Below are 57671 nucleotides of genomic sequence, written 5' to 3' on the forward strand. Positions count from 1 at the left end.
CGCTTCGAGCCGCGCCTCGAGGAACTGCCGGCGCGCGCCCACAACCCCGGCCCACGCTGCCCCTGACCCGTACAAGGATCTGCCTCATGCTGACAAGACTCTGGCTCTGGATCGGCCGCCTGCTGGGCCGGCTGCTGCTTGCCGTCACTGCTATCGGCCTGGCCGGCTGGGCGATCGCCGCCGTGCACTTTCACCTCACCCATCGTGGCCCCGTCTCCAGCGAAGAGGTCATCGCGCCGACTGAAGCGGCCGACACCCAGGCGATCATCGCCGACGCCATCGCCGTGGTGGAACAGCACAGCGAGAACACCCGTGTGCTGCGCGACGCCCATGCCAAGGCCCACGGCTGCGTGCGCGCCGAGGTCAGCGTGCGCGCCGACCTGCAGCCCATGCTGCGCCAGGGCGTTTTCAGCGAACCGGGCAAGACCTGGCAGGCCTGGGTGCGACTGTCCAACGGCAACGCCTATCCGCAGTTCGACCGCATCCGGGACGCGCGTGGTATGGCGATCAAGCTGCTCGACGTGCCGGGGGAAAAGCTCTCGCGCGACCCGCGCCATGCCGGCGAGCAGGACTTCGTAATGTTCAACCATCCGGTGTTCTTCGTGCGCGACGTCGCCGAGTACCGCAGCAACTTCGCCGCCCAGGCGCAGGGCAAGAAGGCGCTGGCGTTCTTCCCGAGCGTTGATCCGCGCAGCTGGGAGCTGCGCCATCTGTTTATCGCGTTGCAGACCCTGGCGCCTGCACCGCAAAGCCCGGTTGCCACCACCTACAGCTCGGTGGCGCCCTACAAGTTCGGTCCGCATAACATCAAGTACCGGGTCATCCCGACGCCGGAGAACTGCCCGACCTACCAGCTGCCCGAGCAGAACCGCGACCTGCCGAATTTCCTGCGCAGTGCGCTCTACCAGCAGCTGTCCCTCGACCGCGCGCCCGCCTGCTTCGCCCTGCAGGTGCAGCGGCAGAACGCCGAGCACTACATGCCCATTGAGGACACCAGCATCGAGTGGGACGAAGCCATCGCGCCATTCGAGACGGTCGCCGACATCCGCCTCCCGCCGCAGGACTTCGACAGCCCCGAGCAGAATCTCGCCTGCGATAACCTCAGCTTCAACCCCTGGCACGCACTGCCGGAGCATCGCCCCATCGGCGGCATCAATCGGCTGCGCAAGGCGGTGTACGAGGCGATCAGCAGCTATCGGCTCGAGCGTAACGGCGCACTTTGACGCGACCGTCGTGGTCCATCCGCCGGCCGTTGCCGACCACGGGCCATCCGGTCCTGTCTTGCCGGGCAGAGCCCTGCTAGCATCAATCGGGACTCCATCGCCCGACATAGGCACCCGTTTGCAGCAGATGAGCGCCACCCTGTCCTCGTCTCCCGGTTCGGTGACCCTCGATCCAGGGGCTTCACCATTGCGGGCGCACATCGTCGGTGACTGGACCCTCGCCCATTACGCAGCGCTGCGTCGTGAGGTGCAGCGGCTCAGGGCGCGGATCGACGAGCGCAGCCAGATCGAGCTGAGCGGGCTGGGTGCACTGGATACGGCAGGCGCCGGCCTGCTGGTGGAATTGCTGGGGCCCGAGCGGATCGCCGCCATCGCCGCCTGGGCGCCGCAATTGCCGGTCGAACGCCTGGCGCTGCTGCGCACCGTCGCCAGCGCCCTGGATCAACCGGATGCCGCCGAGCCGCCGCGTGGCTATGCCTTCGGCGACATACTGGCCCACGTCGGTCGCACCGTCGCTGCGGTATGGAAGCAGCAGCGCATGCTGCTCGGCTTTATCGGCCTGACCCTGCAGACGCTGCTGCTCACCCTGCCAAGACCGCGGCGCTGGCGGCTGACCTCACTGGCCGTACATATCGAGCAGACCGGGCTGGACGCGGTGCCGATCGTCGCGCTGCTGACTTTTCTGGTCGGCGCGGTGGTGGCCTTTCTTGGCGCGACGGTGCTCGCCGACTTCGGCGCGACCATCTACACCGTCAACCTGGTGGGCTTTTCCTTCCTGCGCGAATTCGGCGTGCTGCTGGCGGCGATCCTGCTCGCCGGGCGCAGCGCCAGCGCCTTCGCCGCGCAGATCGGCTCGATGAAGTCCAATGAAGAGATCGACGCCATCCGCACCCTCGGCCTGAGCCCGTTCGAGCTGCTGGTGCTGCCGCGGGTGCTGGCGATGCTGATCACGCTGCCGATCCTGACCTTCGTCGGCATGCTCAGCGGCATCGCCGGCGGGCTGGTGGTGTGCGTGCTGGCGCTGGACATCTCGCCGACGATGTTCTTCAACATCATGGCGCGCGATATCGCCGTCAGCCATTTCCTGGTCGGGCTGAGCAAGGCCCCGATATTCGCCTTCATCATCGCGGTGATCGGCTGTCTGGAAGGCTTCAAGGTCAGCGGCAGCGCGCAGTCGGTGGGCGAGCACACCACCTCCAGCGTGGTCCAGGCAATCTTCATGGTGATCCTGCTGGACGCCATCGCCGCGCTGTTCTTCATGGAGATGGGTTGGTGACGAGCAACGACTCGCTGATTCAGGTACGCGGACTGGTCAATCGCTTTGGCAGCCAGACCGTGCACGAGAATCTCGACCTGGACATCCGCCGTGGCGAGATTCTCGGCGTGGTCGGCGGTTCTGGCACCGGCAAGTCGGTGCTGCTGCGCAGCATCGTCGGCCTGCGCCGGCCCAACGCCGGCAGCGTAACGGTATTTGGCGAGAACCTGCTGGAACTGTCGGCCGCGCGCCGCTCACAGCTGGAACGACGCTTCGGCGTGCTGTTCCAGCGTGGCGCACTGTTCACCTCGCTGAATCTGCAGGAGAACGTCGCCCTGCCGCTGATCGAGCACGCCGGCCTCGAACGCAAGGATGCCGAGCATCTGGCGCGACTGAAGCTGGCGCTGGCCGGCCTGCCAGCGGACGCCGCCTGCAAGTACCCCGACGAGCTGTCCGGCGGCATGATCAAGCGCGCCGCCCTGGCCCGGGCGCTGGCGCTGGACCCGGAAGTACTGTTTCTCGACGAGCCCACCGCCGGCCTCGACCCCATCGGCGCGGCAGCCTTCGACCAGCTGATCCTGACCCTGCGAGACGCGCTGGGCCTCAGCGTGTTTCTGGTGACCCACGATCTGGATACGCTCTATACCATCTGCGACCGGGTCGCCGTGCTGTCGCGCAAGCGCGTGCTGGTGGCCGATCGCCTGGAGGTGGTGGAAGCCACCGACGACGCCTGGATTCGCGACTACTTCCACGGCCCACGTGGCCGGGCGGCGCAACAGGCTGCCGACTTGCAGGAGACCTGACATGGAAACCCGTGCCCATCACGTGCTGATCGGCCTGTTCACCGTCCTGGCAGTCGGCGGCGCCCTGCTGTTCGCCCTCTGGCTGGGTAAGTCGAGCATGGATCGCGAATACAACTATTACGAGATCAGCTTCAATCGCGCGGTCAGCGGGCTGTCCAACGGCAGCTCTGTGGAGTACAGCGGCATCAAGGTCGGCGACGTCGAAGCGCTGTGGCTCGAGCCGGACGACCCGCGCAAGGTGCGGGCGCGCATCCGCGTCTATTCCGGCACGCCGATCAAGCAGGACACCCGCGCCCGTCTGGCGCTGGCCAACATCACCGGCAGCATGATCATCCAGCTGCACAGCGGCACGCCGCAGAGCCCGCCGCTGGAGGGCAAGCGCGGCGAGCCGCCGCTGATCATCGCCGACCCGTCGCCGCTGAGCGCGTTGCTGGAGAACGGCGAAGACCTGATGACCAACATCAACAACCTGCTGCGCAGCGCCAACCTGATGCTCTCCGAGGACAACGCCGGGCGCATCGGCCGTACCCTGGCCAATCTGGAGCAGGCGACCAGCGTGCTGGCCGAACAGCGTGGCGATCTGAGCGAAGCGCTGACCCAGCTCGCCCAACTGGGCCAGCGGACCAACACTGCGCTGGAGGAAATCACCCGCCTGACCCAGAACGCCAACGGCCTCATCGACGATGAAGGTCGCCAGCTGCTGAGCACTGCCGGCGAGTCGATGGCGGCACTGGAACGCGCCACCTCGCGGCTGGACGCCCTGCTGGCAGACAACCAGGGCGCGCTGAACAACGGCCTGCAAGGCTTCAGCGATCTGGGCCCGGCGATCAACGAACTGCGCGGCACCCTCGGCGCGCTGCGTCGCGTCACCCAGCGCCTCGAAGACAATCCAAGCGGTTTCCTCCTCGGCCGCGAGAAGATTCAGGAGTTCACCCCATGAGCCGCCTAGCGCTGTTCCGCCCTCTCGCCCTCGCGACGCTGCTCGGCACGCTTTCGGCCTGCACCTTGCTGCCCGACGCCGAACCAATCCGGGTGTTTCTGCTGCCGACCGGCGACGTGCCGGCAAATCAGTCCACTGGCACCTTGCGCCAGGCACTGCGTATTCATACCCCCCATGCAAGCCGCATCCTTGCCGGGCCACGCATCGCCGTGGTGCCGAACGGCAACCAGATCAGCAGCTATCAGGGCGCGCGCTGGGGCGATGCGGCACCGACGCTACTGCGCGACCGCTTGGTCGAGCAGTTCAGGCAAGGCGGGCAGGCAGCGGCAGTGAGCAATGAGGAAAGCAACCTGTTCGCCGAGCTGGAGCTGTTCAGCGATCTGAGGGCGTTTCAAAGCGAATACATCGACGGCCGCCCTCATGTGCGGATCCGTCTCGACGCGCAGCTCGCCTCGACCGCTGACCAGCGGATTCTCGCCAGTCGCCGCTTCGACATTCTCCAGCCCGCCCACAGCCCACAACTGGAAAGCGTCGTAGATGCCTTCGCCCAGGCCAGCGACGAGCTGAGTCAGCAGTTGCAAGGCTGGGTCGTGGCGGTAGCAAAAAGCCATCCCGCGCAGTGAAAACCGGCGAAAAAGTCGATTAAAGACGCTGAACCGCAGTTTTATTGACTCAGGCTAAGCGTAACCTTCAGGGCAATCGCTTAGCATGCGAACTATCGCTTCAAGTAAGGAACGCCCATGAAAGCGCCAGCCCAGAAAAATCTTCGACGGGTGCTGTTCGCGCTCGTCGCGCTCGTGGTAATCGGCCTGCTGGCATGGTCGGAGTTGCGCACGGATGGCTTGGGCGAGGGCTTTGCCAGCGGCAACGGCCGGATCGAGGCCACCGAGATCGATGTGGCGACCAAGCTCGGTGGGCGCATCCGCGAGATCACCGTCGACGAGGGCGACTTCGTCCAGCCGGGCCAGATCATCGCGCGCATGGATACCGAAGTGCTCGACGCCCAGCTCAACCAGGCCCGCGCCCAGGTGCGCCAGGCGGAAAACGCCATACTCACCGCCCAGGCGCTGGTTACCCAGCGCGAGAGCGAGAAGGCCACGGCCGAAGCGGTGGTGCTGCAACGGCGCGCCGAGCTGACCGCCGCGCAGAAACGCCACCAACGTACCAAGACGCTGGTCGACCGCAACGCCATGCCGCGCCAGCAGTTGGACGACGACCTTGCCGCCATGCAGAGCGCCCAGGCCGCGCTGGCCGCCTCCCGCGCACAGGTGCTGTCCGCCGACGCCGGTATCGCCGCCGCCAGGTCCCAGGTCATCGAAGCGCAATCTGCACTGGAGGCAGCACAGGCCAGCGTGGTTCGGCTGCAAGCGGACATCACGGATAGCGAACTGAAGACCGATCGCGTGGCGCGCGTGCAGTACCGCGTGGCGCAACCGGGCGAGGTACTCGGCGCCGGCGGCAAGCTGCTCAATCTGGTCGACCTGGCCGACGTCTACATGACCTTCTTCCTCCCCGAGCGCCAGGCCGGCCGGGTGGCGATGGGCAGCGAGGTGCGCCTGGTGATCGATGCGGCGCCACAGTACGTGATTCCCGCCAAGGTCACTTATGTCGCCAGCGTCGCGCAGTTCACGCCGAAGACGGTGGAAACCGAGAGCGAGCGCGAGAAGCTGATGTTCCGGGTCAAGGCGCGGATCGATCCGGAACTCCTGAGAAAACACATGGAGCAGGTCAAGACCGGGCTGCCCGGCATGGCTTATCTGAAGCTAGACGCTGACACCGAATGGCCGGCGCACCTGCAGATCAATGTCGGCAAATGAACCAGTCTCCTGACCCGGTCGCCGTGATCAGCGGAGTCAGCCTGCAGTACGGCAAGACCCGCGCGCTGGATGACCTCAGCCTGAGCCTGCCGGCGCGCTGCATGGTCGGCCTGATCGGTCCGGACGGGGTCGGCAAGTCGAGCCTGCTGGCGCTGATCGCCGGTGCGCGCAAGTTGCAGCAGGGCCAAGTGCAGGTGCTCGACGGCGACATGGGCGATGCCGGCCACCGCCGTGCGGTCTGCCCGCGTATCGCCTACATGCCTCAGGGGCTGGGCAAGAACCTCTACCCCACGCTGACGGTGTTCGAGAACCTCGAGTTCTTCGGCCGCCTGTTCGGCCAGGACGCCGAGGAACGGCACTGGCGCATCGCCGAACTGACCCGCAGCACGGGCCTCGCGCCCTTCGTCGAACGCCCGGCGGGCAAGCTCTCCGGAGGCATGAAGCAGAAGCTCGGCCTCTGCTGCGCACTGATCCACGATCCCGACCTGCTGATTCTCGATGAGCCCACCACCGGCGTCGATCCACTGTCGCGCGCGCAGTTCTGGGAACTGATCGAACGCATCCGCCACGAGCGCCCGCAGATGAGCGTATTGGTCGCTACCGCCTACATGGACGAGGCGCAGCGCTTCGACCATCTGGTGGCGATGGACGCCGGCAAGGTGCTGGCCACCGGCACACCGGCCGAGCTGCTGGCGCGCACCGGCAGCGACTCGCTGGAGCAGGCCTTTATCCGCCTCCTGCCGGAAGCCAAGCGCAGCCAGCATCGTGAACTGGTCATTCCACCACAGCCGCACAGTGACAGCATCGCCATCGAGGCTCACGGCCTGACCATGCGTTTCGGCGATTTCGTCGCGGTGGACCAGGTCAATTTCCGCATCTCCCGCGGCGAAATCTTCGGCTTCCTCGGCTCCAATGGCTGCGGCAAGACCACCACCATGAAGATGCTCACCGGCCTGCAGCCGGCCAGCGAGGGCGACGCCCTGCTGTTCGGCAAACCGGTGGACCCGCACGACATGCAGACCCGCCAACGCGTCGGCTACATGTCCCAGGCCTTCTCGCTGTACAGCGAGCTGACCGTGCGGCAGAACCTCGAGCTGCATGCGCGACTGTTCCACCTGCCGGCGGAGCGGCGCGCCACGCGCATTCAGGAGATGCTCACCCGCTTCGATCTCACCGGCGATGCCGAAAGCCTGCCCAGCAGCCTGCCGCTGGGCGTGCGCCAGCGCCTGTCGCTGGCCGTGGCGGTGATCCACAACCCGGAAATCCTCATCCTCGACGAGCCCACCTCCGGGGTCGATCCGGTGGCGCGCGATGGCTTCTGGGAGTTGCTGGTGCAGCTGTCGCGCGAGGACGGCGTGACCATCTTCATCTCCACCCATTTCATGAACGAGGCACTGCGCTGCGACCGCATCTCGCTGATGCATGCCGGACGGGTGCTCGATAGCGACACGCCGCAGGCGCTGATGGCCAAGCGCGGCCTGCCGACGCTGGAAGAGACCTTTATCGCCTACCTGGAAGAGGCCGCCGCCGCGCATGCCGCCGACCAGCCAGCAGCGACAACCGCCGCAACGGGAAATCCCACCCAGCCGACAGGCAATAGCGGCCGCCAGGCCCGCTTCAGCATTCGCCGCCTGCTCAGCTACACCCGCCGCGAAGCCATGGAGCTGCGCCGCGACCCGATTCGGGCGACGCTGGCGATGCTCGGCAGCGTGCTGCTGATGTTCATCATGGGCTACGGCGTCAGCTTCGACGTGGAGAACCTGACCTACGCCGTGCTCGACCGCGACCAGACCACCACCAGCCAGCACTACCTGCTGAACATGGCCGGCTCGCGCTACTTCATCGAACAGGCGCCGCTGGCCAACCATGCCGAGCTGGACCAGCGCATGCGCAGCAACGACATCAGCCTGGCGGTGGAGATTCCGCCGAATTTCGGCCGCGACCTCAAGCGCGGCGCTGTGCCGCAAGTCGCGTTCTGGATCGATGGCGCCATGCCGATGCGCGCCGACACCATCAAGGGCTATGTGCAAGGCATCCACCTTAACTACCTGCAGCAGCTGGCCCGCGAGGCGGGCGTCGACGGGCAACTGGCACCGGCTGACGTGGCCATTCGTTATCGCTACAACCCGGACGTGCAGAGCCTGCCAGCCATGGCACCGGCGATGATCCCGCTGCTCCTGATGATGATCCCGGCGATGCTCACTGCCCTGGGCGTGGTGCGCGAAAAGGAACTGGGCTCGATCACCAATTTCTACGTCACGCCGACCACCCGCCTGGAATTCCTGCTCGGCAAGCAACTGCCCTATATCGCTCTGGGCATGTTCAATTTCGCCACCCTGGCGCTGCTGGCGGTGTTCGTCTTCGGTATTCCGATCAAGGGCAGCATCCTCACCCTCTGCCTTGGCGCGCTGCTCTACGTGACCTGCGCCACCGGCCTGGGCCTGCTGATGTCGTCGATATTGAACAGCCAGATCGCGGCGATCTTCGGCACCACCATCGTCACCCTGCTGCCGGCCATCCAGTTCTCCGGACTGATCCATCCGGTTTCTGCGATGGAAGGTGCCGGTGCCTTCATCGGCAAACTCTACCCGACCAGCCACTTCCTGATCATCAGCCGCGGGGTGTTCTCCAAGTCGCTGGGGCTGGCGGAGCTGTACCCCTATTTCATTCCCATGCTGCTGGCGATCCCGCTGCTGACCCTGCTCAGCGTCGCCGGCCTGCGCAAGCAGGAGAAATGACATGGGCGGCCTGCGACGCAAACTCGGCAACATCTTCCAGCTCGGCCTCAAGGAACTGCGCAGCCTCTACCGTGACCCGGCGATGCTGGTGCTGATCATCTATTCATTCACCCTGGCCATCTACGAAGGCGCCACCGCGATCCCCGAGGCGCCACATCGGGCTAGCATCGCGGTGGTCGACGAGGATCGCTCACAAGCCTCGCGGCGCATCATCAATGCCTTCCAGCTGCCCTACTTCATCGAACCGAAAGCCATCACCCTGCAGGAGATGGACAGCGGCATGGACGATGGCCTCTACACCTTCACCTTGAACATTCCGCCACGCTTCCAGCAGGACCTGCTCGCCGGCCGCCAGCCGACCATCCAGCTCAACGTCGATGCCACCCAGGTCAGCCAGGCCTTCACCGGCGCCGGGCACATTCAGCAGATCATCGCCAGCGAGACCGCCGAGTTCGTTCGCCGCTATCGCAGCAGTGACGCGCTGCCCGTCGAGGCGGTGGTGCGCACGGCGTTCAACCCCAACCTCAGCCGGGCCTGGTTCGGCGCGGTGAACGAGGTGATCAACCAGATCACCATGCTGGCGATCATCCTTACCGGCGCGGCGCTGATCCGCGAACGCGAGCACGGCACCATCGAACACCTGCTGGTGATGCCGGTGACCCCATTCGAAATCATGGTCGGCAAGGTCTGGGCGATGGGCCTGGTGGTGCTGGCCGCAGCGGCGTTCGCCCTGCGCTTCGTGGTGGAAGGCTGGCTGGATATCCCGATCCAGGGCTCGCTGTGGCTGTTCGCCGGCGGCGCGGCGCTGCACCTGTTCGCCGCCACCTCGATGGGCATCTTCTTCGGCACGGTGGCGCGCTCCATGCCGCAACTGGGCCTCTTGGTGATCCTCACGCTGATTCCGCTGCAAATCCTCTCCGGCGGGGTGACGCCGCGCGAGAGCATGCCGGAGCTGGTGCAGAACATCATGCTGGTGGCACCCACCACGCATTTCGTCGAGCTGGCCCAAGCGATCCTGTTCCGCAGCGCCGGCCCATCCATCGTCTGGCCACAGCTGCTCGCGCTGGGCGTGATCGGCACGGTGTTCTTTCTTGGCGCGCTATCGCGACTACGGGTGTCGTTGCGCTAGCGGCTACGCTTCCTTCAATACGCCCGCCTCGCCAGGCCAACCGCTCTAGCCCAGAGCTTTATGGCATCACGCCAGCATCCTGTGTTTATGTTGGTAACCACACGGTTACCCAACGCCCCGAAGCGCTCGGGAATTTTTGTATCAGTGGCCGGTCTATCGTGCCGACATGCTAAGAGCCTGACGCTCGACAGCGCGCCAAGGAAGCCCCATCACTATGCGCATTCTCGTTACTGGCGGAGCCGGATTCATCGGCTCCGCACTGATCCGCCATCTCATTCTCGATACCGAGCACAGCGTGCTCAACCTGGACAAACTGACCTATGCCGGCAACCTGGAGTCGCTGGCAGCCGTGGAAGACAACCCGCGCTATCAGTTCCTCCAGGCCGACATCGCCGATCGTGAGCGGGTCAGCGAGGCGCTGCTGGAGTTCCAGCCGGACGCCATCATGCATCTGGCCGCCGAGTCCCACGTCGACCGCTCCATCGACGGCCCGGCCGAATTCATCCAGACCAACATCGTCGGCACCTATCAGCTGCTCGAGGCCACCCGCGCCTACTGGCAGAGCCTGCCGGTCGAGCGTCGCGAGGCCTTCCGCTTCCACCACATCTCCACCGACGAGGTCTACGGCGACCTGCATGGCGTCGACGACCTGTTCACCGAGACCACACCCTACGCGCCCAGCTCGCCCTACTCGGCCAGCAAGGCCTCGTCGGATCACCTGGTGCGCGCCTGGCAGCGTACCTACGGGCTGCCGGTGCTGATCACCAACTGCTCGAACAACTATGGCCCGTATCACTTCCCCGAGAAGCTGATCCCACTGGTCATCCTCAATGCCCTCGATGGCAAGCCGCTGCCGGTCTATGGCGATGGCTCGCAGATCCGCGACTGGCTGTTCGTCGAAGACCACGCCCGCGCGCTGTTCAAGGTGGTTAGCGAAGGTGTGGTCGGCGAAACCTACAACATCGGCGGCCACAACGAGCAGAAGAACATCGAGGTGGTGCGCGGTATCTGCGCACTGCTGGAAGAGCTGGCGCCGAGCAAGCCTGCCGGGCTTGCGCGCTATGAAGACCTGATCACCTTCGTCAAGGATCGCCCGGGCCACGACCTGCGCTACGCCATCGACGCCAGCAAGATCGAGCGCGAGCTCGGCTGGGTGCCGCAGGAAACCTTCCAGACCGGCCTGCGCAAGACCGTGCAGTGGTACCTGGAAAACCTCGAATGGTGCCGTCGCGTTCAGGACGGCAGCTATCAACGCGAGCGCCTTGGCGCCCTGGAGAACGCATGAAAGGAATCATCCTCGCCGGAGGCTCCGGCACCCGTCTGCACCCCATCACCCTTGGCGTATCCAAGCAGCTCTTGCCGATCTACGACAAGCCGATGGCCTACTACCCGATTTCGGTGCTGATGCTCGCTGGCATCCGCGACATCCTGCTGATTTCCACCCCGCAGGACCTGCCTCAGTACAAGAACCTGCTGGGCGACGGTAGCCAGTTCGGGGTCAACTTCAGCTATGCCGAGCAGCCCTCGCCGGATGGCCTGGCGCAGGCCTTCCTGATCGGTGAAGAATTCATCGGCGATGATTCGGTGTGCCTGATCCTCGGCGACAACATCTTCCACGGCCAGCACTTCACCGAGAAGCTGCAGCGTGCCGCGGCCCAGCCAAGCGGCGCCACGGTGTTCGGCTACTGGGTCAAGGACCCGGAGCGCTTCGGCGTCATCGACTTCGATGAGAGCGGCAAGGCACTGTCCATCGAAGAGAAGCCGAAGAAGCCGAAGTCCAGCTACGCGGTGACCGGCCTGTACTTCTACGACAACGACGTCATCGAGATCGCCAAGTCGATCAAGCCCTCGCCACGCGGCGAGCTGGAGATCACCGACGTCAATATGGCCTACCTCGAACGCGGCGACCTCAACGTCGAGCGCTTCGGCCGTGGCTTCGCCTGGCTCGACACCGGTACCCACGACAGCCTGCTGGAAGCCTCGCAGTACGTGCAGACCATCGAGCATCGCCAGGGTCTTAAGGTCGCCTGTCTGGAAGAGATCGCCTACCAGAACAAGTGGATCGACCGCGAGCAGCTGCTGCGCCGCGCCGACGCTCTGGGCAAGACCGGCTACGGCCAGTACCTGTTCAAGCTGGCGGGTGAAGACGCATGAAGGTCGTCGAAACCAGCATTCCCGACGTACTGATCATCGAGCCCAAGGTCTTCGGCGACGAACGCGGTTTCTTCTACGAGAGCTTCAACGCGGCCGCTTTCGAAGCGGCCACGGGGCTCAAGCGCCAGTTCGTCCAGGACAACCACTCCAAATCCCAGCGCGGCGTGCTGCGCGGTCTGCACTACCAGATCCAGCAGCCGCAGGGGAAACTGGTGCGCGTGGTGGCCGGCGAGGTGTTCGACGTCGCTGTCGATCTGCGCAAGAGCTCACCGAGCTTCGGACGCTGGTTCGGCACTCACCTGAGTGCGCAGAACCAGCACCAGCTGTGGATCCCCGAAGGTTTCGCGCATGGCTTCGTGGTGCTCAGCGAAAGCGCCGAATTCCTCTACAAGACCACCGACTACTACGCGCCGGAGCACGAGCGCAGCCTGTTGTGGAACGATCCGGAGCTCGGCATCGAATGGCCGTTCGACGAAGCACCGCAACTGTCCGCGAAGGACCAGGCTGGCAAGCGCCTCAGCGACGCGGAGCTGTTTCCATGAAAATCCTGATCACCGGCAGCAAGGGGCAACTCGCCCGTGAGCTGCAGTTGGAGCTGGCGGGCGCCGGCAAGCTGCTGGCGCTTGGGCACAACGCACTGGACCTGTCCGACTCGGATCAGGTTCGCGAACAGGTACGCCTGTTGCGGCCGGATCTGATCATCAATGCGGCGGCCTACACCGCCGTCGATCCGGCGGAAAGCCACCGTGAACTGGCCTTCGCGGTCAACGCACGCGGTCCACAGGTGCTCGCCGAAGAGGCTGCACGTCTTGGCGTGCCGCTGATCCACTATTCCACCGACTATGTGTTCGACGGTCGCAAGGCCGAACCCTACTGCGAAGCGGACGTACCGCAACCGCTTAGCGTCTACGGCGCGAGCAAGCTGGCCGGCGAACAAGCGATTCAGGCGGTCGGCGGCGAATACCTGATCCTGCGTACCAGCTGGGTTTACTCGCAGCACGGCAAGAACTTCCTGCTGACCATGCAGCGCCTGCTGCAGGAGCGCGATGCCCTGTCGGTGGTCAGCGACGAGATCGGCGCGCCGACCTGGGCCGCCACCATCGCCCGCACCACGGCAGAAATGGTACGCAAGCGAAGTGCAGGCGAAGCAGGCCCCAGCGGTCTGTATCACCTCACCGCCAGCGGCGAGACCTCCTGGTACGGCTTCGCCTGCAGCATTGCCGAACAGCTTCGCCAGCAGGGCCGTCTGCGCGCCGAGATCACGCCGATCCTGTCCAAGGACTACCCGACCGCTGCCCAGCGTCCGCTCAATTCCCGCCTGAACTGCGCACGCCTGCAACAGGACTGGGGCATCCGCCTGCCGGACTGGGAGACGGCACTGCACGAGTGCCTTGCCCAATCCCGGCACTTCGATGCAGCGAACGCGCCCCAGACCGCTGCAGCCGGTCGCTGAGGCAACAGCGGCTAGGCCTCACGGCTGCCTCTGCCACTCTGCTCCGATCCGGCCAGCTCGATAAGCGACGCTGAACGCCGGCACGCTCTGCGTGCATAATGCGCCCGACATCCAGGCGCCCACGCATGACTGCACTGCATCCACCCCGCCGCCCTCGCTGGCGCAACCTCGCCCTGCTGGCCTTGCTGCTTGCGCCTCTGCTCTGGCCGCTGCAGCAGCTCGCCGAGCGCTACTACCGCAACGAGCTGACCGAGCAGAATCGTCAGACCCTCGACCTCTACGTCGCCAACCTGCTCGGCACGCTGAACCGCTACGAGGTGCTGCCGCGCATCCTCGGCGACCTGCCGGCTTTGCGCGCCGTCCTGCAGCAGGCCGAAGCGCCGGCCGTGCGGGACAATGCCAATCGCCTGCTCAAACGCCTGCGCAACCAGACCGGGGCCGACGTGATCTATCTGATGAACACGGACGGCAATACCCTGGCGGCCTCCAACTGGGACGAGGAAGACAGCTTCGTCGACCGCAACTTCGCCTTCCGCCCCTATTTCCGCCAGGCCATGGAAGGTCGCCCGGGGCGTTTCTTCGGCCTAGGCACCACCTCCGGCAAGCGCGGTTACTACTTCGGCGCCGCCGTGCGCGACGAGCGCGGCATCCTCGGCGTGCTGGTGGTCAAGGTCGACCTCGACCATACCGAGACGCTCTGGGGCAACACCCCGGAGCAGCTGCTGGTGACCGACAACTTCGGCGTGGTGATTCTCACCTCGCGCCCGGAATGGCGTTTCCGCGCGACCCGCGGGCTGGGCGTCGACGAGCGCGAACAGATCGCCTTCGATCAGCCCTATCCAACCCTGTATCCACAGGACCTGACGCTGGACATCGATGCCTGGCTGATCCAGAGCCGTGAGCTCAAGGAGACCGGCTGGACGGTGCGCATCCTCGCGCCGATCAACCTGATCGAGCGACCGGTGCGCACCGTGGTCGCCATCGGCGCCGCCACACTGCTGGCGCTGCTGCTCTGGATCGGCCTGCTGATGCAGCGCCGCCGGCACTTCATCGAACGTCTGGCGCTGGACACCCAGGCGCGCCAGCAGCTCGAACAGCGCGTGCTGGAACGCACGCGCGACCTGGAAGCGCTGAACAGCCGGCTCAAGGTCGAGGTACTGGAGCGCGAGCAGGCGCAGCAGGAACTGGTGCGCGCCCAGGACGAACTGCTGCAGGCCGGCAAGCTGTCGGCGCTGGGCACCATGTCGGCGAGCATCAGCCACGAACTCAATCAGCCGCTGGCGGCGATCCGCAGCTATGCCGACAACGCCGGGGTGCTGCTCGACCAGCAGCGCAACGCCGAAGCCCGCGACAACCTGCGGCTGATCAGTGAACTGACCGCGCGCATGGCGTCGATCATCGCCCACCTGCGCGCCTTCGCCCGTCGCGACCAGCACGCGCCGGAGCGGGTCGCGCTGCAGCCGGCGCTGGACGACGCCCTGGCCCTGCTCGCCAAGCGCCGCCAGGCCATGGGCGTGGAGCTGATCCGCGACCTGCCGGAGGCCACCCTGTGGGTGCAGGCCGGCGAGACGCGGCTGCGGCAGATCCTCGCCAACCTGCTGGCCAACGCCCTCGATGCGCTGGCCGAGCGGCCGCAACCGCGACGCATCTGGCTGCGCGCCGAACTGCAGGGTGACGGCGTGTTGCTCAGCCTGCGCGACAACGGCCCCGGCTTCAGCGAGGAAGCGTTGCAGCGTGCCCGCGAGCCGTTCTTCACCACCAAGACCAGCGCGCAGGGGCTGGGCCTCGGCCTGGCGATCTGCGATACCCTCACCCGCGCCTTGGGCGGTGAGCTGCGCATGAGCAACCATCCCGAGGGTGGTGCGCAGCTCGGCCTGTTTCTGCGTTGCGCCGAGCCCGGCGTCGCCTTCCCCACCGAGGACCATTTTCAATGAGCAGTGACCAGCCGATCAGCGCCCAGGCGCAGGTGCTGCTGATCGACGACGATCCGCACCTGCGTCAGGCATTGAGCCAGACCCTCGACCTGGCCGGTCTCAAGGTCGTCAGCCTGGGCGATGCCCGCGACCTGGCCGCCCGGCTGCCAGCGGACTGGCCAGGCGTGGTGGTCAGCGACATTCGCATGCCCGGCATCGATGGCCTCGAGCTGCTGCAACAGCTGCGCACGCGCGACAGCGAGATGCCGGTGATCCTCATCACCGGGCACGGTGATATTCAGCTGGCGGTGCAGGCGATGCGCGCCGGCGCTTACGATTTCCTGGAAAAACCCTTCCCCAGCGAAGCGCTGCTGGACAGCGTGCGTCGTGCCCTGGCGCTACGCCAACTGGTACTGGACAACCGCTCCCTGCGCCTGGCCCTGGCCGACCGGCAGCAGCTGTCGGCGCGCCTGCTCGGACAATCCCAGGCGATGCTGCGCCTGCGCGAACAGATCGGCGCGCTGGCCGGGACCCAGGCCGATGTGCTGATTCTCGGCGAGACGGGCGCGGGCAAGGAGGTGGTTGCCCGGGCGCTGCACGACCTGTCCAGCCGGCGCAACGGCCCCTTCGTGGCGATCAACGCCGGGGCGCTCGCCGAATCGGTGGTGGAAAGCGAACTGTTCGGCCACGAGCCGGGCGCCTTCACCGGCGCGCAGAAGCGGCGCATCGGCAAGTTCGAATTCGCCAACGGCGGCACGCTGTTCCTCGACGAGATCGAGAGCATGAGCCTGGATGTGCAGGTCAAGCTGCTGCGCCTGCTGCAGGAGCGGGTGGTCGAACGGCTCGGCGGCAACCAGTCGATCGCCCTGGATATCCGGGTCATCGCCGCGACCAAGGAGGACCTGCGGGTGGCCGCGGATCAGGGCCGGTTCCGTGCCGACCTGTATTACCGGCTCAACGTCGCGCCGCTGCGAATTCCGTCGCTGCGCGAGCGCAACGAGGACATCCTGCTGTTGTTCCAGCATTTCGCCGAAGCCGCCGCCCAGCGCCACGGTCTGCCGATCCGGGAGCTGCAGCCGGAACAACGCGCTGCACTGCTACGTCACGCCTGGCCTGGCAACGTGCGCGAGCTGCAGAACACCGCCGAGCGCTTCGCCCTGGGCCTTGGCCTGGGGCTCGACCAGTCGGCCGGCGAACCGGCTGCCGGGATAGCCGGAGGTGGCAATCTGAGCGAGCAGGTCGAGGCCTTCGAGCGCGCACTGATCGCCGATGAGCTGAATCGCCCGCATGGCTCGCTGCGCAGCGTCGCCGAAGCGCTGGGCCTGCCGCGTAAGACCCTGCACGACAAGCTGCGCAAGCACGGGCTGAGTTTTACCGATGTTGGCGGAAGCTCGCCCGATGAAAACGACTAGATGGCGGAAATCCGCCATCTTCGATGCTGGCCAAGGGTCGAACTCGCCGGCACAGACCACGGCACGTGCGTGGCCCGCGCCAGCACCGGCGATCCCGCGCAAAGGTGCGACCTAGACGCGCTTGTTGGCAATTGGCCATTCAAACCTTCCTCTATTGCTGGGTAAACTCGCTGCCCTCAGGCGGCTCTGCCAGCTCTTGGCACAGGCATTGCTCCCGAAACTCAATGAACCGGACGGAACGAGTCGCGATAGAGCATCGCACCCGGGCTTCAGCGCCTAGACTTGTCCAGCTGGTTACTGCCGGGATGCCGTGTGGCCTCCCACCCACAACAAGAGGAAACATCAATGTTCAAACTGACTGCCAAGGCGCTGGCATGCGCCCTGTCGCTGAGCATCGCCGGTCTGGCCCACGCGGCTGACCCGATCACCATCAAGTTCTCTCACGTGGTCGCCGAAAACACGCCGAAAGGCCAGGGCGCCCTGATGTTCAAGAAACTGGTGGAAGAGCGTCTGCCGGGCAAGGTCGAGGTGCAGGTTTACCCGAACTCCTCGCTGTTCGGTGATGGCAAGGAAATGGAAGCCCTGCTGCTGGGCGACGTTCAGCTGATCGCTCCGTCGCTGGCCAAGTTCGAACACTACTCCAAGGGCGTTCAGGTCTTCGACCTGCCATTCCTGTTCGACGACATCGCGGCAGTCGACCGCTTCCAGAAGAGCGAAGCTGGTCAAGGCCTGCTGCGTTCCATGGAAGACAAGAACATCACCGGCCTGGGCTACTGGCACAACGGCATGAAGCAGCTGTCGGCCAACAAGGAACTGCGTGAGCCGAAAGACGCGCGCGGCCTGAAGTTCCGCGTACAGGCTTCTGCAGTGCTGGACGAGCAGTTCAAGGCGCTGCGTGCCAACCCGCGCAAGATGAGCTTCGCCGAGGTTTACCAGGGCCTGCAGACCGGCGTGGTCAACGGTGCCGAGAACCCCTACTCGAACATCTACTCGCAGAAGATGCACGAAGTGCAGAAGCACATCACCGAGTCCGACCATGGCCTGCTGGACTACATGCTGATCACCAACACCAAGTTCTGGAACGGCCTGCCTGCCGATGTACGTGGCGAGCTGGAAAAGATCGTGGAAGAAGTCACTGTTGAAGTGAACAAGCAGGCCGACGCCCTGAACCAGAAGGCCAAGGCTGACATCCTCGCCGCCGGCACTACCGAAATCCTCGAGCTGACGCCGGAAGAGCGCGCCAAGTGGCGCGAAGCCATGAAGCCGGTCTGGAAGAAGTTCGAAGGCGAAATTGGTGCTGGCCTGATCAAGGCTGCCGAAGCTGCCAACCAGGCTAAATAAGCCTTTGCCGAGGGGCGGGCTCCCCGCCCCTTTGCTGTACTACCCAGCGATACCCGACAGCTCAGTGAAAAAACAAAGCAGCTAGCGAAGACGAAGCCCGCACCAAGGGCAGACAGGTCAGGCCAAGGCGATCCCGGGCCGCGCCGCTTCGATGGCGACAACAAGAGTTTTTTATTGCTCTGTCCCCCAGCCTGCCCCGGCTGGTTCACGGCGCACCTCCGTGCTGCCTTCGATACAACAAGCAGTCCATCGGGAGATGTCATCCATGAACGCCCTCTGGCGCGTCTGGGACCACTTCGAGGAAGGTTTCATTGCCTTTCTGTTGGCCGCCATGACACTGGTGACCTTCGTTTACGTGATCCTCAACAACCTCTACACACTTTTCTACGACCTGGGCGACCGGTTCGAGGGAAGCGCCGACTTCTGGTTCGCCATCGGCGATTTCATCATCGGCCTCGCCCAGTCCATGACCTGGAGCACCGCGCTGACCAAGGCGCTATTCGCCTGGCTGATCTTCTCCGGCCTGGCCTATGGCGTGCGCACCGCCGGCCATATCGGCGTCGACGCGCTGGTCAAGCTGGCGCCGCGGCACATCCAGCGTGTCATCGGCATCATCGCCTGCCTGTTCTGCCTGGGTTACGCCGGCCTGCTGACCGTGGCCAGCTTCGAATGGATCCAGGCGCTGTTCGTTGCCAACATCGGCGCGGAAGACCTGGGCCATGTCGGCATCAAGCAATGGCACATCGGCATGATCGTGCCGTTCGGCTTTGCCATGGTGTTCATCCGTTTCGCCGAAATCTTCGTGCGTATCCTGCGCAACGAGCAGACCGGACTCGGCCTCGCTGATGAAGCGGCCGATGCCATCAAGCTCGGCGAAGAGGAGCCCAAGTAATGACCATCCTGTTCCTGTTCGCCGCGCTTTTTGCGCTGATGTTCATTGGCGTACCGATCGCCGTCTCCCTCGGCCTGGCCGGCTCGCTGACCATCATGTTCTTCAGCCAGGACTCGGTGCGCTCGCTGGCGATCAAACTGTTCGAGACCTCCGAGCACTACACCCTGCTGGCGATCCCGTTCTTCCTGCTGGCCGGTGCCTTCATGACCACCGGTGGCGTGGCCCGTCGCCTGATTGACTTCGCCAACGCCTGCGTCGGTCACATCCGTGGTGGCCTGGCAATCGGTGCGGTACTGGCGTGCATGCTCTTCGCCGCGCTGTCCGGCTCGTCGCCGGCCACCGTGGCCGCGGTGGGCTCCATCGCCATCGCCGGCATGGTGCGCTCCGGTTACCCGCAAGCCTTCGGCGCCGGCATCGTCTGTAACGCCGGTACGCTGGGCATCCTGATCCCGCCGTCGGTGGTCATGGTGGTCTACGCCGCTGCAACCGAAACCTCGGTTGGCAAGCTGTTCATGGCCGGCGTCGTGCCGGGCATCCTGCTCGGCGTTGCGCTGATGGTGGCGATCTACATCATCGCGGTGAAGAAGAACTTGCCGGCACTGCCGCGCGCCAGCTTCCGCGAGTGGCTGTCCGCCGCGCGCAAGGCGGTCTGGGGCCTGCTGCTGATGGTAGTCATCCTCGGCGGCATCTACTCGGGCATGTTCACGCCCACTGAAGCGGCGGCCGTCGCGGCGGTGTATTCGGCCTTCGTGGCGATCTTCGTCTACAAGGACCTGAAGCTAAGCGAGTGCCCGAAGGTACTGCTGGAGTCGGGCAAGCTGAGCATCATGCTGATGTTCATCATCGCCAACGCCATGCTCTTCGCCCACGTGCTGACCACCGAGCAGATTCCGCAGGCGATCACTGCCTGGGTCATCGAGGCAGGTCTGCAGCCGTGGATGTTCCTGCTGGTGGTGAACATCGTGCTGCTGGTGGCCGGCGCCTTCATGGAGCCGTCGGCGATCATCCTGATCCTGGCGCCGATCCTGTTCCCGATCGCCATCCAGTTGGGCATCGACCCGATCCACCTTGGCATCATCATGGTGGTGAACATGGAGATCGGATTGATAACGCCACCGGTGGGGTTGAACCTGTTTGTCGCCTCAGCGGTGACGGGCATGCCGGTGACCCAGGTGATCCGCGCAGTGCTGCCATGGCTGGCGCTGATGCTGAGCTTCCTGGTGATCATCACCTACGTGCCGTCAATTTCCCTGGCGCTGCCGAACATGCTGGGCATGTAGCCCGAAACACTTACTTCCCTTTAGCCCGGCCTGTGCCGGGCTTTTTTTCGTCTGCGCAAATGTCGATGCGGGCTCGTCAGAGCGCCAGCACATCGGCCGGCCGCCGACGGAACCAGCCGGTCAGCGACAGACGGTCGGCCTGGGTGACCAGCACTTCGTGGGGGAAATCGCCGGAGAGAAAGACCACCAGATTGCCGGCCAGCGGTGGCACGTCCAGTTGCGAGCCGTCGGGCATGTGCATGCGCAGTTCGCCGGCATGGCCGGGCTGCCAGTCCGGGTTCAGATAGAGCACGGCGGTCACCGAGCGGCTGTCGTCATCGCGAAAGCGGTCCAGGTGCGTCTGATAGAAGGCGCCCGGCGGGTAGAAGGCGAAATGGCACTCGAACTCTTCCAGCCCGAGGAACAACTCGCGGTTAAGCTGCTGGCGCAAGCCGTCCATAAGTTCGAGGTAGTCGTCGCAGACTGCAGACTGGCCCGGTTCGAGCCACTGAATATGGTCGCTGCGAATGCCTTCGCGCACCGCCTGCGCCTCGCCGCGGCCGACCCCTGCCGGTGCCAGCGCACCCTCGGCTTCCCGCCTGCGGCACTCGTCGGCCAGCTTGTGGGTCACATCACTGGGAAGGAAAGAACTCTGCACCGACCAGCCGCGCTCGGCCAGGTCGTCGATGATCGAAGAGAACGGCAAGGAAGTGACTCCGAAGGGATACCGCAGGAGTCTAGGGTCTGTTGAGACTCCGCTACAAGCTGCGTCGCTGCGCCAAATGGCAGCAGTAACCGTGCGCCTCGACAAGCACGCGTCGACGCACGGAAAATGAACCGCCCGCCAGACAGGAGCTTCCATGCGCGCCCTCTTGACCTGTGTACTGCTGACCTTGAGCGTCAGCAGCTTCGCCGACACCTATCAGGAACTCTACGAAACCGCCGGCTGGACCGAACAGCGCGCCAATTTCGGCGATGCCCTGACCGCGGCCCAGCAACGCTACAAGGACACCCTGCCACCGGCGGTATTCCAGGCACTGGTGACCAACAGCAACCGCCGCTTCGCCGCCCATGCCATCGACCAGCGCGCGCAGCAGGCATTGCGCGGCAACCTGGCCGAGCCGCAGCCGGCGCTGGAATTCTTCCAGTCGACCCTGGGACGCAAGATCGTCTCGGCCGAAGTGCTCGCCGCACGGCGCGAACAGCTGGCCAAGCACGCCGCCGGCCTGCCGCGGGTGGAAGCCGGCAGCAACCGACAACTGTTGATCCGCCACCTGGCCCAGGCGCTGCCAGCCAGCGAAGCGGGCGCGGAAGTCAGCCTGGCACTGGCCGGCGTCGCCGCCGACAGTCTCAGCCAGATGATTCCCGGCCTGCTCGGTGGCAATCAGGCGCAGAGCCTGCTGAGCAGCCAGCGCCAACGCATGATCGAGCAGATAGAGGCCGATCTCGACAACACGCTGCTGTACGTCTATCGCGACCTGTCCGATGCCGAACTGGAGGAATATGTGACATTCGCCCAGTCGGACGAAGGCAAGGCCTATTACCAGGCCGCGCTGCAGGCGCTACGCGCCGGCCTGGCGGTGGGCATGAGCGGCGCCGAACTGGAGCCGCAGCAGGGCATCTGATCCCGCTATCTGAGGCGCTCGCGCAGGAAGTCGAAGTACGCCTGGCGCAATTCCTCGCGCTCGTTCACCAGATGGTGGCGCGCCTCGGGCAGTCGCAGCACCTCAGCACTTGGGAACTTGCGCTGCAGAATCGGCAGGTTGTACTGCCAATCCACGGTCATGTCCGCCTCGCCCTGAATGATCAACGGCGCGTGCCTACTGTCAGCCGCACCCTCGATACGGGGAATCCAGCGTGACAGGGCCCCGACCCAGGCCGTGGGCAGGATGTCCGGCTGCAGCGGGTCCTGGCTCTGGACGAATTCGAGGAAGGCCGGGTCGCCGGAGTTCTCGCTGAACGTTCGTGGGATCTGCTGAACGAAGCGTCGCAGCAACTCGTAGCTGATGCGCGAGCGCAGCCAGGCGCGCGGGCGAACCAACGGCGCCAGCAGGATGGTGCGCCCCAGGTCGGGGTTTTCGGCCTGATGCAGCAGGTGATCCAGCGCGATGGCACCGCCGGTACTCTGGCCAAGTAGGTGCCAGGGACGCGGCAGATCGAGCTGGCGTGCCTGTTCGAACAGACCGCTCAGCACCGCTTGGTATTCGGCAAACTCGTTGATGCTCGCCCGGGGACCGCTGGACAGCCCATGGCCCGGCAGGTCGCAGGCGAGCACGGCGAACCCCATCTCCAGTCCCCAGTCGACCACATGGCGATACAGGCCCATGTGGTCGTAGTAGCCGTGCAGGATCAGCAGGCTGGCGTGGGGCTGCTCCGGCCACCAGGCCTGGGCGACGACATCGTAGTCATGCACGCGAAAGCGCCCCAGGCGACGCTGGACCTGCGTGCGATGCGGCAGGTCGAGCCCGTAATAGGTCTGGTAATGGAGAGTTTCGGCGCTTGCGGCGACCGCCTCGGACAGGGCGGGCAGGCTGTTACGCAGGCGCTCGGGGTCGATACGCGAGGGCATGTAAATTCTTCGATTGCGTTGACCTGGGATATTCAGCTCTGCGCCGCCCCATGGCAAGCTTGCGCACCCACATCGGAGCCCGCCATGAGCGCTCGTCGCAAATACCTGATCGCCGCACTGATCGCCCTGCTCTGGGGCGGCGCCATGCTGGCTGCGTTCTGGTGGTTCGAGGCGCGCTACCTGCGCACCTTCGACGGCGAGCGCGCCGAGCTGTTCTCCGGCGACGCCCTTCGCCTGCCGGCCGAGCTGCAGGGCCCGGGACCAGTGCGCTTCGTGCATTTCTGGGACCCGGGATGCCCGTGCAACGTCGGCAATCAGCAGCACCTGGAAGAACTGCTCAAACGCTTTGCCGGACGACCCGTGGACTTCTACGAAGTACGCAAACCGGGCAGCAACGGCCGCTTGCCGCAGCCGCTGGCAGCGCTGAAACCGCTGAGCGCCCCGCCCGGCTCCGAGCAACTACCGGCCAGCCCCGCTGTCGGCATCTGGGATCAAAGCGGGGAGCTGGTCTATATCGGCCCCTACAGCGAGGGTGCGGTGTGCAGTTCGGACAACAGCTTCGTCGAGCCTATCCTCGATGCCGTGCTGGCCGGGCGCAAGGTGCGCGCCACCCATTCGCTGGCGGTGGCCTGTTTCTGCGACTGGCAGCAGTAGCGCGCTTGCGACAGGTAAACTTGATCGCGATCAAATGATAATTATTATCAGTTAAACGAGAATTGCTCCCATCCAGGTCGGCATCACCGCCGACGAATTATCCGGGAGCCCTTCGATGATTCTCCGCCTTCACCCACTCGCCCTGGCCTGCCTGGCCGTCAGCAGCGCGTCCGCCTTCGCCGCTCCGCTGGAGCTGCAGGAAACCGTCGTCACCGCCAAGGGCTACGAGGCCGCAACGCAGGACATTCCGCAAGCCATCGAGGTGCTGCAGGCTCAGCCAACCGAAACGGCAGCGCCGGCCGGCAGCCTGTTCCGCGGCAAGCCCGGGCTCGCCGTGCATAGCGACGGCGCCTGGGGACAGAACCCGGTGTTGCGCGGCATGAAGAAGGAAAGCGTGGTGCTGATGGTCGACGACGTGCGGGTCAATTCCGGCCAGCCGCAGGGCTCGCTGGCCTCCATGCTCGATCTCGGCCTGCTGGAACGCGCCGAAGTGGTCAAGGGTCCGGGCTCGGTGCTGTACGGCAGCGGCGCCATGGGCGGGGTGGTCAACCTGATCACGCCACAGGCACGCTTCACCGAGCAGGACGAACGCAGCGGACGCTTCTCCACCAGCGCCAGCAGCGTCGACAAGGGCTTTACCGGCGCTACGCTGCTGCGCGACTCCAGCTCCGATCATGCCCTGGCGCTGGGCGTTGCCGGGCGCAAGGTCAACGATTACAAGAGCCCCAACGGTACCGAAGAGAACACCGGCTACAGCTCCGATACCCTGCTGCTCAAGTACAAGCAACGGCTGGCCGAGGATGTCAGCGTCAACCTGAACATCCAGCGCCACACCGACCGCGACGTCTGGTACCCGGGCTCGGCGCGTACCGGCGGGCAGCCGGGCGGCGCCGGCATCCCGGTACCACTCGGCACCGCGACCATCCATTCGCCGGAACAGCAGCGCGAGCTGTTCCAGATCGGCCTGGAAAACGGCCTCGGTGAAGGCACTCTGACCACCGAGCTCTATCGTCAGGAGGTGTACCGGGAGATCCGCGCCTACTCCGAGCGGCTCGACCGCGACTATGTACGCAACAACGTCAGCTTCATCACCCACGGGCTGCGCTCGAGCTGGGTGGTGCCAGTAGCCGATCACCTGCTGACGGTGGGCGTCGACGGCTGGAAGATGACCGGCGATCCGGAGCGCTACGTGGATGGCCCGCCAACCTTCAACAACAACCAGCGCAACGACCCCTTCAAGGACGCCGAGATCAAATCCTACGGGCTGTTCGTGCAGGATGAATTCGACCTCGGCCAGACGCGCCTGACCGCCGGCGCCCGCTACGACCGCATCAGCGCCGACGCCCGAGCCAAGGGCAACGGTCCTTCATTTACAACCAGCGGCCTGGACAGCACCGACCACAACCTGTCGTGGTCACTGGGCGCGCTGCATCCGCTGACTGACACCCTGAACCTCTACGCCAACGTCGGCCAGGCCTACCGCGCCGCCGACATGCGCGAGCGCTACGACGACGCGCCGCGCGGCGACGGCTACTTCCACGTCGGCAACCCGCAGCTGGACCCGGAGCGCTCCACCAGTTTCGAGCTTGGCCTCAAGGGTAGCGATGGCGATTTCACCTATCAGCTGGCGGCCTTCCACACCCGCATCGACGACTACATCGCCGGCCGCGTGACCGGCACCAACGCGCCCAACGGGCTGCCGATCAAGCGCACCGAGAACCTCGACAAGGTGGTGATCTACGGCCTTGAAGGCAGCGCCAGCAAGGCCGTCGGCGCCTTCGTGGTGGACGGCAGCTTCACCTGGCTGCGCGGCGAGAACAAACAGGACGACGAACCACTGCACCAGATGCCGGCCCACGAGCTGACCCTGGGCATTGGCCAGCCGGCCGAACGCGGCCTCTACTGGCATGCCCAGCTGCGCGCGGTCGCCGAGCAGGATCGTGTAGCGACCGAGTTCACCCGCGGTGGCGAGGACCGTACCGCAGGCTTCGTTACCGCCGATGCCAGCCTCGGCTGGGGCTTCGGCAAGATCGGCGTGCTGCAGACTGCCAACCTCGACGCGCGCCTTAGCAACCTGTTCGACAAGGCCTACCACGAGCATCTGGCTGACGGCATCAGCGGCAACGAGCTGGAAGCACCCGGGCGCGGCATCACCGTCGCGCTGAGCGGGAGCTTCTGATGCTGCGCCATCTGCTGATGGTCGTCCTGCTGGCTGCCGGTACACCGGCACTGGCGGACAAGCTGCCGCGCCTGATTCTGGCCGGCCCTTCCTCGTCGGTATCGAACCCACTGATCCACATGGTCGAATCCGGCGCACTGGACGACCTGGCGGACAAGGTGGAATTCGTCAGCTGGCGCGATCCCGACCAGCTGCGCCTGCTGGCGCTTAACCAGCAGGCGGACGTGCTGGCCATGCCAGTCAACGTCGCCGCCAACCTCTACAACCGCGGCGCCAAGCTGCGCATGCTCAACGTTTCGACCTGGGGTCTGCTCTGGCTAGTGTCCCGCGAACAGGGCCTGAGCACCCTCGACGACCTGCGCGGCAAGGAAATCGCCATGCCGTTCCGTGGCGACATGCCGGACATCCTCTTCGGCCTGCTGGCCGAGCGTGCCGGCATCGATGTGCGCAAGGACCTGCGTCTGCGCTACGTCGCCACCCCCATCGACGCCATGCAGCTGTTGCTGATGCGCCGTACCGACCATGCCCTGCTGGCCGAGCCGGCCATCTCCATGGCCCTGCGCAAGGCAAGCGAAGGGCCGCTGGGACTGGTCGCGCCGGATCTGTATCGCAGTGTCGACCTGCAACAGGAGTGGGGCCGCCTGCTGCAACGCGAAGCACGCATCCCGCAGGCGGGCATCGCGCTGATGGCCAGCGTGAAGGACCAGCCGCAGATCGCCGCACGGATCGCCCAGGCCTACGCCGACTCGCTGCAATGGTGCAGCGCCAACGCCGAACGCTGCGGGCAGCTGGTCGCCAAGCATCTGCCGATGCTCAGCGCCGAAGCGGTAACCGACTCATTGGCCGTGGCGCAGATGGACGCCGTGCCCGCCGCCGAGGCGCGGGCGGAAGTCGAGTATCTGTTCGAACTGCTGCTGAAGAAGAATCCGGCGCTGATCGGCGGCAAGCTGCCGGCCGATGACTTCTACTCGCCGGTCAGCGCTCAGCCATGAGCCTCCTGCGCAGCTGGCTGGCGGGCCTGCCCGGCTATCTGTGGAGCGGCTGGGGCGCTCTGGCCAGCCTGTTTCTGCTGCTGGCGGGCTGGGAGGCAGTGGCTAGCCACTATGGCGCACTGGTGCTGCCGGCGCCTCTGGAGACCTTTGCCCGACTGCTTCAGCTGATCGATGAAGGTGCCGCCTGGCCGGAGCTGCTGGCCACCAGTCGCCGGGCGCTGCTCGGCTTCGCTCTTTCCGTAGTGGTCGGCAGCGTGCTCGGGCTCGCCGCCGGTGTCTCCATGACCGCCTCGATGATGGCGCGGCCACTGGTTACCGTGCTCATGGGCATGCCGCCAATCGCCTGGCTAGCCCGCATTTCTCACAGGAAGAGATGCACCGGGCCGTCGGATGCGCGAAAATTGTTGTGCAAAGAACGATTTAGCGCGACAACGGAGAGCGGCCCGATGCAGACACAGTGTAATCCGAAGCAGTACACGTTTTCAGGGGTGGGGCGGCGCGCGGTGGTAGCCGGATTTGATGGCGGTCGGGTGAGTTCGGATGGCGGCGCGTTGCTGCTCAAACAAACCGATGAAGCGGTGGGGTTGTTCGATCGCCTGGCCGGCTGTTTCCAGGACGATCGGATGCCCGAGGCGGTGGAGTTTCCGCTGCGCACGCTGGTGGCGCAGCGGGTGATGGGCATCGCGCTGGGCTACGAGGATCTCAACGATCACGAGCAACTGCGCCACGACCCGCTGCTGGGCGCGGTGATCGGCAAGCTGCAGTCCGGACGTGCGCGCTGTGCGCCCTTGGCCGGCAAGAGCACGCTCAACCGGCTGGAGCGCTTCCAGGCGCAGGGCAGTTCGCGCTATCACAAGATCCGGCCGCAGGCCGGCATGATCGAGGATCTGTTCGTCGATCTGTTTCTGGACGCCCACCGCAGGCCGCCAGAGGAGATCATCCTGGATCTGGATGCCACCGACGATCCGCTGCATGGGCAGCAGGAGGGCCGGTTCTTTCACGGCTACTACGGGGGTTACTGTTACCTGCCGCTGTACATCTTCTGCGGCCGTCACCTGCTGTGCGCCAAGTTGCGCCCGGCCAACGTCGATGGCGCCGCCGGGGCGCTGGAAGAGGTGCAACGCATCGTCAAGCAGATTCGCGCCCGCTGGCCAGACACGCGCATCGTGCTGCGCGCCGACTCGGGGTTCTGCCGGGATGACCTGATGACTTGGTGCGAAGCACAGTCGGTCGATTATGTCTTCGGACTGGCGCGCAACGCGCGCCTGACCCGGGCCATCGGCCCGAGCCTGCGGCAGGCCCAGGCGCAGTGCGAAGCGACGGGAGTCCCGGCACGGGTGTTCCAGGAACTGCACTACCGCACGAGGAAAAGCTGGAGCGCCGAGCGCCGGGTGGTGGCCAAGGCCGAGGCCTTGCCGGGCAAGACCAACCCACGCTTCGTGGTGACCACGCTTGCGGTCGGGGACTGGCCGGACAAGGCGCTGTATGAGGATCTCTACTGCGCGCGCGGCGAGATGGAGAACCGCATCAAGGAGTGTCAGCTCGACCTGTTCGCCGACCGCACCTCCACCGCGACGCTGCGCAGCAACCAGCTGCGGCTGTGGCTGTCCTCGTTCGCCTACGTGCTGCTCGAAAGCCTGCGCAGGCTGGCGCTGTCGGGGACCGAACTGGCCCAGGCCACGGCCGGTAGCATCCGCCTGAAGCTGCTCAAGATCGGCGCGGTCATCACCGTGAGCGTGCGCCGGGTCAAAGTGGCCATGAGTTCGGCCTTCCCGCAGCAGGAGGTGTTCGATCACGCCTTCGATGTCTTGAGCGCCGCGGCGCGCTGACAGCCGCACACCCACCGTCCCCCTCCACATCACACCCCGTCCACCCTGCCGCAAGCGCCTTGTTCAAGCGCGCTCGCAGGCGCTTGCCCGAAATCAGCGCTGTCGGCAGCCTGCGCCACCTGCGACGACCTGCGTCCGTCAAAACGGCCCAATGCGCAGGGCTGTGAGAAATGCGGGCTAGTACTGGCGATGCTCTGGTTCGGCGCCAGCGACGGCACCCCGGTGTTCACCGTGTTCATCGCCAGCTTTCCGCTGGTGTTCGTCGGTGCGTTGCAAGGCACCCGTACGCTGGACAACCAGCTAAAGGATATGGCCCTGGCATTTCGCCTGCCGCGGCGGATGCTGTTGCTCGATGTCTATCTGCCGCACGTCGTCTCCTACCTGTTTCCGGCCTGGATCACCGCACTCGCCATGGCCTGGAAGATCGTGGTGATGGCCGAACTACTCGCCACCCAGGACGGCGTCGGCGCCGCGTTGGCGGTATCACGCTCGCACCTGGATACCAGCGCGACCATGGCCTGGATCACCGCGGTGGTCGGTCTGCTGCTGGCGGTGGAGTACCTGCTGCTGGAACCGATCAAGCGCGAAGTCGAGCGCTGGCGCGAGGTGTCTTCATGACGCAATTGCACATCCACGGCCTGGCCCACGCCTTCGGTCGCGACGAGATATTCAGCGGCATAGACTTCAACCTGGCGGCGGGCGAAGTGGTCGCCCTGGTCGGCCCCTCCGGCTGCGGCAAGACCACCCTGCTGCATCTTTGCGCGGGGCTGCTGGACGTCCAGGAAGGTCGCATCGACAACGGTTTCGGCAACCCCGCCAGCATGTTCCAGCAACCGCGGCTGCTGCCGTGGAAAACCACGCTCGACAACATCGCCCTGGGGCTCAAGGCGGCAGGCATGGCGCGACAGCAACGCCTGCAGCAGGCCAGTTCCCTCGCGCTGCGCCTGGGGCTGGCCGCAGGCGATCTCGGCAAGTTTCCGCACCAGCTTTCCGGCGGCATGCAGAGCCGCGTGTCGCTGGCGCGGGCGCTGGTGCTGCAGCCGGATCTGCTGCTGCTCGACGAACCCTTCGCCGCGCTGGATATCGGCCTCAAGGAAGACCTTTATGCCCTGCTGCTGGCCGAGCAGGCTGCACGCGGCATGGGCGTGCTGATGATCACCCACGACCTGATGGAAGCCGTGCGCCTGGCCGACCGCATCCTGGTCATGGCGGCGGCGCCGGGGCGCATCGTCAGTCACCTTGAGCTGGATCTGCCAGCCGTGCAGCGCAGCGATGCCTGGATCTACCAACACACCGCCGAGTTGCTGCAGTTGCCGGCCGTGCGGGAAAGTTTCGGCCTGGCCAGCCGCGCGCCGCAGACCTTGCCTGGCGCCGCCAAAGCCGCCATTCGCGAGGCGGCCCCCTTACCCCTCGCCAGCAGAGCGCGCTCACGATGCTGAAAACCTTATCGCCGCGACTCGCCAACTGGTCGCTGCTGCTGTGCAGCTTCCGTCCGCTGTTTCTCGCCACCGTGCTGCTGGCTGTGGTGGGTGTTGCACTTTGGCTGGGTTTTCTCGGTTTCGGGATACCGCTGCCAGGCGTGCCGGGTGGACCAATGGTCTGGCATGCCCACGAAATGCTGCTCGGCTTCGGCCTGGCGGCAGTCGCCGGCTTCGTTCTCACCGCGGTGCCGGAATTCACTGCTACCGCAGCGTTCGGTCGGCATGTGGGTTTCGGCTTTCTACTGCTGTGGCTAGCCGCCAGGCTGAGCTTCTGGCTTTCCGGCGTCATGGGGCCGTGGCCGGCGGCGCTGTTCAACAGTGCCTTCGCCATCGCTCTGCTTGTGCTGCTCACACCACGCCTGCTGGGCGACCCGCTACGCCGGCAGTACGGCTTCTTCGGCGGGCTCGGCGCACTGGCGCTGGTGACCGTGGGCTTTCATGTCGATGCCGTCGGCGACCGATACGCGATGCGCTGGCTGTACGCTGGCATCGGCGTGATGATGGTGCTGATCGTGGTGGCCATGAGCCGAATCTCCATGCGCATTCTCAACGACGCCATCCAGGCACGCCGGGATGCCGGGCACGACGTGGACGATGACTACCGCGCGCGTCCGCCACGACGCAACCTGGCGATCTTCTGCATCAGCCTATTCACTCTCGCCGAATGGCTGGCACTGTCGGCACCGCTGAACGGCTGGCTGGCCCTGGCCACAGCCGCCGCCATGTTCAATCTGCTCAACGACTGGCACATCGGCCGAGCGCTGCTGGAGCGCTGGTCGCTGATGCTCTACAGCGTCTACTGGCTGATGGCGCTGGGCTATGGCGCACTGGGTGTCTCGCTGCTAGCCGACGGCTTTGCCAGCAGCGCAGGCCGCCATCTGCTGACGCTTGGCGCCATGGGCGTATCGATTCTCGCGGTGCTGTGCATCGCCGGGCGTACCCACAGTGGCTATGCACTGGATCAGCGGCGCTGGGTGCCGATAGCGACCTGCCTGCTGGTGCTCGCCGCGCTGCTGCGTGCCAGTGCGGGGCTGCCGGGCGCTCCCGTGCCGCTGCTGAACATGCTCGCCGGGCTCGGTTGGCTGACAGTCTTTGGCCTGGCGCTACGCTACCTGGCACCGATCTGGCTGCGCCCGCGCCCGGACGGTGGTACGGGATGTGAAGAACCGATGGATGAACACAGCACGGGTTCGGGCTGCCGGACCTGAGCGGTGATCGGCAACTGGACGCGGTATTCGCTGCAGGCGAACAGACAACCGGGCCGTGAATGCGGGCTCGGGGACGGAGAAGGCGCGGCGGTGGATAAGCTTCGCGTTATTCACCCTACTGCTCTGCGGCAGGGGACACTCCATCTGAAACGAAAAGGGCGCATCGATGCGCCCTTTTCGTTTTGCTGCTCAAACCATCATCAGGTATGCGCCGAGGGCGGCACCAGCACCTTGCGGCTGTCGATCACCTGACGCCAGGTGGGATTGCCAGCGGTCTCATCCATCGCCTGCTGCATCGCGCGAATACGGCGCTTCTCGGCCCGGCGGCTGAGGTACCAGGCGAGAAAGGTCGCCAGCGACACGCTGAGCAGGATCAGACTTGCCACCGCGTTGATCTCCGGCTTCACGCCCAGGCGCACGGCGGAAAAGATCTCCATCGGCAGAGTGGTCGAACCCGGCCCGGAGACGAAGCTGGCCAGTACCAGATCGTCCAGTGACAGTGCGAACGAAAGCATGCCGCCGGCCGCTAGCGAGGGCGCGATCATCGGCATGGTGATCAGGAAGAACACCTTCCACGGCCGCGCTCCGAGGTCCATCGCCGCTTCCTCGATGGACAGGTCCAGCTCGCGCAGGCGCGCCATCACCACTACCGCGACGTAGGCCGAGCAGAACGTGGTGTGGGCGATCCAGATGGTCACCAGCCCGCGTTGCGCCGGCCAGCCGATCAGTTGCGCCATGGCGACGAACAGCAGCAGCAGGGATAGACCGGTGATCACTTCCGGCATCACCAGCGGCGCGGTGACCAGGCCACCGAACAGCGTACGGCCGCGGAACACCGGGATACGGGTGAGGACGAAAGCCGCCATCGTGCCCAGAGCCACCGCGGCAATCGCGGTATAGGCCGCGACTTCCAGCGAGCGCATTACCGCGCCCATCAACTGGGAGTTGTCGAGCAGGCCGGCGTACCATTTCAGCGACCAGCCCCCCCACACCGTCACCAGCCGCGACGCATTGAACGAGTAGATGATCAGGATGACCATCGGCAGGTAGATGAACAGCAGCCCGAGCACCAGGATCAGGTTGGAAAAGCTCCAGCGTTTCATAGCTTGCCCTCCAGCTCTTTCGCCTGGTTCCGGTTGAACAGGATGATCGGCACCAGCAGGATCGCCAGCATCACCACCGCCAGTGCCGAGGCCACCGGCCAGTCACGGTTGTTGAAGAATTCCTGCCAGAGCACCTTGCCGATCATCAGCGTCTCCGGACCGCCGAGCAGCTCTGGGATGACGAACTCGCCGACCACCGGAATGAACACCAGCATGCAGCCGGCGATGATGCCGTTCTTCGACAGCGGCACGGTGATCTTCCAGAAGCTGGAGAGGTTGCGCGCGCCGAGGTCGGACGCAGCCTCGAGCAGGCTCGGGTCGTGCTTCACCAGGTTGGCGTAGAGCGGCAGGATCATGAACGGCAGGTAGGAGTAGACCACGCCGATGTATACCGCAGCGTCGGTATTGAGTATCTGCAACGGCGCGTCGATCAGGCCGAGGCCCTGCAACAGTCCGTTGAGGATGCCGTTGCTGCTGAGGATGCCCATCCAGGCGTAGACGCGAATCAGGATGGCGGTCCAGGTCGGCATCATGATCAGCAGCAGCAGAACCGTCTGCAGATCCTTGCGCGCACGGGCAATGGCGTAGGCCATCGGATAGCCGATCAGCAGGCAGAGCAGCGTGCTGAAGAAGGCAATCTTCAGCGAGCCCAGATAGGCCGCCAGATACAGTTCGTCTTCGCTGAGGAAGATGTAGTTGCCCAGGTTGATCAGTACCTGCAGCTGCTGATCGGCGTAGGCGAAGATGTCGGTGTACGGCGGAATGGCCACATCCGCTTCGGCAAAGCTGATCTTCAGGACGATGGCGAAGGGCAGCAGAAAGAACAGCATCAGCCACAGGAAGGGCACGCTGATGACCAGTCGGCGCCCGGTATTCAGGGGCGAGCGCTTCATGCCTGCAACACCACGCCGCTGTCATCCCACCAGTACACGTACACCTCTTCCTCCCAGGTCGGCAGCTTCACGTGACGTTCGGCGTTGGCCATGAAGGCCTGCAGCACACCGCCGGACGGCAGCTTGATGTAGTACACCGAGTGGCCGCCAAGATAGGCGATGTCGTGCACGACGCCTTTGGCCCAGTTGTAGCCGGGGCGCTCCAGTTCCGGAAGTTCGGTGCCGATCAGCAGCTTTTCGGGGCGGATCGCGTAGGTGATCTGTTTATCCTGCGCGCGGGTACTGATGCCGTGGCCGACGTAGATCGGGTTCTCAAGGCCTGGGCTGGCGATGACGGCGTGGTCGCCCATGTCCTCGATCAGCTCGCCGTCGAACAGGTTGACGTTGCCGATGAATTCGCAGACCAGACGGCTCGCCGGCGTCTCGTAGATATCCATCGGGCTGCTGACCTGGGCGATCCAGCCCAGATGCATGATGGCGATGCGCTCGGCCATGGTCATGGCCTCTTCCTGGTCGTGGGTGACCATCACGCAGGTCACGCCAACGCGCTCGATGATCTGCACCAGTTCCAGCTGCATCTGCGAGCGCAGCTTCTTGTCCAGCGCGCCCATGGGTTCGTCGAGCAGCAGCAGCTTCGGCCGCTTGGCCAGCGAGCGCGCCAGGGCGACGCGCTGGCGCTGGCCACCGGACAGCTGATGCGGCTTGCGCTTGGCGTACTGGGTCATCTGCACCAGACCGAGCATTTCCTTCACCCGCGCCTCGACTTCCTCTTTCGGCAGGCCATCCTGCTTGAGGCCGAAGGCGATGTTCTGCTCCACCGTCATGTGCGGGAACAGCGCGTAGGACTGGAACATCATGTTGATCGGCCGCTCGTAGGGCGGCATGTCGGTGATGTCCTGTCCATCGAGGAAGATGCGCCCCTCGGTGGGCCGCTCGAAGCCGGCGAGCATGCGCAGCAGGGTCGACTTGCCCGAACCCGAGCCACCGAGCAGCGCGAAGATTTCGCCCTGATGGATGCTCAGCGAGACATCATCGACCGCCACCGTTTCGTCGAATTTCTTGGTGACGCGGTCGATCTTCAGCAGCACCTGCTTGTTCTTGCTTTCGCCACTGAGGGCTTTCTTGTAGGCGCTGGAGGCAACGGCCATGCGCGAACTCCCGAAATGAAAAAGATTGGCCGGCCTGCGCCGGGCATTTAATGGTCGTTACAGAGAGCGCGTCGCCTGACATGCTCCCGATCGGCCGGTTCCGATTCGTCACCGGCAATGCCGCAGACGAATCGGGAACAGGCCATTGAGTTCACTTGCCGGATTTCACCTTGGTCCAGGAGCGGGTCGAAAGACGTTGAGTCTTCGGCGGTAGCTCAGCGGAAACATACAGCCGGTCGAGCACTTCCTGCGGCGGATACACCGACGCATCACCACGCACTTCCTGGTCCATCAGCTCGCCCGCCTTGAGATTGGGGTTGGCGTAACCGACGTAGTCGCTCACCGCGGCAATCACCTCGGGGCGCAGCAGGTAGTTGATGAAGGCATGGGCTTCTTCGACATTGCTGGCATCCGCGGGGATGGCAAGCATGTCGAACCAGAGGTTCGCGCCCTCCTTGGGAATGGCATAGGCGATCTCGACACCCTTGCCGGCTTCCTCGGCGCGGGCGGCGGCCTGGAACACATCACCGGAGAACCCGGCGGCGACGCAGATATTGCCATTGGCCAGATCGGAAATGTACTTGGACGAGTGGAAATAACGTACATGCGGCCGCACGGCCAGGAGCTTCTCCTCGGCCTTCTGATAGTCAGCCGCGTTCTCGCTGTTGGGGTCGAGCCCCAGGTAATTGAGCATGGCCGGGATCATCTCATCGGCCGAATCGAGGAAGGCGATGCCGCAACTGGCCAGCTTCTCGGCGTTCTCCGGTTCGAAGATCACCGCCCACGAGTCGATCGTGTCGACGCCCAGTGCGGCCTTGACCTTCTCGACGTTGTAGCCGATGCCGTTGGTGCCCCACAGATAGGGCGCCGCATGGGCATTGTCGGGATCGTTCTTCTGCAGCTGCTTGAGCAGTGCCGGATCGATGTTTTCCCAGTTCGGCAGCTTGCTCTTGTCCAGCGGCTGGAAGGCACCGGCGCGAATCTGCTTGCCGAGAAAATGGTTGGAAGGCACCACCACGTCGTAGCCGCTACGGCCGGCCAGCAGCTTGCCTTCAAGGGTTTCGTTGGAATCGAAGACATCGTAGACGGGCTTGATGCCAGTCTCCTTCTCGAACTCCTCCAGCGTCGTTTCGCCGATGTAATCCGACCAGTTGTAGATATGCACGGAGGCGGCCTGGGCGGTGGCCGCACCGGCTACGGCGGCGGCGACGATCAACGACTTGAGTGTCGAGCGCATGGGATGAGTCCTCTTGTTACAGGCCGCGCGTGATCCCGGCGGGAAAGGCGGGCTGTTTATTGGAAAAACCTCTGAAAATCAACAGATTTGATGCAAATGTCGGTGCATCACAAAAGACAGGGAACGTGGCTACGCGACGAGCTGCGCTCAACCGGGCTCCGGTGCCGGTACGCATGCTCCATGCGGCCCGGCAACGGATCGGTCGTATTAGCGGCCCGACTTGATCTTGGTCCAGCTGCGGGTCATGGCGCGCTGGGTTTTCGGATCGAGGTCGGGGAAGGTGTACAGCTTCTTCAGCACGTCCTGGCTCGGGTAGATGCCCGGGTCGGTGCGAATCGCTTCGTCCACCAGCGGGGTGGCCGCGGCGTTACCGTTGGGGAACTGCACGTAGTCGGTGATCGACGCCATGACTTCAGGCTTCATCAGGTAGTTGATGAAGGCATGGGCGCTGTCGACGTTCTTCGCGTCAGCCGGTACGGCCAGCATGTCGAAGAAGCTGCCGGCACCTTCCTTGGGAATCTTGTAACCGACGTTGACGCCGTTGCCGGCTTCCTCGGCGCGCGCCTTGGCCTGATAGATGTCACCCGAATAGCCGATCGCCACGCAGGACTCGCCATTGGCCAGGTCGGAGATGTACTTGGAAGAGTGGAAGTAGGCCACATGCGGACGGATCTGCATGAACAGCTCTTCGGCCTTCTTCAGCTCGTCGGCCTTGCCGCTGTCCGGGGCGTAGCCCAGATAATGCAGGGCGGCGGGCAGGATTTCGGTCGGCGAATCGAGGAAGGAAACGCCGCAGGACTTCAGCTTCTCGATGTTTTCCGGCTTGAACACCAGGTCCCAGGAATCCACCGGCGCGTTGTCACCCAACACGGCCTTGACCTTGTCGACGTTGTAGCCGATGCCAATGGTGCCCCACATGTAGGGAATCGAGTACTGGTTGCCCGGATCGCTCGGATCCAGCGCCTTGAGCAGGTCCTTGTCGAGGTTTTCCCAGTTCGGCAGCTTGGACTTGTCCAGCTTCTGGAACACGCCGGCCTTGATCTGCTTGGCCAGGAAGGGGTTGGACGGCACCACCACGTCATAACCGGAGCTGCCGGCCAGCAGCTTGGCTTCCAGCACTTCGTTGCTGTCGAAGACGTCGTAGACGACCTTGATGCCGGTTTCCTTGGTGAAGTTCTCCAGGGTGTCTTCGGCGATGTAGTCGGACCAGTTGTAGACGTGCAGAACCTTTTCCTGGGCCTGCGCAGCCCCGGCAACGGTGCCGGCCAGCGTCATGGCAAGTAGTGTCTTGGCGAAGGGATTCATCCGTGCAGCTCCTGTTGTCATCATTAATGTCGGGGCAGTGGAACAGGCCATGAACACGCGGCGGCCTGGCGGTGTGGCGGCATCGACACACCCCTCGGCAGGTCTGGCCTCCAGCACGCGCGCAGTCTGGCAAGGTCAGGACCCTCTTTTCAACAAGCCGAACGCACAGCGGTGCAAACGACAACCTTAGCTCAGCTGGCGCGGGCCGCCGCACGGCTCAACCCAGCGCATCCTTGGCCGTGGCGTCGAGGCACAACCGCACCTTGCCAACCAGCTCGTCGATCTGCTCTTCGCTGATCACCAGCGGCGGCGAGATGATCATGGTGTCGCCAACCGCACGCATCACCAGGCCGTTGCGGAAGCAGTGCTCGCGACAGAGCATGCCCACACCGGGATCGGCAAAGCGTTCGCGGGTCTTCTTGTTCTTCACTAACTCGAGCGCGCCGAGCAGGCCGACGCCACGCGCCTCGCCTACCAGCGGATGCTCGAGCAGTTCCTGCCAACGGGACTGCAAATAGGGTGCCGTCTTCGTCTTCACCCGCTCGACGATCTTCTCCTCGCGCAGGATGCGGATGTTCTCCAGCGCCACCGCGGCGGCCACGGGGTGCCCCGAGTAGGTGAAGCCGTGGTAGAACTCGCCGCCCTCGTTGAGCGTGTGCACCACTTCGTCGCGCACCACCACGCCGCCCATGGGGATGTAGCCTGAGGTCAGGCCCTTGGCGATCGGCATCAAGTCCGGCTCGAGGCCGTAGTAGTCGCTGCCGAACCACTCACCGGTACGGCCGAAGCCGCAGATGACCTCGTCGGCGATGAAGAGGATGTCGTAGCGCGCGAGGATTTCCTTGACCTGCGGCCAGTAGCTCTCGGGCGGGATGATCACGCCGCCGGCGCCCTGGATCGGTTCGGCGATGAAGGCGGCGACCTTGTCCTCGCCGACCTCGAGGATCTTCTGCTCCAGCTGGTCGGCGATGCGCACGCCGAACTCTTCCGGGCTCATGTCGCCGCCCTCGCCGAACCAGTAGGGCTGGTCGATATGCTCGATGCCCGGGATCGGACCGTCACCCTGCTCGTGCATGGCCTTCATCCCACCAAGGCTGGCGCCGGCGATGGTCGAGCCGTGATAGCCGTTCCAGCGGCCGATGACCACCTTCTTCGCCGGCTGGCCCTTGATCGCCCAGTAATGGCGCACCATGCGCAGCACGGTGTCGTTGGCCTCCGAGCCGGAGCCGGTGAAGAACACGTGGTTCATCCCGGCCGGCGCGATGTCGGCAATCGCCTTGGCCAGCGCTACCGCCGGCGGGTGGGCGGTCTGGAAGAACAGGTTGTAGTACGGCAGCTCGCGCATCTGCCTGGTCGCGGCCTCGACCAGCTCCTCGCGGCCATAGCCCAGGTTGACGCACCAGAGCCCGGCCATGGCGTCGAGGATCTTGTGGCCTTCGCTGTCCCACAGATAGACGCCTGACGCCTTGGTGATGATGCGCGTGCCTTTGGCGTTCAGCGCCTTGTAATCGGTGAACGGCGGCAGATGATGGTCGCGGCTCAGCGCTTGCCAGTGCAGGGTTTGCGAATCGCTCATCAGTCACCTCTCAATAAAAATTCGTGCATGTTCGGTGGACGAGAAAAGCGTCATCCACCCTACGACCGGCTCCGGCGGAAGCGGCCCTACACCGACAGCATCAGGAATTCCCGCTCCCATGAGCTGATCACGCGGTGGTAGTTCTCCTGCTCGGCGCGTTTAACCGCGACGTAGCCGGTGATGAATTTCGGGCTCAGGTATTTCTCCAGCTCACGACAGGTTTCCATCCGCTCCAGCGCTGCTTCCAGGGTCAGCGGCAGGCGCAGGTTGCGCCGTTCATAGCCACGGCCCTTGACCGGCTGGCTCGGTGGCAGCTGCTCGACCATACCGATATAGCCGCACAGCAGGCTCGCGGCGATGGCCAGGTAGGGGTTGGCATCGGCGCCCGCGAGGCGGTTCTCGACGCGGCGGTTCTGCGGATCGGAGTCCGGCACGCGCAGGCCCACGGTGCGGTTCTCCTCACCCCACTCGACGTTCACCGGCGCCGAGGTGTCGGGCAGGAAGCGGCGGAACGAATTGACGTTCGGCGCGAACATCGGCAGCAGCTCGGGGATGTACTTCTGCAGGCCGCCGACGTGGTGCAGGAACAGCTGGCTCATGGAGCCGTCTTCACTGGAGAAGATGTTGCGCCCGGTCTTGAGGTCGATAACGCTCTGGTGCAGGTGCATCGCGCTGCCTGGCTCGCCGGTCATCGGCTTGGCCATGAAGGTGGCGGCAACGTTGTGCTTGAGCGCCGCCTCGCGCATGGTGCGCTTGAACACCAGGATCTGGTCGGCCAGGTGCAGTGCTTCGCCGTGACGGAAGTTGATCTCCATCTGCGCGGTGCCTTCCTCGTGGATCAGGGTGTCCAGATCCAGGCCCTGCGCTTCGCACCAGTCGTACATGTCCTCGAACAGCGGATCGAACTCGTTGGCGGCGTCGATGGAGAACGACTGGCGGCCGGTTTCCTGGCGGCCTGAGCGGCCGATCGGCGGCTGGAACGGCAGGTCCGGGTCTTCGCACCGCTTGGTCAGGTAGAACTCCATCTCCGGCGCGACGATGGGCTGCCAACCGCGGTCGGCGTACATCTTCAACACGCGCTTCAAGATGTTGCGCGGCGACAGTTCGATGGGATTGCCCATCTTATCGTAGGTGTCGTGGATCACCTGGGCGGTGGGCTCGATGGCCCAGGGCACGAGAAATACGGCGTTCGGGTCAGGGCGGCAGAACATGTCGATGTCGGCTGGATCGAGCAGCTCGTAGTAGATATCGTCCTCGACGTAATCGCCGGTCACGGTCTGCAGCAACACGCTTTCCGGCAGCCGCATGCCTTTCTCACCGAGGAACTTGTTGGTTGGTGAAATCTTGCCGCGGGCGATCCCGGTCAGGTCGCTGATCAGGCATTCCACTTCGGTGATCTTGTGTTCTTTCAGCCAGCCGGTGAGCTGGTCGAGTTGGATACTCATGTTGACCTCGGGGTTGCTGGGGAGGGCCGCCTGGGTCGGCCGTCAGCGTTGTCGGGCGCGCGCCTCGCAGGCTTCGGCGAAGCCGCGAAACAGCGTCAGATAATGCGGATGCTCGTGAACCTTCCACTCCGGGTGCCACTGCACGCCGAGGGCGAAGCTGCGCGCCTGCTCGACGGAGAACGCCTCGATCAGTCCGTCCGGCGCCAGCGCCTCGATGCGCAGACCGGCTCCAAGCCGCTCGACGCCCTGGCCATGCACCGAGTTAACCTGGATCTGCGCCGGCAGGCCCAGCTGCTCGAGTAGCCCGCCCGGCTGCACGTGCAGCGGATGGCTGAGTCCGTACTGCACCTCCAATGGATCGTCCGGACGTTCGCGGTGGTCCTGATACGGGCCGGCTTCGTGAACCTTCTGGTGCAGGCTGCCGCCAAAGGCCACGTTCATTTCCTGAAACCCACGGCAGATGCCGAACACCGGGATGCCCGCCTCGACAGCCGCGCGAATCAGCGGCAGGGTGAGACGGTCGCGCAGCGGATCGTGATGGGTGCCCGTCTCGCTCGCCGGGCCGCCATAGTGGTGTGGCTCGACGTTCGAAGGCGAGCCGGTGAACAGCAGGCCATCGAAGGTCTCCAGCAGGGCCGCCGGGTCGATCAGCTCATCCAGCGCCGGAATCACCAGCGGCACACCGGCAATCGCCGCGGCACGCAGGTACTTGTCACCGGCGATGTGGAAACCGTGATGTCCGATCTGCTTGGTACAGGCCGAAACGCCGATCAGAGGCTTGCGAGGCATGGGATACTCGTTGTTCGAATGGGGCATACCGGAGAGTAGTCTTGTTCATTTTTATAGACAATAGCCCGAGCATTAGCCCGGTGCGCGATGGATTCAGCGCACCGGAGATGCCCCAAAAAAGGCCCATTGTGGGCACTCATGGGGCGCTGGCGGGCTACTATTGACAGTGAACAGGCTTTTCGATTGACTCCCAGACAAGCATCTGATGATTGAAATTTTTAACAATTAAGGTAATTCATCATGGCCCCGCCGCGTGCCGTTCAGCTCAACGAAGCTAACGCATTTCTCAAGGAACATCCGGAGGTTCAGTACGTCGATCTGCTGATCACCGACATGAATGGAGTCGTGCGCGGCAAGCGCATCGAGCGCGCCAGCCTGCACAAGGTCTACGAAAAGGGCATCAACCTCCCCGCTTCGCTGTTCGCCCTCGACATCAACGGAATCACCGTTGAAAGCACCGGCCTGGGCATGGATATCGGCGACTCCGACCGCACCTGTTTCCCGATCCCCAACACGCTGTGCAAGGAACCCTGGCAGAAGCGTCCCACTGCGCAGCTGCTGATGACCATGCACGAGCGCGACGGCGACCCCTTCTTCGCCGACCCGCGCGAGGTCTTGCGCCAGGTGGTGAGCAAGTTCGACGAGCTGGGCTTGACCATCTGTGCCGCCTTCGAGCTCGAGTTCTATCTGATCGATCAGGAGAACATCAACGGCCGGCCGCAGCCACCGCGCTCGCCGATCTCCGGCAAGCGCCCACACTCGACCCAGGTCTATCTGATCGACGATCTCGACGAGTACGTCGATTGCCTGCAGGACATTCTCGAAGGCGCCAAGGAACAGGGCATTCCGGCCGACGCCATCGTCAAGGAAAGCGCCCCGGCGCAGTTCGAGGTCAACCTGCATCACGTCGCCGATCCGATCAAGGCGTGCGATTACGCGGTGCTGCTCAAGCGCCTGATCAAGAACATCGCCTACGACCACGAGATGGACACCACCTTCATGGCCAAGCCCTATCCGGGCCAGGCCGGCAACGGGCTGCACGTGCATATCTCGCTGCTCGACAAGAATGGCAACAACATATTCGCCACCGAGAATCCGCTGGACAGCGAGCCGCTGCGTCACGCCATCGGCGGCCTGCAGCAGACCATGGCGGCCTCGATGGCCTTCCTCTGTCCCAACGTGAATTCCTATCGCCGTTTCGGCGCCCAGTTCTACGTGCCCAATGCGCCGTGCTGGGGCATGGACAACCGCACCGTGGCGCTGCGCGTGCCGACCGACAGCCCCGACGCCGTGCGTGTGGAACATCGGGTCGCCGGCGCCGACGCCAATCCCTACCTGTTGCTCGCCGGCATCCTCGCCGGGGTGCATCACGGCCTGACCAACAAGATCGAGCCGGACGACCCCATCGAGGGCAACTCCTACGAGCAGGTCGAGCAGAGCCTGCCGACCAACCTGCGCGACGCCCTGCGCGAGCTGGACGACAGCGAGATCATGGCGCGCTACATCAGCCCGGACTACATCGACATCTTTGTCGCCTGCAAGGAGAGCGAACTGGCCGAGTTCGAACACTCGATCTCGGATCTTGAATACAACTGGTATCTGCATACCGTCTAGCCGCAGGCCCGCGTGCAGCGGGGCGACCGCCACGGCGGTTTGCATCCGCCGCCGTGCTGGCTTCAAATAGGCCGATGACCAAGCCCAGCCCCGCGACGCCCAGTCGCCGCCCGCGCGCCAGCAGCCAGGCGCGCATCCGCCAGATTCTCTCCAGCGCCCGTGAACTGCTCGCCGAGCAGGGCGCCGCGACGCTATCGGTGTACGCGGTGGCGGAGCGCGCCGGCATTCCGCCCTCCTCCGTCTACCACTTCTTCTCTGGAGTGCCGGCATTGCTCGCGGCGCTGACGGCCGATGTGCACGCGACGTTCAGGGACAGCCTCAAGCAGCCCATCGATCACCAGAGCCTGAGCAGCTGGCGCGACCTGTCGCGACTGATCGAACAGCGCATGCTCGGGGTCTACGAACAGGACAGCGCCGCCCGCCAGCTGATCCTCGTGCAGCACGGCCTCGGCGAGGTGACGCAGACCGATCAGCGCCTGGACCTGGAACTCGGCCAGGCGATGCAGGCCGTGTTCGAGCGACATTTCGCCCTGCCGCCTCTGCCGCAGGACATCGATGTGTTCGCCATGGCCGTGGAACTCGGCGACCGCGTCTATGCTCGATCCATACAGCTGTACGGCAGCCTGACGCCACGCATGGCCGAGGAAGGCCTGCGTGTATTCGATGCCTATCTCGGCCTGTATCTGCCGCCATGCCTGCCGAAGCGGGAAACACCGAGCCGCTGATCGATAAATATCGATAAACGGTCAGCCCTTTCTTTTCCATCGGCGTTCAGCCCCCTATCAATCCAGATAAATATCGAATAAATTTGCGCTTTCGATAGCCGTCGCCCTTTCAACTGCAGCCGCGAGGTTTCCATGTCCCGAGTCGTTACCGTTGCCGCCACCCAGATGGCCTGTTCCTGGGATAGCCAGGCCAACATCGCCAATGCCGACAAGCTGGTGCGCGAGGCCGCCGCCAAGGGCGCGCAGATCATCCTCATTCAGGAGCTGTTCGAGACGCCCTACTTCTGCCAGAAGCCCAACGCCGAGTACCTGCAGCTGGCGACGCCGGTCGAGGAAAACCCGGCCATCCAGCATTTCCAGAAGGTCGCCGCCGAACTGCAGGTGGTGCTGCCGATCAGCTTCTTCGAGCTGGCCGGACGCGCCCGCTTCAATTCCATCGCCATCATCGATGCCGACGGCAAGCTGCTCGGCGTCTACCGTAAAAGCCACATTCCGGATGGCCCCGGCTACCACGAGAAGTACTACTTCAACCCGGGCGACACCGGCTTCAAGGTGTGGAACACCCGCTACGCCAAGATCGGCGTGGCCATCTGCTGGGATCAGTGGTTCCCCGAAACCGCGCGCAGCATGGCGCTGATGGGCGCCGAACTGCTGTTCTACCCGACCGCCATCGGCAGCGAGCCGCACGACCCGAACATCACCTCGCGCGACCACTGGCAGCGCGTGCAGCAGGGCCATGCCGGGGCCAACCTAATGCCGCTGATCGCCAGCAACCGCATCGGCCGCGAAGAGCAGGACGGCTACGACATCACCTTCTACGGCTCGTCGTTCATCGCCGACCAGTTCGGGGCCAAGGTCGAGGAAATGGACGAAACCAGCGAGGGCGTGCTGGTGCACCAGTTCGATCTCGACCAGCTCGAACACATCCGCAGCGCCTGGGGCGTGTTCCGCGATCGCCGGCCGAATCTCTACGGCTCGATCCGGACCTTGGACGGCTCGCAGCCTTCAGAGTGAGCCGCGCGCCCGCCGCTACGAACCACGGGAAAGGCCTGTCCTTTCCCGCTTCATGAGAGATGCAGATGACCACCCTGACCACCACGCCGCGTACCGATGGCTACTTCATGCCCGCCGAATGGGCACCGCACAGCCAGACCTGGATGGTCTGGCCGCAACGCCCGGACAACTGGCGTGACAACGGCGCGCCCGCGCAGGCCGCGTTCACCGCTGTCGCCAAGGCCATTGCACGCTTCGAGCCGGTTACCGTCTGCGCCAGCGCCGAGCAGTACCTCGCAGCCCGCGCGGCACTGGACGATCCGCGCATCCGCGTGGTGGAACTGAGCACCGACGACGCCTGGGTGCGCGATACCGGGCCGACCTTCGTCATCGACGACCAAGGCGGCCTGCGCGGTGTCGACTGGACGTTCAACGCCTGGGGCGGTGAAGACGGCGGCCTCTATGCCGACTGGCAGCGCGACGACGAAGTGGCGCGCAAGATCCTCGAACTCGAATACTGCGACCGCTACCGCACCGAGGGCTTCGTGCTCGAGGGCGGCTCGATCCACGTCGACGGCGAGGGCACGCTGATCACCACCGAGGAATGCCTGCTCAATCGCAACCGCAACCCGCATCTGTCCCGCGAGCAGATCGAGAGCGTGCTGCGGGAACAGCTGGCGGTCGACAGCATCATCTGGCTGCCGCACGGCTTGTTCAACGATGAAACCGACGGCCACGTCGACAACTTCTGCTGCTTCGTGCGCCCGGGTGAAGTACTGCTGGCCTGGACCGACGATGCGAACGACCCCAACTTCGAGCGCTGTCAGGCGGCCATGGCCGTGCTGCAGAGCGTTCGCGACGCCAAGGGCCGCACGCTGACGGTGCACAAGATGCCAATCCCCGGCCCGCTGCACGCGACCACCGAAGAATGCGCCGGCGTGCTCGCGCTGGATGGCAGTCAGCCACGCGACCCGTCGATACGCCTGGCCGGCAGTTACGTGAACTTCCTCATCGTCAACGGCGGCATCATCGCCCCAGCCTTCGGCGACCAGCTGGACGCCGAAGCCGAGCGCATCCTGGCGCAGGTATTCCCGGAGCACCGGGTCGTCATGGTGCCAGGGCGCGAGATCCTCCTCGGCGGCGGCAACATCCACTGCATCACCCAGCAGCAGCCGGCACCGCTGAACCGATCAGCCATGTAGTTGATCCCCTGGGCGGGTCAACATGGCTGTAACGAGGAGACCGCGCACCGTGCGAATCAGAGCCTTCCTGCTATGCATGCTACTGGCGCCATCAGCGCAGGCCATCGAGCCGTATTCCTGCCGCAATGGCTTCTTTCCGGCCTTCGCCGGCGCGGTAAGGCATGCGGAGGTTGTAGCCAATGCAGATCAACCCGTGCATTTTCGCGATGACGCGGTTGGCTGCCCGGAGCAGGAATCCTGCATCCGACGCGCCTATCTGGTGAATGGTGACAAGCTGCTGGTCGGCAAGGAGACGGATGGCTGGGCCTGCGCGTGGTATTTCTCCAACAAGCGCGAGTTCGTCGGCTGGCTGCCCGCGCACCACGTCCGTACCGACCACGCTACGCCGGTACCCACGGCCGGCGACTGGATCGGCCGCTGGCACCCCATCGCGGGTAGCAACAGCATCCTCATTACCCAGCCCTCCCCCGACGGGCCCTTCGCCGTTGAAGGCGAGGCCATGTGGCAAGGCGGCCTCAACAGCTACGGAGAGCCAATCGTTCATGTCGGGGCATTCTCCGGCCATGGTCGTCCCTCCGACGACCTGCTGAAGATCAGCGAAGGCGATGACGAGTACGACTGCCAGGTGACCCTGCAGCATGTCGCCGGCAATCTGGTGGTGACCGATAACAGCCACTGCGGCGGGCTCAACGTGCGTTTCGACGACGTATACCGCAAGTCGCGCTGATGCCAGAGCCCGGCAGGCCCCCGCTGACTTGAAGCCCTGTCGATCTGGTCTACATTTGGGGTTCGCTTGACCGTTGGTGCGGTCACACATCCAAGCGCCCGTCAGGAAACACCTCTTGTCGATCCCCCTTTCAGTCCAGTTCGTGCTGCTGTCGCTCGCTCTCGCAGCCAGTGGCTGCAGCGAAGAAGAGGGCTCAGCATCCATTCCCAAGGCCGCTAATGCCGTTCCTACGCTGGAACAGCTGCCCAAGTGTGAACGGATCGCGGCACGACTCACGCCGCTTCTGGATGGTCTGGCCCTAGTGGATCAGGACAATGGTGGCCGTTACGACAACGTGACCGTCTATGGCATCAGCTGCTCCTGGCTTTCCCGGGAAATGCAGAGCGGCGATATCTCCCAGCAAGTCAAAGGCGGCGGCCTTTCCATCGCCATTTCTGTCGACGAAACCCCCTCGAACGAGCAGATGCTTCGCAAACTGGGCATGGTCCATGACGACGCCCGCGCCGAGGACATCGGCGGCTTCGTGGTAGATGTCAGCAAGCGTATGGACCCCAGCGCTCAGCTGGGGATCATCGGCCCTCAGGTGGTCGTCGGCCGGGTCACCGTCACCGCGACGGCTGCCGGTATCGCCCTGCAGAAAGTGGAAAGCATGCAGCACATCACCAACGATCAGGCGATCGAGGCAGCCATTGCCATTCACCGAATGCTTCGCTGAGTCGAATCACAACCATCAGGCCGAAACCACTGAGGCCTCGCCACGCACCGAATAAACAAGTACTGATCATAGGAGCAATCATGTCTTCAGCCATCCACCTGCCATCCCTGGCGCTCGCCGCAGCGCTCACGCTGATCAGCTCGACCACTCAGGCGGAGGAGCCGAATCAACAGATGATGACCAACATGCACGCGCAGCTGGCCAAGTTTGGTGGTGCCATGCATGTGACAGCTAAAGTCTGCGACGACTACACCGACGAGAAACTTGCCGAGCATAGAGAGCAGCAAAGAACCCAGGCGACCCGCGCCGGGATGGACCCGGCAACTTTCGATACGGCCTTTGCCGACGGCGTCAAGGAGAGCGAGGCAAAGTGGAAGGATGTCCCCGCGTCCGAGCGTCAGGCCAAATGCACCGAGTTCAAGCAGCAGATGGAGAGCCTTGGGCAGCAGTTCGGCCAGTGACGTGGGAGCGCTAGGCCGGACAAGCCAGCCCGGCCAGCCCGCCGAAATTAGCCGACGATGACCTGGTTCTTGCCCAGGCGCTTGGCGGTGTACATCGCCGCGTCGGCGCGGGCGAACACGCTGCTCAGCTCGGGATCGCTGGCTTTCAGGTAGGTCAGGCCCAGGCTGGCGGTGACGCGGAAACGCTCGCCGTTCTCGGCGGTAAACACCACGCGCTCGATCTCGCGCTGCAGGCGTTCGGCGATCTGTTCGGCCAGATCCGGCTGACAGCCTGGCAGCACCGCGGCGAATTCCTCACCGCCGATGCGCCCGAACAGGTCGCTCTGGCGCAGCACGGCGGCGCCGCAGCGGGCCACCTTTTGCAGCACCTGATCGCCCATCTGGTGGCCGTGGGTGTCGTTGATACGCTTGAAGTCATCGATATCCAGCAGCAGAAACGCCAGCGAGGAAGCAAACTGCCGCGCCCGCTCGAACTCGGCACGAGCGCATTCGAAGAAGTGCCGGCGGTTGCTGCTCTGGGTCAGCACATCGGTAGTGGCCAGACGCTGCAGTTCGCCTTCGAGCTGCTTCTTCTCGGTGATGTCTTCGGCGATACCCACGATGATCGGGCCCTGGCCACGATCGGCGCGGCGGCCGAGGAAACACTTGTCGCTCAACCAGCGCAACTGCCCGTCGCCACGGATGATGCGGTACTCACGGGTTTCCACCGCGCCCTCGTCGAGCACGGCGAGCATGCTCTTCTGCGCAAACTCGACGTCATCCGGATAGATTGCGTTGCGCCACTCACCGTAATCGGCCAGCAGCAGGGCCGGCGAGCGACCGAAGATGCGCTCGTAGGCCGGGCTGACGTAGATCATCCGCTGCGCCTGCCAGTCGAACGCCCAGAGCACGGCGTTGACGCCGCCCAGCAGGGTGCTGAACAGTTGCTCGCGCTCGCCCAGGCGGGCAGCCTCCGCGCGCGCATGCATCAGCGCCAGCAATGTCTGCGCATCGCCGCCCGGTAGCATGCCCATACCCGAATCACCCTGATTACTCGCCAGCCGCATAGCCTTCTTCCTGAAACGACCGTCGCGATTGCGACGGTACTGCATGTTGAGAATGCTGTTCAGAGAGCCGGCCAGAAGCAAAGTTCCGGCCGGCTGCAGGCCTTGTGCTTGAGCCGATGGAAGGTCAGGCGATGGCGACCGACGGGCGCAGTGAATAGGTCCGCAGATGCTCGGCGAATTCGCGCAGCGACTGGATGCCGCTGGCTTCCGCTTCGTGCACCCACTGTTTGATCGCCGCCAGCATTTCGTGGCCGTTCGAGCTGGTTCGCGTCCAGATCTGCTGCAGCGCCAGACGCTTCTCGTAGATCACCTTGAGCGACTGGCTCTGCGCCAGCATGTCGTCGATGTGCGCCTGCTGCTCCTGCTGCAGCAGACTCGGCTCCCGCGCCAGCAGACGCTTGGCCCGGCGCAGTTGATGACGCAGCGTGGCGTCGGCGCGGCCAAGTTCCTGGCGCACCAGCGGCACTATGACCAGCTTTCGGTACTGCGCCATGATCTGGAAACGGTTGTTGAGGATCGCCATGGCGCTGTCCATGTCCAGCTGCTGCTTGCCCTCGATGCGGTGGGCGATCGGCGCCGTACGGTTGACCTTGGCCAGCCGCAGCAGGCTGAACAGGCGAATCCAGGCCCAGCCCATGTCGAACTCCCATTTGCGCACCGATAGCTTGGCCGAGTTCGGATAGGTATGGTGGTTGTTGTGCAGCTCCTCGCCGCCGATGAGGATGCCCCAGGGCACGAGGTTGGTCGCCGCATCACGGCATTCGAAGTTGCGATAACCGACCGCGTGACCGAGACCGTTGACCACACCGGCGGCCCAGAACGGAATCCAGATCATCTGCACGGCCCACACGGTGAGGCCGAGCACACCGAACAGCGCCAGGTCGATCAGCAGCATCAGCACGATGCCGGTATTGGGAAAACGCGAATAGAGGTTGCGCTCGATCCAGTCGTCCGGGCAGTTCTTGCCATAGATGCGCAGGGTTTCCTCGTTCTTCGCCTCTTCCATGTACAGCTCGGCGCCCTTGCGCAGCACCGTGCTAAGACCCTTCTGCACCGGGCTGTGCGGGTCATCGGGGGTCTCGCATTTGGCGTGGTGCTTGCGGTGGATCGCGGTCCACTCGCGGGTGTTCATCGCCGTGGTCAGCCACAGCCAGAAGCGGAAGAAATGCTTGAGCGCCGGATTCAGCTCCAGCGAGCGGTGCGCCGAGTAACGGTGCAGGTAGACCGTGACGCTGACGATGGTGACGTGAGTCAGCAGCAGCGTGGTCGCGATGAGTTGCCAGACCGACAGGTCGAGTAAACCGGTGTGCCACATGATAACGGGGTGCCTCTTGCAGAACGGTGCGCCAGCGACGTCCGCTGGCGTCCACCTGCCTTCAGCCTAACACCAGGCGTCGGCGAGTCTAGGAAACAGCCCGACCGACCGTCTAAAAGCTGGTGATTTTTTAGCCAGATTCGGCTGCAATCGCTACGCTTCGGTACGTGGCGCCATGCTGACGTGCATTCCCGAAAGACGCTATCGGCCGTACTGGCATAGAGCTATCATTGTTTCTTTTTTGCCTTGGAAAGTTGCGGCTCATGCAAACGTCGTACGTCGAGCGCAGCACCTCGCGCCTCTGGCCGGCCCGCCGATGACGAACGCCGGCATCACCACACCCCACTGGATCTTCACGCTCGGCAGCCTGCTGCTCGTGCTGCTGTTCGGTAGCCTGGCATTCAATGACTACCGCGCGCGCGATGCCGCCTGGCACCTGGAAATCGACACCCACGGCGAACTGCAGAGCCTGGCACTGCAGAGCGCGCAGCTCAATCAGCGGCGGCAGGCCGACATGGTCGCCACGGCGCTGGCCGGCAATGCCGAAGTGCTGCGCCAGGTACGCCAGATCGATACGGCGCTACGTGATGGCCGGGCCATGGACGATGCACGTATCGAGCTGGCACGTCAGCGTCTGCGCGCCGCGTTGAGCCCGGCCTGGAGCGCCATGCAACGCCACGGCGCGTTGCAGTTGCAGATCTTCTGGAGCGACGCTGGGGTCGCCCTGCTGCGCATGCAGCAACCGGAGCGCTTCGGTGACGCAATGGCGGCGCAGCGCCCGATGCTGCGCCGCGCGATGAGCGAAGGCAGCATGCAGTACGGCATGGAGGTCAATGCGCTCGGCGCCAGCAGTCGCGCCATCGTTCCTTTGCGTGCCACCGACAGCGAGTCCGGCGAGATCATCGGCGCCCTGGAAGTCGGCTACAACGTGCTGCCGGAATTGCCCGAGCTGGGCGATCAGCTGGCTGCCGGGCTGGCGCTGGTGGTCAATCGCCAGGCACTGCAGGCGGCAGACGTGGAAGCCCCCAGCGGCGTGCAACTGCGCAGCGACGGCGACTGGCTGCTGATCAAACATTCGGCGACACAGATTCTGCACTGGGCGCAGCAGAGCATGCTGCCCGAGCCGGAGAGCGGCCTGGCCTTGCGCCTGCTGAGTGCCGACGGCCGCACCTATATGCTCAATCAGATTCCCCTGCACAGCGACCGTCGGGCCCAGCCATCGGCGCCGCTGCTGGCAGCGGCGCTGGTCTGGCGCGACATCACCGCGATGCAGCAGGAGCACCAACAGGCCGAGCGCCGGCTGCTGATCAAATGGAGTCTGGCCTGGCTGATCGCCGAGGCGCTGCTGTTGACCCTGGCGGTACTGCTGCAACGGCGCATCGGCGCGCAGCTGCAGCATCAGTTCAGCCAGCAACAGCAGGGCCGACGCCGCCAGCGCCTGCTCGACCGCGCACAGAAGATCGCCAGCCTGCTGCCCGGTGTGGTTTTCCAGCTCAAGCGCTTCGCCAACGGCCGCTATGCCTTTCTCTATGCCAGCGAGGGCGCACGCGACCTCTACGGCATCGACCCGCAGCGGCTACTGGAAGATGCTTCCCAGGCCCTGGTGCACGTTCACCCGCAGGATCTGCCACGACTGAAAGCCGCACTGCTGCGTGTGGCTGCTGGGTCGACAACCGGCTCGGTGGAGTTCCGCATCCAGCATCCGCAACGCGGTTTGCTCTGGGCCGAGGGACGTGCCACCGCCGAGCGACGTCCTGACGGCACCGTGCTCTGGCACGGCTTCGTGACTGAGATCACCGAACTGATGGAAGCCACCCGCGCGCTGCAGAAGAGCGAGAGCCGCTTCCGCGCCATGGTCAGCAACCTGCCGGGCGTGGTCTACCGCTGCCGCAACGACGGCCGCCGGCGCATGAGCTACCTGAGCGACGGCATCGAACGCCTGACCGGCTACCCGGCCGGCGATTTCGTCGGCGACCGCGTGCGCAGCTACGCCAGCCTGATCCACCCAGACGACCTCGAGCTGGCCCGGCAACACGCCGAGCAGGACACCTTCGAGGGCGTCTACCGCCTCATCAATGCCGAAGGCCGCACCGTCTACGTGCGCGAAAAGGCCCGCGTCCTGCACGAGCGCGACGACCCTGTCGGCTGGTGCGACGGCTTCATCTGGGATGTCACCGACCAGGCGCTGGCCAAGGAAGAGATGCAGGAGCGCGAGCGCTACCTGAGCATGCTGATCGACAACGTGATCGACGCCATCATCATCATCGACGCCCGCGGCATCATCGAGACCTTCAACCACGCCGCCGAACAGATCTTCGGCTACAGCGCCGCGGAGGTCATCGGCCGCAACCTGTCGATGCTCATGCCCGAACCGGACCGCTCCGCCCACGACGGCTATCTGGAGACCTACGAAAGACGCGGCATTCCTCGCGCGCTGGAACAGAACCGCGAACTCACCGCCCTGCGGCGTACCGGCGAAACCTTCACCATCGAGTTGCGCGTGTCGCAGATCAACCATCACGGCGAGCGCCGATTCATCGGCCTGGTGCGCGACATCACCGAACGCAAGCGCATCGAGCGGATGAAGAGCGAACTGGTGTCCATCGTCAGCCACGAGCTGCGTACGCCACTGACCTCGATCTCCGGTGCCCTCGGCCTGATCGTCGGCGGTGCCTTGGGCGAACCCTCGCCAAACATGCGCCAGATGATCAGCATCGCCCACCAGAACAGCCTGCGCCTGGGGCGCCTGGTGGACGACCTGCTGGACATGGACAAGCTGGTCGCCGGCAAGATGACCCTCGACCTGCGCGCGCATGCGCTGCCGACGCAGCTGCAACAGGCAATCGCCGCCAATCAGGGCTACGCCAGCAAGCATGGCGTCACGCTGGAGCTGCTGCCCGCGCCGGACGTGCAGCTGATGGCAGACGACGACCGGTTGCAGCAGGTACTGGCCAATCTCATCTCCAATGCGGTCAAATTCTCGCCGCAGGGTGGCACCGTTACGCTCGGCAGCGAGCGACGCGATGACTGGGTGCGAATCTCGGTACGCGATCAGGGACCGGGCATCGCCCCTGAATTCCACACACGAATCTTCCAGAAATTCTCCCAGGCCGATTCCTCCGACAGCCGCCAGAAGGAAGGCACCGGCCTGGGCCTGGCCATCAGCAAGGAACTGATCGAACACATGCACGGCCGGATCGGTTTCGATTCCGAGCCCGGCGAAGGCGCCTGTTTCTGGTGCGATTTACCAGTCGCGCCGCTGGCGCAAGATCAATCCTGATGCTTCCGTTAAGCGGACGCGCACGCAAACGACCCCCGGAGGCACAATGGCCGAGCTAAGGCGCATCCTGCACGTTGAAGACGATCCGTCGATTCAGGCGGTGACCAAGCTGGCCCTGGAGGCCGTTGGCGGATACGAGGTGCTGTCCTGCTCCTCTGGTGCACAGGCGCTGGAGGAAGTCGAAGCCTTCGCCCCCGACTTCATCCTGCTGGACGTGATGATGCCGGGCATGGACGGCCCGCAGACGCTGCTCAGGCTGCGCGAGCGCATCGACCTGGAACGGATTCCGGTAACATTCATGACCGCCAAGGTGCAGCCGAGCGAGATCGAGCACCTGCGCAAGCTGGGCGCGCGCGACGTGATCGTCAAGCCGTTCGACCCGATGCAGCTGGCCGAGCAGATTCGCAGCATCTGGCTGAGTGGCCGATACTAGGCAGAACTGCTTAAGCCCCGGTCGTGAAACGCTGCCGACCGGACGCCCCCCACCGAACCAGCAAGGCGCGACGATGGAGTCACCGCAACACAGCACGACGCCGATGCCATCGACCGCCCAGCCGCGCGAGCTGTCACGCCTGGCAGCGTTGCTGCGCTACGAAATCCTCGACACCCCCGAAGACAGTGCATTCGATGACTTCACCGCGCTGGCCGCGCAGATGTGCGATACGCCCATCGCGCTGATCTCGCTGGTCGACGATCATCGTCAGTGGTTCAAGAGCCGCGTCGGCCTCGACGTCAGCGAGACCCCGCGGGAAATCTCCTTCTGCACCTACACCATCGCCGGCGACGAGATCTTCGAGGTACCGGATACGCTGCAGGACCCGCGTTTTAGCAACAACCCACTGGTGCTCGGCGACCCGCAGATCCGCTTCTACGCCGGCACGCCGCTGACCTCGCCTGATGGCTACAACCTCGGCACCCTGTGCGTGATCGACCGCCAGCCGCGGCGGCTCAGCGCGGAGCAGCGCGAAACCCTGGAGCGCCTCGGACGCCAGGTGATCCGCCTGTTCGAGCAGCATCTGCTGGCGCACCGCCACGCCGAGCAGGCGGCACTGCAACAGGCCATCCTCGACAGCGCCTCCAGCGCCGTGCTGGTGACCCGCCCCGACGGCGTGGTCACCAGCGTCAACCCGACCGCCGAGCGTCTGCTCGGCTACAGCGAACAGGCGCTGGTCGGCCATCCGTTGACCGCCGCGCTGTTCCGCCCGGAGGCGCTGCAGCGCCGGGCACTGCTGCTTTCCAGCGAATTGCAGATGCCGGTCGAGGCCGATTTCTCGGTGCTGAGCGCGCCGCTGCACCGCGGCCGACGCGACATGTCCGAATGGCGCCTGCGCCACCAGAACGGCAACGAGGTGCCGGTGCTGCTGGGCGTGAGCGCGATCCATGACGAGCAGGAGCACCTGCGCGGCTACCTGGTCAATGCCTACGACCTGGCCTATCAGGAGCAGTTGCAACTGCGCCTGCAGCAGATCGCCGCGCAGGTCCCGGGCATGCTCTTCCAGTTCCATTGGCGCGCCGATGGACCGGCGTGCTTTCCCTATGTCAGTGAAGGGGTCGAGCAGATCTACGGGCTCAGCCCGGCGCAGCTGGCCAGCAGCTTTGCGCCGATCGTCGGCCGGGTCCACGGCCCCGACCGCAGCGCCCTGTTGCTCAGCATCCGCCAGGCGGCTCGTGAACTCACGCCCTGGCACAGCGAGCACCGTGTCGAGCACCCGCACAAGGGGCTGATCTGGGTCGAGGCGCGGGCAACCCCGCTGCAGCAGGTCGACGGCTCGGTGCTCTGGCACGGCTTCGTTACCGATATCACCGCGCGCAAGGCCGAGCAGCTGGAGCTGGACAAACAGCAGGAGATGAACCGGCGCCTGCTCGAGGCGCTGAGTGAAGCGGTGATCGCCTGCGATGCCGAAGGCAATCTGACCCTGTTCAACGAGAAGGCCAAGCAGTGGCATGGCGCCGATGTCGCCCCGTTATCGCCGAGCGAATGGGCCCGCCATTACCGGCTGTACCGCGCCGATGGCGTCACCCCGCTGGAACCCGAAGAGATTCCCCTGCGCCGCGCCCTCAATGGCGAGCACGTCATCGATCACGAGATGGTGCTGCTGAGCAATGGCGCACCACGGCACGTGCTGTCCAACGCCGACCCGCTGTACACCTCCGATGGCCAGCGAATGGGCGCGGTCGTCGTGCTGCACGACATCACCGAACGCAAGCGCATCGAACGCCTGCAGCGCGAGTTCATCTCCACCGTCAGCCATGAGCTGCGCACGCCGCTGACCTCCATCACCGGCGCCCTGGCGCTGATCTGCTCGAACGTCATGGGCGAAGTGCCCGAGTCGATGCACGAGCTGCTGGAGATCGCCCAGCAGAACAGCCAGCGCCTGAGCGCGCTGATCGACGACCTGCTGGACATGGACAAGCTGCACGCCGGCAAGATGCGCTTCGACATGCTCGAACAAGCGCTGCAACCCCAGCTGGAGCTGGCCCTGCGCAGCAACGGCAGCTACGCCGAACGGCATGGCGTGCAGCTGCACCTCGGCGCCTGCCCGGCAGTGAGCGTGACGGTCGATGCCATGCGCCTGCAGCAGGTGCTGAGCAACCTGCTGTCCAATGCAGCGAAGTTTTCCCCTGCCGGAGAACGGGTCGATCTGTCGGCGCGGGTCAGTGACGGCAAGGTTCGGGTCAGCGTCCGAGACCAGGGCCCGGGAATTTCCGATGAATTTCGTGCGCGGGTATTCCAGAAGTTCGCCCAGGCAGACTCGTCCGACAGCCGCCAGCAAGGCGGAACCGGACTGGGCCTGGCGATCAGCAAGGAGCTGATCGAGCACATGGGCGGGCAGATCGGCTTCGAATCCGAGCCCGGCCATGGCGCCTGCTTCTGGTTCGAACTACCCGCACAAGACCAGGCCAAGGAGAGCCCGTGATGAAACAGCTCAAGCGTATCCTGCACGTCGAAGACGTACCGTCCATCCAGGTGGTGACTCGCATCGCCCTGGAAAAGCTCGGCGGCTTCGAAGTGCTCAGCTGTCAGTCAGGCCAGGCCGCGCTCGACCAGGTGCAGGCCTTCGCTCCGGACCTGATCCTGCTCGATGTGATGCTGCCGCAGATGGACGGCATCGAGCTGGTTCGCCAACTGGCCGATCTGGTCGACCTGCAGCAGACGCCGGTGGTGTTTCTCACCGGCCATCTGCAGCCCGAACGGCTGCAGGAGTTGCGTCAGCTCGGTGTGCGCCAGGTGCTGGGCAAGCCCTTCGACCCGCTGCAACTTGCCACCCAGTTGCGGCAGATCTGGGAGGCCGAGCATGGATGATCGCGCCCGCCTGGCGCTGCAGGAGCAGCTGGCGCAGCTGGAACAGCAGTTCGGCGAGCGCCTGCAGGCCGACCTGACCGACCTCGCCGCGCTCGCCCAGGATCTGCAGCAGACCCGTGCCACCGCCAGCCGTCGGCTGGTGATGCTGAGCATCCGCGAGCGCCTGCATCGGCTGGCTGGTGCCGCCGGCACCTTCGGCTTCGCCAAGCTCGGGGAGCGCGCCAGGCAGCTGGAGCAGCGCGCCGATCGCTGGCTGGATTCGGCCAAGCCGGGCAGCCGCGCCGCCGAGGCCTTCGCCCGCGCGGTGCTGCAGTTGGCCGGCGAAACCCCTGGCCAGGAACGCGACGGCGCGGCGGAACTACCGGAGCACCACGAGGAGCCTGCCCCCGGCTGTCGCATCTACCTGATGAAGGCCGATCCGGTCGCGGGCGCCAGCATGGCGGTGACCCTGCGCAACTTCGGTTATCTGGTCAGCCAGTGGCCCAACTTCGCCGCACTGCAAGCGGCCGTGGCCGATGAACTGCCCGACGCGCTGATCGTCAGCGTGCAGCAGGACAGCGATTTCGACGCGCTCGCCGCTCTGCAGCAAGGCCTCGAGCAGCCACTGCCGCTGCTGGTCATCCACGACCGGGCCGATTTCGCCAGCCAGCTGGCCGCGGTGCGTGCCGGCGCCCAGGGCTTCTTCGTCCGCCCGCTGGATATCACCCAGCTGGAGAACAGCCTGGAGCGCTGCCTCGATCGCCAGCAGGGCGAACCCTTCCGCGTGCTGATCGTCGATGACGACGTCGAGTTGGCAGCACGCTACAGCCTGGTGCTGCGCAATGCGCAGATGCAGGTGCAGATACTCACCGAACCTACCCGCGTACTGGAGACCATGCGCAGCTTCAACCCCGAGGTACTGCTGCTGGACGTCAACATGCCGGACTGCTCGGGGCCAGAGCTGGCGCAGATGATCCGCCTGCATGACGAATGGCTGCGGGTGACCATCATCTACCTTTCCGCCGAGACCGATACCCACCGGCAGATGGCGGCGCTGCTCAAGGCCGGCGACGATTTCATCACCAAGCCGATCAGCGATACCGCGCTGGTGGCCGCGGTGTATTCCCACGCCCAGCGTGCGCGCTCGCTGAGTACGGCGCTGGCCCGCGACAGCCTGACCGGCCTGCTCAAGCACGCCGATATCAAGGAACAGCTGGCGTTGGAAGTGCAGCGCACCACCCGCACCGGCAAACCCGCCAGCGTGGTGATGCTCGACCTCGATCATTTCAAGCAGATCAACGACACCTATGGGCATGCCGCCGGCGACAATGTGATCCGCGCCCTGGCCAACCTGCTGCGCCAGCGCTTGCGGCGTATCGACAGCCTCGGCCGCTACGGTGGCGAGGAATTCGTCGCCGTGTTGCCCGAATGCTCGGCCCTGCAGGCCCGACGCATTTTCGACGAAATCCGCGTGCGCTTCGCTGCGCTGAGCTTCAATGCCGGCGACCAGGAGTTCCGCGTGACCTTCAGTGCCGGCATCTGCGAAACCGACGGCCACAGCGCCTCCGGCCTG

The 57671-nt window shown here is 64.8% G+C and carries 49 protein-coding genes and 2 pseudogenes (2 of these 51 only partly in view); 39 read left to right on the top strand and 12 right to left on the bottom strand.

Annotation, left to right across the window (positions count from 1 at the left end; genetic code table 11):
* From LW136_RS21955 to dctM, 18 genes are all read left to right on the top strand, one after another.
* Positions 1 to 66 carry the 3' end of a di-heme-cytochrome C peroxidase gene (locus LW136_RS21955; RefSeq protein WP_234174206.1) on the top strand. Its footprint begins 1806 nt before the window's first position, so 66 of the gene's 1872 nt are visible here — the last part of the coding sequence; its start codon lies off the left edge, out of view; it ends in the stop codon at positions 64 to 66.
* A gap of 20 nt (positions 67 to 86) precedes the next feature.
* Positions 87 to 1223 carry a catalase family protein gene (locus LW136_RS21960; protein ID WP_234174207.1) on the top strand — a complete coding sequence of 379 codons (1137 nt, stop codon included), beginning with the start codon at positions 87 to 89 and terminating at the stop codon, positions 1221 to 1223.
* A 127-nt stretch (positions 1224 to 1350) separates the two neighbouring features.
* A complete protein-coding gene (locus LW136_RS21965; protein WP_234174208.1) occupies positions 1351 to 2499 on the top strand; it encodes an MlaE family ABC transporter permease in 1149 nt (382 codons plus the stop codon).
* On the top strand, positions 2496 to 3281 hold the full coding sequence (locus LW136_RS21970) for an ABC transporter ATP-binding protein (RefSeq protein ID WP_234174209.1): 786 nt from the start codon (positions 2496 to 2498) through the stop codon (positions 3279 to 3281). Before LW136_RS21965 ends, LW136_RS21970 begins: the two co-directional genes overlap by 4 nt.
* 1 nt (position 3282) lies before the next feature.
* A complete protein-coding gene (locus tag LW136_RS21975; RefSeq protein ID WP_023445796.1) occupies positions 3283 to 4221 on the top strand; it encodes an MlaD family protein in 939 nt (312 codons plus the stop codon).
* Entirely contained in the window at positions 4218 to 4844 is a 627-nt protein-coding gene (locus tag LW136_RS21980) for an ABC-type transport auxiliary lipoprotein family protein (RefSeq protein WP_221104315.1), read from the top strand. The genes LW136_RS21975 and LW136_RS21980 overlap by 4 nt, the downstream gene beginning before the upstream one ends.
* 117 nt (positions 4845 to 4961) lie before the next feature.
* Positions 4962 to 6038: an HlyD family secretion protein gene (locus LW136_RS21985; protein WP_044314265.1), complete on the top strand. Its 1077-nt coding sequence runs from the start codon at positions 4962 to 4964 to the stop codon at positions 6036 to 6038.
* Positions 6035 to 8776 (top strand): ribosome-associated ATPase/putative transporter RbbA, encoded by a 2742-nt coding sequence (gene rbbA, locus LW136_RS21990; RefSeq protein WP_234174211.1) that lies wholly within the window; start codon positions 6035 to 6037, stop codon positions 8774 to 8776. Before LW136_RS21985 ends, rbbA begins: the two co-directional genes overlap by 4 nt.
* A 1-nt stretch (position 8777) precedes the next feature.
* Positions 8778 to 9905, top strand: coding sequence for an ABC transporter permease (locus LW136_RS21995; protein WP_234174212.1), 1128 nt, complete (start codon positions 8778 to 8780; stop codon positions 9903 to 9905).
* A 214-nt stretch (positions 9906 to 10119) separates the two neighbouring features.
* A complete protein-coding gene (gene rfbB, locus LW136_RS22000; protein ID WP_090522882.1) occupies positions 10120 to 11190 on the top strand; it encodes a dTDP-glucose 4,6-dehydratase in 1071 nt (356 codons plus the stop codon).
* Positions 11187 to 12059 (top strand): glucose-1-phosphate thymidylyltransferase RfbA, encoded by an 873-nt coding sequence (rfbA, locus tag LW136_RS22005; protein ID WP_014822145.1) that lies wholly within the window; start codon positions 11187 to 11189, stop codon positions 12057 to 12059. The genes rfbB and rfbA overlap by 4 nt, the downstream gene beginning before the upstream one ends.
* Positions 12056 to 12601, top strand: a complete 546-nt coding sequence (gene rfbC, locus LW136_RS22010) for a dTDP-4-dehydrorhamnose 3,5-epimerase (protein ID WP_014822146.1) — start codon at positions 12056 to 12058, stop codon at positions 12599 to 12601. Before rfbA ends, rfbC begins: the two co-directional genes overlap by 4 nt.
* Positions 12598 to 13512: a dTDP-4-dehydrorhamnose reductase gene (gene rfbD / locus LW136_RS22015; protein WP_230358310.1), complete on the top strand. Its 915-nt coding sequence runs from the start codon at positions 12598 to 12600 to the stop codon at positions 13510 to 13512. Before rfbC ends, rfbD begins: the two co-directional genes overlap by 4 nt.
* A 125-nt stretch (positions 13513 to 13637) precedes the next feature.
* Positions 13638 to 15446, top strand: a complete 1809-nt coding sequence (locus LW136_RS22020; protein ID WP_234174213.1) for a sensor histidine kinase — start codon at positions 13638 to 13640, stop codon at positions 15444 to 15446.
* Positions 15443 to 16837 (top strand): sigma-54-dependent transcriptional regulator, encoded by a 1395-nt coding sequence (locus LW136_RS22025; protein WP_234174214.1) that lies wholly within the window; start codon positions 15443 to 15445, stop codon positions 16835 to 16837. Before LW136_RS22020 ends, LW136_RS22025 begins: the two co-directional genes overlap by 4 nt.
* 345 nt (positions 16838 to 17182) lie before the next feature.
* On the top strand, positions 17183 to 18178 hold the full coding sequence (gene dctP, locus LW136_RS22030) for a C4-dicarboxylate TRAP substrate-binding protein DctP (protein ID WP_234174215.1): 996 nt from the start codon (positions 17183 to 17185) through the stop codon (positions 18176 to 18178).
* A gap of 265 nt (positions 18179 to 18443) precedes the next feature.
* Entirely contained in the window at positions 18444 to 19070 is a 627-nt protein-coding gene (locus LW136_RS22035) for a TRAP transporter small permease (RefSeq protein WP_230358307.1), read from the top strand.
* Entirely contained in the window at positions 19070 to 20350 is a 1281-nt protein-coding gene (gene dctM, locus LW136_RS22040; protein WP_234174216.1) for a C4-dicarboxylate TRAP transporter large permease protein DctM, read from the top strand. Before LW136_RS22035 ends, dctM begins: the two co-directional genes overlap by 1 nt.
* Positions 20351 to 20426: 76 nt before the next feature.
* Here the strand turns inward: dctM and LW136_RS22045 are convergent, their stop codons facing one another.
* Positions 20427 to 21035, bottom strand: a complete 609-nt coding sequence (locus LW136_RS22045) for a 2OG-Fe(II) oxygenase (protein WP_023445783.1) — start codon at positions 21033 to 21035, stop codon at positions 20427 to 20429.
* A gap of 154 nt (positions 21036 to 21189) precedes the next feature.
* Between LW136_RS22045 and LW136_RS22050 the strand changes: the two genes are divergently transcribed.
* The gene (locus tag LW136_RS22050; protein WP_014822154.1) at positions 21190 to 21954 is read left to right on the top strand and encodes a hypothetical protein; all 765 of its coding nucleotides are present in this window, start codon (positions 21190 to 21192) and stop codon (positions 21952 to 21954) included.
* A gap of 5 nt (positions 21955 to 21959) precedes the next feature.
* On the opposite strand, the gene bipL is transcribed toward LW136_RS22050, so the two are convergent.
* Entirely contained in the window at positions 21960 to 22898 is a 939-nt protein-coding gene (gene bipL / locus LW136_RS22055; RefSeq protein WP_023445781.1) for a phospholipase BipL, read from the bottom strand.
* An 84-nt stretch (positions 22899 to 22982) separates the two neighbouring features.
* Here bipL and LW136_RS22060 point away from each other — a divergent pair, with 84 nt between their 5' ends.
* The 8 genes and pseudogenes from LW136_RS22060 to LW136_RS22090 all read left to right on the top strand — a co-directional run bounded on the left by LW136_RS22060 (position 22983) and on the right by LW136_RS22090 (position 31241).
* Positions 22983 to 23552, top strand: coding sequence for a DUF6436 domain-containing protein (locus LW136_RS22060; RefSeq protein ID WP_234174217.1), 570 nt, complete (start codon positions 22983 to 22985; stop codon positions 23550 to 23552).
* 115 nt (positions 23553 to 23667) lie between these two features.
* The gene (locus tag LW136_RS22065) at positions 23668 to 25731 is read left to right on the top strand and encodes a TonB-dependent receptor plug domain-containing protein (RefSeq protein WP_234174218.1); all 2064 of its coding nucleotides are present in this window, start codon (positions 23668 to 23670) and stop codon (positions 25729 to 25731) included.
* Positions 25731 to 26723 (top strand): ABC transporter substrate-binding protein, encoded by a 993-nt coding sequence (locus LW136_RS22070; RefSeq protein ID WP_234174219.1) that lies wholly within the window; start codon positions 25731 to 25733, stop codon positions 26721 to 26723. The genes LW136_RS22065 and LW136_RS22070 overlap by 1 nt, the downstream gene beginning before the upstream one ends.
* Positions 26720 to 27073, top strand: a pseudogene (locus tag LW136_RS22840) (ABC transporter permease); the annotation flags it as partial. The gene LW136_RS22070 and the pseudogene LW136_RS22840, both read left to right, overlap by 4 nt.
* Positions 27074 to 27169: 96 nt before the next feature.
* Complete coding sequence (locus LW136_RS22075; RefSeq protein ID WP_034018616.1) at positions 27170 to 28552, top strand: IS1380 family transposase; 1383 nt, start codon at positions 27170 to 27172, stop codon at positions 28550 to 28552.
* Positions 28553 to 28729: 177 nt separating this feature from the next.
* A pseudogene (locus LW136_RS22080) lies at positions 28730 to 29170 on the top strand (ABC transporter permease); the annotation flags it as partial.
* A complete protein-coding gene (locus LW136_RS22085) occupies positions 29167 to 29991 on the top strand; it encodes an ABC transporter ATP-binding protein (RefSeq protein ID WP_234174221.1) in 825 nt (274 codons plus the stop codon). The pseudogene LW136_RS22080 and the gene LW136_RS22085, both read left to right, overlap by 4 nt.
* The gene (locus tag LW136_RS22090) at positions 29985 to 31241 is read left to right on the top strand and encodes an NnrS family protein (protein WP_234174223.1); all 1257 of its coding nucleotides are present in this window, start codon (positions 29985 to 29987) and stop codon (positions 31239 to 31241) included. The genes LW136_RS22085 and LW136_RS22090 overlap by 7 nt, the downstream gene beginning before the upstream one ends.
* 200 nt (positions 31242 to 31441) lie before the next feature.
* Here LW136_RS22090 and LW136_RS22095 read toward each other — a convergent pair whose 3' ends face one another.
* The 8 genes from LW136_RS22095 to LW136_RS22130 form a co-directional block, all read right to left on the bottom strand.
* Complete coding sequence (locus tag LW136_RS22095) at positions 31442 to 32344, bottom strand: ABC transporter permease subunit (RefSeq protein ID WP_234174225.1); 903 nt, start codon at positions 32342 to 32344, stop codon at positions 31442 to 31444.
* On the bottom strand, positions 32341 to 33237 hold the full coding sequence (locus LW136_RS22100) for an ABC transporter permease subunit (RefSeq protein WP_014822163.1): 897 nt from the start codon (positions 33235 to 33237) through the stop codon (positions 32341 to 32343). Before LW136_RS22100 ends, LW136_RS22095 begins: the two co-directional genes overlap by 4 nt.
* Positions 33234 to 34385 (bottom strand): polyamine ABC transporter ATP-binding protein, encoded by a 1152-nt coding sequence (gene potA / locus LW136_RS22105; protein WP_234174227.1) that lies wholly within the window; start codon positions 34383 to 34385, stop codon positions 33234 to 33236. The genes LW136_RS22100 and potA overlap by 4 nt, the downstream gene beginning before the upstream one ends.
* A 151-nt stretch (positions 34386 to 34536) precedes the next feature.
* Positions 34537 to 35622 (bottom strand): polyamine ABC transporter substrate-binding protein, encoded by a 1086-nt coding sequence (locus LW136_RS22110; protein ID WP_125897974.1) that lies wholly within the window; start codon positions 35620 to 35622, stop codon positions 34537 to 34539.
* Positions 35623 to 35829: 207 nt separating this feature from the next.
* The gene (locus LW136_RS22115) at positions 35830 to 36927 is read right to left on the bottom strand and encodes a polyamine ABC transporter substrate-binding protein (RefSeq protein ID WP_046618193.1); all 1098 of its coding nucleotides are present in this window, start codon (positions 36925 to 36927) and stop codon (positions 35830 to 35832) included.
* Positions 36928 to 37144: 217 nt separating this feature from the next.
* Complete coding sequence (locus LW136_RS22120) at positions 37145 to 38503, bottom strand: aspartate aminotransferase family protein (RefSeq protein ID WP_234174229.1); 1359 nt, start codon at positions 38501 to 38503, stop codon at positions 37145 to 37147.
* Between the two features lie 86 nt (positions 38504 to 38589).
* Positions 38590 to 39948, bottom strand: coding sequence for a glutamine synthetase family protein (locus tag LW136_RS22125; protein WP_044314247.1), 1359 nt, complete (start codon positions 39946 to 39948; stop codon positions 38590 to 38592).
* A gap of 42 nt (positions 39949 to 39990) precedes the next feature.
* Positions 39991 to 40737: a gamma-glutamyl-gamma-aminobutyrate hydrolase family protein gene (locus LW136_RS22130; RefSeq protein WP_234174230.1), complete on the bottom strand. Its 747-nt coding sequence runs from the start codon at positions 40735 to 40737 to the stop codon at positions 39991 to 39993.
* 240 nt (positions 40738 to 40977) lie between these two features.
* Between LW136_RS22130 and LW136_RS22135 the strand changes: the two genes are divergently transcribed.
* From LW136_RS22135 to LW136_RS22165, 7 genes are all read left to right on the top strand, one after another.
* Positions 40978 to 42351: a glutamine synthetase family protein gene (locus LW136_RS22135; protein ID WP_014822170.1), complete on the top strand. Its 1374-nt coding sequence runs from the start codon at positions 40978 to 40980 to the stop codon at positions 42349 to 42351.
* A gap of 74 nt (positions 42352 to 42425) precedes the next feature.
* Positions 42426 to 43076, top strand: a complete 651-nt coding sequence (locus LW136_RS22140) for a TetR/AcrR family transcriptional regulator (protein ID WP_234174231.1) — start codon at positions 42426 to 42428, stop codon at positions 43074 to 43076.
* A gap of 132 nt (positions 43077 to 43208) precedes the next feature.
* Positions 43209 to 44090 carry an N-carbamoylputrescine amidase gene (gene aguB, locus LW136_RS22145; RefSeq protein ID WP_014822172.1) on the top strand — a complete coding sequence of 294 codons (882 nt, stop codon included), beginning with the start codon at positions 43209 to 43211 and terminating at the stop codon, positions 44088 to 44090.
* 65 nt (positions 44091 to 44155) lie between these two features.
* Positions 44156 to 45271 (top strand): agmatine deiminase, encoded by a 1116-nt coding sequence (gene aguA / locus LW136_RS22150; RefSeq protein WP_042926612.1) that lies wholly within the window; start codon positions 44156 to 44158, stop codon positions 45269 to 45271.
* A gap of 49 nt (positions 45272 to 45320) precedes the next feature.
* Complete coding sequence (locus LW136_RS22155; protein WP_234174233.1) at positions 45321 to 45998, top strand: hypothetical protein; 678 nt, start codon at positions 45321 to 45323, stop codon at positions 45996 to 45998.
* A gap of 115 nt (positions 45999 to 46113) precedes the next feature.
* A complete protein-coding gene (locus LW136_RS22160) occupies positions 46114 to 46713 on the top strand; it encodes a lytic murein transglycosylase (protein WP_234174234.1) in 600 nt (199 codons plus the stop codon).
* Positions 46714 to 46793: 80 nt separating this feature from the next.
* Positions 46794 to 47174, top strand: a complete 381-nt coding sequence (locus LW136_RS22165; RefSeq protein ID WP_234174236.1) for a hypothetical protein — start codon at positions 46794 to 46796, stop codon at positions 47172 to 47174.
* A gap of 47 nt (positions 47175 to 47221) precedes the next feature.
* On the opposite strand, the gene LW136_RS22170 is transcribed toward LW136_RS22165, so the two are convergent.
* Together LW136_RS22170 and desA are read right to left on the bottom strand one after the other, a co-directional pair.
* Positions 47222 to 48220: a GGDEF domain-containing protein gene (locus tag LW136_RS22170; RefSeq protein ID WP_042926639.1), complete on the bottom strand. Its 999-nt coding sequence runs from the start codon at positions 48218 to 48220 to the stop codon at positions 47222 to 47224.
* Positions 48221 to 48344: 124 nt separating this feature from the next.
* Positions 48345 to 49535 carry a delta-9 fatty acid desaturase DesA gene (gene desA / locus LW136_RS22175; RefSeq protein ID WP_234174237.1) on the bottom strand — a complete coding sequence of 397 codons (1191 nt, stop codon included), beginning with the start codon at positions 49533 to 49535 and terminating at the stop codon, positions 48345 to 48347.
* Positions 49536 to 49851: 316 nt separating this feature from the next.
* Between desA and LW136_RS22180 the strand changes: the two genes are divergently transcribed.
* The 5 genes from LW136_RS22180 to LW136_RS22200 all read left to right on the top strand — a co-directional run.
* Positions 49852 to 52815 (top strand): PAS domain S-box protein, encoded by a 2964-nt coding sequence (locus LW136_RS22180; protein WP_234174239.1) that lies wholly within the window; start codon positions 49852 to 49854, stop codon positions 52813 to 52815.
* A gap of 46 nt (positions 52816 to 52861) precedes the next feature.
* On the top strand, positions 52862 to 53248 hold the full coding sequence (locus LW136_RS22185) for a response regulator (protein WP_014822179.1): 387 nt from the start codon (positions 52862 to 52864) through the stop codon (positions 53246 to 53248).
* A 73-nt stretch (positions 53249 to 53321) separates the two neighbouring features.
* The gene (locus tag LW136_RS22190) at positions 53322 to 55733 is read left to right on the top strand and encodes a PAS domain S-box protein (protein WP_234174241.1); all 2412 of its coding nucleotides are present in this window, start codon (positions 53322 to 53324) and stop codon (positions 55731 to 55733) included.
* The gene (locus LW136_RS22195; protein WP_014822181.1) at positions 55733 to 56119 is read left to right on the top strand and encodes a response regulator; all 387 of its coding nucleotides are present in this window, start codon (positions 55733 to 55735) and stop codon (positions 56117 to 56119) included. The genes LW136_RS22190 and LW136_RS22195 overlap by 1 nt, the downstream gene beginning before the upstream one ends.
* A protein-coding gene (locus tag LW136_RS22200) for a diguanylate cyclase (protein WP_234174243.1) crosses the window boundary here: on the top strand, positions 56112 to 57671 show its 5' portion. Its footprint extends 78 nt past the window's final position; only the first 1560 of its 1638 coding nucleotides appear in the window; the start codon lies at positions 56112 to 56114; its stop codon lies off the right edge, out of view. Before LW136_RS22195 ends, LW136_RS22200 begins: the two co-directional genes overlap by 8 nt.

This window comes from Stutzerimonas kunmingensis, from assembly GCF_021432085.1.
In the GTDB taxonomy this organism is placed as follows: Bacteria; Pseudomonadota; Gammaproteobacteria; order Pseudomonadales; family Pseudomonadaceae; genus Stutzerimonas.

Excerpts from the sequence above, each read along its gene's own strand:
- LW136_RS22025 (WP_234174214.1), top strand. The coding sequence starts at position 15,443 with ATGAGCAGTGACCAGCCGATCAGCGCCCAGGCGCAGGTGCTGCTGATC.
- rfbB (WP_090522882.1), top strand. The coding sequence starts at position 10,120 with ATGCGCATTCTCGTTACTGGCGGAGCCGGATTCATCGGCTCCGCACTG.
- LW136_RS21995 (WP_234174212.1), top strand. The coding sequence starts at position 8,778 with ATGGGCGGCCTGCGACGCAAACTCGGCAACATCTTCCAGCTCGGCCTC.
- dctM (WP_234174216.1), top strand. The coding sequence starts at position 19,070 with ATGACCATCCTGTTCCTGTTCGCCGCGCTTTTTGCGCTGATGTTCATT.
- LW136_RS22135 (WP_014822170.1), top strand. The coding sequence starts at position 40,978 with ATGGCCCCGCCGCGTGCCGTTCAGCTCAACGAAGCTAACGCATTTCTC.
- dctP (WP_234174215.1), top strand. The coding sequence starts at position 17,183 with ATGTTCAAACTGACTGCCAAGGCGCTGGCATGCGCCCTGTCGCTGAGC.
- LW136_RS22050 (WP_014822154.1), top strand. The coding sequence starts at position 21,190 with ATGCGCGCCCTCTTGACCTGTGTACTGCTGACCTTGAGCGTCAGCAGC.
- LW136_RS22075 (WP_034018616.1), top strand. The coding sequence starts at position 27,170 with ATGCAGACACAGTGTAATCCGAAGCAGTACACGTTTTCAGGGGTGGGG.
- LW136_RS21975 (WP_023445796.1), top strand. The coding sequence starts at position 3,283 with ATGGAAACCCGTGCCCATCACGTGCTGATCGGCCTGTTCACCGTCCTG.
- desA (WP_234174237.1), bottom strand. The coding sequence starts at position 49,535 with ATGTGGCACACCGGTTTACTCGACCTGTCGGTCTGGCAACTCATCGCG.
- bipL (WP_023445781.1), bottom strand. The coding sequence starts at position 22,898 with ATGCCCTCGCGTATCGACCCCGAGCGCCTGCGTAACAGCCTGCCCGCC.
- LW136_RS21965 (WP_234174208.1), top strand. The coding sequence starts at position 1,351 with ATGAGCGCCACCCTGTCCTCGTCTCCCGGTTCGGTGACCCTCGATCCA.
- LW136_RS22060 (WP_234174217.1), top strand. The coding sequence starts at position 22,983 with ATGAGCGCTCGTCGCAAATACCTGATCGCCGCACTGATCGCCCTGCTC.
- LW136_RS22035 (WP_230358307.1), top strand. The coding sequence starts at position 18,444 with ATGAACGCCCTCTGGCGCGTCTGGGACCACTTCGAGGAAGGTTTCATT.
- LW136_RS22095 (WP_234174225.1), bottom strand. The coding sequence starts at position 32,344 with ATGAAACGCTGGAGCTTTTCCAACCTGATCCTGGTGCTCGGGCTGCTG.
- rfbA (WP_014822145.1), top strand. The coding sequence starts at position 11,187 with ATGAAAGGAATCATCCTCGCCGGAGGCTCCGGCACCCGTCTGCACCCC.
- LW136_RS22185 (WP_014822179.1), top strand. The coding sequence starts at position 52,862 with ATGGCCGAGCTAAGGCGCATCCTGCACGTTGAAGACGATCCGTCGATT.
- LW136_RS21985 (WP_044314265.1), top strand. The coding sequence starts at position 4,962 with ATGAAAGCGCCAGCCCAGAAAAATCTTCGACGGGTGCTGTTCGCGCTC.
- LW136_RS21980 (WP_221104315.1), top strand. The coding sequence starts at position 4,218 with ATGAGCCGCCTAGCGCTGTTCCGCCCTCTCGCCCTCGCGACGCTGCTC.
- LW136_RS22130 (WP_234174230.1), bottom strand. The coding sequence starts at position 40,737 with ATGCCTCGCAAGCCTCTGATCGGCGTTTCGGCCTGTACCAAGCAGATC.
- LW136_RS22190 (WP_234174241.1), top strand. The coding sequence starts at position 53,322 with ATGGAGTCACCGCAACACAGCACGACGCCGATGCCATCGACCGCCCAG.
- rfbD (WP_230358310.1), top strand. The coding sequence starts at position 12,598 with ATGAAAATCCTGATCACCGGCAGCAAGGGGCAACTCGCCCGTGAGCTG.
- LW136_RS22085 (WP_234174221.1), top strand. The coding sequence starts at position 29,167 with ATGACGCAATTGCACATCCACGGCCTGGCCCACGCCTTCGGTCGCGAC.
- LW136_RS22120 (WP_234174229.1), bottom strand. The coding sequence starts at position 38,503 with ATGAGCGATTCGCAAACCCTGCACTGGCAAGCGCTGAGCCGCGACCAT.
- LW136_RS22195 (WP_014822181.1), top strand. The coding sequence starts at position 55,733 with ATGAAACAGCTCAAGCGTATCCTGCACGTCGAAGACGTACCGTCCATC.
- LW136_RS22110 (WP_125897974.1), bottom strand. The coding sequence starts at position 35,622 with ATGCGCTCGACACTCAAGTCGTTGATCGTCGCCGCCGCCGTAGCCGGT.
- LW136_RS22115 (WP_046618193.1), bottom strand. The coding sequence starts at position 36,927 with ATGAATCCCTTCGCCAAGACACTACTTGCCATGACGCTGGCCGGCACC.
- LW136_RS22165 (WP_234174236.1), top strand. The coding sequence starts at position 46,794 with ATGTCTTCAGCCATCCACCTGCCATCCCTGGCGCTCGCCGCAGCGCTC.
- LW136_RS22170 (WP_042926639.1), bottom strand. The coding sequence starts at position 48,220 with ATGCGGCTGGCGAGTAATCAGGGTGATTCGGGTATGGGCATGCTACCG.
- LW136_RS22090 (WP_234174223.1), top strand. The coding sequence starts at position 29,985 with ATGCTGAAAACCTTATCGCCGCGACTCGCCAACTGGTCGCTGCTGCTG.
- rfbC (WP_014822146.1), top strand. The coding sequence starts at position 12,056 with ATGAAGGTCGTCGAAACCAGCATTCCCGACGTACTGATCATCGAGCCC.
- LW136_RS21960 (WP_234174207.1), top strand. The coding sequence starts at position 87 with ATGCTGACAAGACTCTGGCTCTGGATCGGCCGCCTGCTGGGCCGGCTG.
- LW136_RS22180 (WP_234174239.1), top strand. The coding sequence starts at position 49,852 with ATGACGAACGCCGGCATCACCACACCCCACTGGATCTTCACGCTCGGC.
- LW136_RS22020 (WP_234174213.1), top strand. The coding sequence starts at position 13,638 with ATGACTGCACTGCATCCACCCCGCCGCCCTCGCTGGCGCAACCTCGCC.
- LW136_RS22100 (WP_014822163.1), bottom strand. The coding sequence starts at position 33,237 with ATGAAGCGCTCGCCCCTGAATACCGGGCGCCGACTGGTCATCAGCGTG.
- LW136_RS22140 (WP_234174231.1), top strand. The coding sequence starts at position 42,426 with ATGACCAAGCCCAGCCCCGCGACGCCCAGTCGCCGCCCGCGCGCCAGC.
- LW136_RS22065 (WP_234174218.1), top strand. The coding sequence starts at position 23,668 with ATGATTCTCCGCCTTCACCCACTCGCCCTGGCCTGCCTGGCCGTCAGC.
- rbbA (WP_234174211.1), top strand. The coding sequence starts at position 6,035 with ATGAACCAGTCTCCTGACCCGGTCGCCGTGATCAGCGGAGTCAGCCTG.
- aguA (WP_042926612.1), top strand. The coding sequence starts at position 44,156 with ATGACCACCCTGACCACCACGCCGCGTACCGATGGCTACTTCATGCCC.
- aguB (WP_014822172.1), top strand. The coding sequence starts at position 43,209 with ATGTCCCGAGTCGTTACCGTTGCCGCCACCCAGATGGCCTGTTCCTGG.
- potA (WP_234174227.1), bottom strand. The coding sequence starts at position 34,385 with ATGGCCGTTGCCTCCAGCGCCTACAAGAAAGCCCTCAGTGGCGAAAGC.
- LW136_RS22070 (WP_234174219.1), top strand. The coding sequence starts at position 25,731 with ATGCTGCGCCATCTGCTGATGGTCGTCCTGCTGGCTGCCGGTACACCG.
- LW136_RS22125 (WP_044314247.1), bottom strand. The coding sequence starts at position 39,948 with ATGAGTATCCAACTCGACCAGCTCACCGGCTGGCTGAAAGAACACAAG.